41 protein-coding genes and 2 tRNA genes are annotated in these 49061 nt (G+C 34.7%); 29 read left to right on the top strand and 14 right to left on the bottom strand.

Going from position 1 to position 49061, the window contains the following annotated elements:
* Positions 1–138: 138 nt before the first annotated feature.
* The 6 genes from tsf to NJT12_RS19940 form a co-directional block, all read right to left on the bottom strand.
* Positions 139–1101 carry a translation elongation factor Ts gene (gene tsf, locus NJT12_RS19965; RefSeq protein ID WP_271337686.1) on the bottom strand — a complete coding sequence of 321 codons (963 nt, stop codon included), beginning with the start codon at positions 1099–1101 and terminating at the stop codon, positions 139–141.
* A gap of 136 nt (positions 1102–1237) precedes the next feature.
* Positions 1238–2047, bottom strand: a complete 810-nt coding sequence (rpsB, locus tag NJT12_RS19960) for a 30S ribosomal protein S2 (protein ID WP_271337685.1) — start codon at positions 2045–2047, stop codon at positions 1238–1240.
* A 176-nt stretch (positions 2048–2223) separates the two neighbouring features.
* A complete protein-coding gene (gene rpsI / locus NJT12_RS19955; protein WP_007808909.1) occupies positions 2224–2610 on the bottom strand; it encodes a 30S ribosomal protein S9 in 387 nt (128 codons plus the stop codon).
* Positions 2610–3065, bottom strand: coding sequence for a 50S ribosomal protein L13 (gene rplM, locus NJT12_RS19950; RefSeq protein WP_089353105.1), 456 nt, complete (start codon positions 3063–3065; stop codon positions 2610–2612). The genes rpsI and rplM overlap by 1 nt, the downstream gene beginning before the upstream one ends.
* Before the next feature lie 194 nt (positions 3066–3259).
* Entirely contained in the window at positions 3260–4072 is an 813-nt protein-coding gene (locus tag NJT12_RS19945) for a ferritin-like domain-containing protein (RefSeq protein ID WP_271337684.1), read from the bottom strand.
* Between the two features lie 26 nt (positions 4073–4098).
* Positions 4099–4845, bottom strand: coding sequence for a ferritin-like domain-containing protein (locus NJT12_RS19940; RefSeq protein WP_271337683.1), 747 nt, complete (start codon positions 4843–4845; stop codon positions 4099–4101).
* A 196-nt stretch (positions 4846–5041) separates the two neighbouring features.
* Between NJT12_RS19940 and NJT12_RS19935 the strand changes: the two genes are divergently transcribed.
* Positions 5042–6067, top strand: coding sequence for a LacI family DNA-binding transcriptional regulator (locus NJT12_RS19935; protein WP_271337681.1), 1026 nt, complete (start codon positions 5042–5044; stop codon positions 6065–6067).
* 74 nt (positions 6068–6141) lie between these two features.
* Here the strand turns inward: NJT12_RS19935 and NJT12_RS19930 are convergent, their stop codons facing one another.
* Positions 6142–6495, bottom strand: a complete 354-nt coding sequence (locus NJT12_RS19930; RefSeq protein ID WP_271337680.1) for a hypothetical protein — start codon at positions 6493–6495, stop codon at positions 6142–6144.
* 338 nt (positions 6496–6833) lie between these two features.
* On the bottom strand, positions 6834–9674 hold the full coding sequence (gene polA / locus NJT12_RS19925) for a DNA polymerase I (protein WP_271337679.1): 2841 nt from the start codon (positions 9672–9674) through the stop codon (positions 6834–6836).
* 314 nt (positions 9675–9988) lie between these two features.
* On the opposite strand from polA, the gene NJT12_RS19920 reads away from it, so the two are divergent.
* The 9 genes from NJT12_RS19920 to NJT12_RS19880 all read left to right on the top strand — a co-directional run bounded on the left by NJT12_RS19920 (position 9989) and on the right by NJT12_RS19880 (position 15291).
* Complete coding sequence (locus tag NJT12_RS19920; protein ID WP_271337678.1) at positions 9989–10279, top strand: hypothetical protein; 291 nt, start codon at positions 9989–9991, stop codon at positions 10277–10279.
* Positions 10280–10329: 50 nt separating this feature from the next.
* Positions 10330–10527: a hypothetical protein gene (locus NJT12_RS19915; protein WP_271337677.1), complete on the top strand. Its 198-nt coding sequence runs from the start codon at positions 10330–10332 to the stop codon at positions 10525–10527.
* A gap of 52 nt (positions 10528–10579) precedes the next feature.
* A complete protein-coding gene (locus tag NJT12_RS19910; RefSeq protein ID WP_271337676.1) occupies positions 10580–10762 on the top strand; it encodes a hypothetical protein in 183 nt (60 codons plus the stop codon).
* A gap of 52 nt (positions 10763–10814) precedes the next feature.
* On the top strand, positions 10815–10997 hold the full coding sequence (locus NJT12_RS19905) for a hypothetical protein (protein WP_271337675.1): 183 nt from the start codon (positions 10815–10817) through the stop codon (positions 10995–10997).
* Positions 10998–11184: 187 nt separating this feature from the next.
* Positions 11185–11859: a response regulator transcription factor gene (locus NJT12_RS19900; protein ID WP_271337674.1), complete on the top strand. Its 675-nt coding sequence runs from the start codon at positions 11185–11187 to the stop codon at positions 11857–11859.
* Between the two features lie 10 nt (positions 11860–11869).
* Positions 11870–13207, top strand: a complete 1338-nt coding sequence (locus tag NJT12_RS19895; RefSeq protein WP_271337673.1) for a sensor histidine kinase — start codon at positions 11870–11872, stop codon at positions 13205–13207.
* Between the two features lie 105 nt (positions 13208–13312).
* Positions 13313–13501: a hypothetical protein gene (locus tag NJT12_RS19890; RefSeq protein WP_271337672.1), complete on the top strand. Its 189-nt coding sequence runs from the start codon at positions 13313–13315 to the stop codon at positions 13499–13501.
* 177 nt (positions 13502–13678) lie between these two features.
* Positions 13679–14914 carry a metallophosphoesterase gene (locus NJT12_RS19885; RefSeq protein ID WP_271337671.1) on the top strand — a complete coding sequence of 412 codons (1236 nt, stop codon included), beginning with the start codon at positions 13679–13681 and terminating at the stop codon, positions 14912–14914.
* Positions 14915–14988: 74 nt separating this feature from the next.
* Positions 14989–15291, top strand: a complete 303-nt coding sequence (locus tag NJT12_RS19880) for a thioredoxin family protein (RefSeq protein WP_271337669.1) — start codon at positions 14989–14991, stop codon at positions 15289–15291.
* Positions 15292–15319: 28 nt separating this feature from the next.
* Here the strand turns inward: NJT12_RS19880 and NJT12_RS19875 are convergent, their stop codons facing one another.
* Both NJT12_RS19875 and NJT12_RS19870 read right to left on the bottom strand, forming a co-directional pair.
* Positions 15320–15955 carry a polysaccharide deacetylase family protein gene (locus NJT12_RS19875; protein ID WP_271337668.1) on the bottom strand — a complete coding sequence of 212 codons (636 nt, stop codon included), beginning with the start codon at positions 15953–15955 and terminating at the stop codon, positions 15320–15322.
* 92 nt (positions 15956–16047) lie between these two features.
* Positions 16048–19329 carry a glycosyltransferase family 117 protein gene (locus NJT12_RS19870; RefSeq protein ID WP_271337667.1) on the bottom strand — a complete coding sequence of 1094 codons (3282 nt, stop codon included), beginning with the start codon at positions 19327–19329 and terminating at the stop codon, positions 16048–16050.
* Between the two features lie 246 nt (positions 19330–19575).
* Here NJT12_RS19870 and NJT12_RS19865 point away from each other — a divergent pair.
* Both NJT12_RS19865 and NJT12_RS19860 read left to right on the top strand, forming a co-directional pair.
* Positions 19576–19646: transfer RNA gene (locus NJT12_RS19865), tRNA-Gln, on the top strand.
* Positions 19647–19741: 95 nt separating this feature from the next.
* A tRNA-Gln gene (locus NJT12_RS19860) sits at positions 19742–19812 on the top strand.
* A gap of 85 nt (positions 19813–19897) precedes the next feature.
* Here NJT12_RS19860 and NJT12_RS19855 read toward each other — a convergent pair.
* From NJT12_RS19855 to NJT12_RS19845, 3 genes are all read right to left on the bottom strand, one after another.
* Positions 19898–20614 (bottom strand): helix-turn-helix domain-containing protein, encoded by a 717-nt coding sequence (locus NJT12_RS19855; RefSeq protein WP_271337666.1) that lies wholly within the window; start codon positions 20612–20614, stop codon positions 19898–19900.
* A gap of 157 nt (positions 20615–20771) precedes the next feature.
* Positions 20772–22187 (bottom strand): aldehyde dehydrogenase family protein, encoded by a 1416-nt coding sequence (locus NJT12_RS19850; protein WP_271337665.1) that lies wholly within the window; start codon positions 22185–22187, stop codon positions 20772–20774.
* A 185-nt stretch (positions 22188–22372) separates the two neighbouring features.
* Positions 22373–23197 carry a universal stress protein gene (locus tag NJT12_RS19845; protein ID WP_271337664.1) on the bottom strand — a complete coding sequence of 275 codons (825 nt, stop codon included), beginning with the start codon at positions 23195–23197 and terminating at the stop codon, positions 22373–22375.
* 173 nt (positions 23198–23370) lie between these two features.
* Between NJT12_RS19845 and rimP the strand changes: the two genes are divergently transcribed.
* The 4 genes from rimP (at position 23371) to NJT12_RS19825 (ending at position 29267) form a co-directional block, all read left to right on the top strand.
* On the top strand, positions 23371–23835 hold the full coding sequence (gene rimP, locus NJT12_RS19840) for a ribosome assembly cofactor RimP (protein WP_271337663.1): 465 nt from the start codon (positions 23371–23373) through the stop codon (positions 23833–23835).
* 13 nt (positions 23836–23848) lie between these two features.
* Positions 23849–25096, top strand: a complete 1248-nt coding sequence (gene nusA / locus NJT12_RS19835; RefSeq protein WP_041516381.1) for a transcription termination factor NusA — start codon at positions 23849–23851, stop codon at positions 25094–25096.
* 48 nt (positions 25097–25144) lie between these two features.
* A complete protein-coding gene (gene infB, locus NJT12_RS19830; RefSeq protein WP_271337662.1) occupies positions 25145–28027 on the top strand; it encodes a translation initiation factor IF-2 in 2883 nt (960 codons plus the stop codon).
* Between the two features lie 625 nt (positions 28028–28652).
* Positions 28653–29267, top strand: a complete 615-nt coding sequence (locus tag NJT12_RS19825) for a phosphatase PAP2 family protein (RefSeq protein ID WP_271337661.1) — start codon at positions 28653–28655, stop codon at positions 29265–29267.
* Between the two features lie 183 nt (positions 29268–29450).
* Here the strand turns inward: NJT12_RS19825 and NJT12_RS19820 are convergent, their stop codons facing one another.
* Entirely contained in the window at positions 29451–29840 is a 390-nt protein-coding gene (locus NJT12_RS19820; RefSeq protein ID WP_271337660.1) for an SPOR domain-containing protein, read from the bottom strand.
* 219 nt (positions 29841–30059) lie between these two features.
* Between NJT12_RS19820 and NJT12_RS19815 the strand changes: the two genes are divergently transcribed.
* The 13 genes from NJT12_RS19815 to NJT12_RS19755 form a co-directional block, all read left to right on the top strand.
* Positions 30060–31385 carry a c-type cytochrome gene (locus NJT12_RS19815; RefSeq protein ID WP_271337659.1) on the top strand — a complete coding sequence of 442 codons (1326 nt, stop codon included), beginning with the start codon at positions 30060–30062 and terminating at the stop codon, positions 31383–31385.
* A gap of 32 nt (positions 31386–31417) precedes the next feature.
* Entirely contained in the window at positions 31418–34483 is a 3066-nt protein-coding gene (locus NJT12_RS19810) for a TAT-variant-translocated molybdopterin oxidoreductase (RefSeq protein WP_271337658.1), read from the top strand.
* Between the two features lie 34 nt (positions 34484–34517).
* Positions 34518–35918 (top strand): NrfD/PsrC family molybdoenzyme membrane anchor subunit, encoded by a 1401-nt coding sequence (gene nrfD, locus NJT12_RS19805; protein WP_271337657.1) that lies wholly within the window; start codon positions 34518–34520, stop codon positions 35916–35918.
* Positions 35911–36435, top strand: a complete 525-nt coding sequence (locus NJT12_RS19800) for a DUF3341 domain-containing protein (RefSeq protein WP_041516373.1) — start codon at positions 35911–35913, stop codon at positions 36433–36435. The genes nrfD and NJT12_RS19800 overlap by 8 nt, the downstream gene beginning before the upstream one ends.
* Before the next feature lie 8 nt (positions 36436–36443).
* On the top strand, positions 36444–36989 hold the full coding sequence (locus NJT12_RS19795; protein WP_271337653.1) for a c-type cytochrome: 546 nt from the start codon (positions 36444–36446) through the stop codon (positions 36987–36989).
* A 27-nt stretch (positions 36990–37016) separates the two neighbouring features.
* Positions 37017–38396 carry a cation-translocating P-type ATPase gene (locus NJT12_RS19790; protein ID WP_271337652.1) on the top strand — a complete coding sequence of 460 codons (1380 nt, stop codon included), beginning with the start codon at positions 37017–37019 and terminating at the stop codon, positions 38394–38396.
* 19 nt (positions 38397–38415) lie between these two features.
* On the top strand, positions 38416–39600 hold the full coding sequence (locus NJT12_RS19785) for a cytochrome c oxidase subunit II (RefSeq protein WP_271337651.1): 1185 nt from the start codon (positions 38416–38418) through the stop codon (positions 39598–39600).
* A gap of 31 nt (positions 39601–39631) precedes the next feature.
* Positions 39632–41434, top strand: a complete 1803-nt coding sequence (locus NJT12_RS19780; protein WP_271337650.1) for a cytochrome c oxidase subunit I — start codon at positions 39632–39634, stop codon at positions 41432–41434.
* A gap of 303 nt (positions 41435–41737) precedes the next feature.
* Positions 41738–42760: a Holliday junction branch migration DNA helicase RuvB gene (ruvB, locus tag NJT12_RS19775; protein WP_271337649.1), complete on the top strand. Its 1023-nt coding sequence runs from the start codon at positions 41738–41740 to the stop codon at positions 42758–42760.
* Positions 42761–42772: 12 nt separating this feature from the next.
* Positions 42773–44119: a cytochrome P450 gene (locus NJT12_RS19770; RefSeq protein WP_271337648.1), complete on the top strand. Its 1347-nt coding sequence runs from the start codon at positions 42773–42775 to the stop codon at positions 44117–44119.
* Positions 44116–45042, top strand: coding sequence for a tRNA epoxyqueuosine(34) reductase QueG (gene queG / locus NJT12_RS19765; RefSeq protein WP_271337647.1), 927 nt, complete (start codon positions 44116–44118; stop codon positions 45040–45042). The genes NJT12_RS19770 and queG overlap by 4 nt, the downstream gene beginning before the upstream one ends.
* Positions 45043–45379: 337 nt before the next feature.
* Positions 45380–45547: a hypothetical protein gene (locus tag NJT12_RS19760; RefSeq protein ID WP_271337646.1), complete on the top strand. Its 168-nt coding sequence runs from the start codon at positions 45380–45382 to the stop codon at positions 45545–45547.
* Positions 45540–49061: Ig-like domain-containing protein (locus NJT12_RS19755; protein WP_479687004.1), on the top strand; the 3522-nt coding region annotated here is incomplete at its 3' end. The genes NJT12_RS19760 and NJT12_RS19755, both read left to right, overlap by 8 nt.

Below are 49061 nucleotides of genomic sequence, written 5' to 3'. Positions count from 1 at the left end.
GAAAAACGCTTATAACGGATATTTTTAAATCCTGTTATAAGCGTTTTTTATTGTCTAAAAAATAAACCTGATCAAAAATAAGGGATGTTTTTCAGTGCCCTCAAATAAATATTCGGGCTTTTTAATTGAAATAATATATTAACCTAAAGAAACTCTTTTGAAACCTGTGATTTCAACGTTGAATCCTTTAACATGGTCACTTACTTTTTTACTGTCATCTTTGATGAAGTTTTGATCTAATAAAGCTTTCTCCTGATCTAAAGTAGTATTGTCAGAGATGAAACGTTGAACTTTTCCTGGAATAATTTTATCCCAAATTTGTTCTGGTTTACCTTCAGCTTTTAATTCAGCTTTAGCATCTTCTTCCGCTTGTTTTAAAACTTCTTCAGTTAATTGAGAGAAAGAAATATATTTAGGAACATTTTTTAAAGTTTTTCCTAAACGTTTTGCTTCTTCATTTTCTTTTTCGATTACAGCAATACGAGCTGCAAGCTCAGAAGCAACGAAAGCTGGGTCAAAATCTTTGTAAGATAATGTATCAGCTCCCATAGAAGCAACTTGCATAGAGATATCTTTAGTTAAAACGTCACCATTAGCAATTGGTGCAGAAATTGCAGTTAATGCAGCAATTTTGTTAACGTGAACATAAGATCCTACGAAAGCACCTTCTAAAATTTCAAAACCACCGATTTCGATTTTTTCACCGATAACACCAGTTTGCTCGATTAATTTTTCAGCAACAGTAATTCCGTTGAAATCTGAAGCTAAGAATTCTTCTTTAGAAGAAAAGTTGATTGCTTTTTCAACTAATTCTTTAGCTAAAGTTACGAAAGCCTCATTTTTACCTACGAAATCTGTTTCGCAGTTTAAAGTTATGATAGCTCCTTTAGTTTTGTCAGCATTAACAAAAGAAACAGCAGCTCCTTCAGAAGACTCACGGTCAGAACGATTAGCAGCAACTTTTTGACCTTTTTCTCTAAGGTTTTGTATCGCTTTATCGAAATCTCCATCAGCTTCAACTAAAGCTTTTTTACAGTCCATCATTCCGGCGCCTGTAGTTTGTCTTAATTTATTTACGTCTGCAGCAGTAATTGTTGCCATAATATTTTGAATTTTAATGTTAAAAGTAAAAATTCCATCTTCTAAATCCCAAACTCCAATTTTATTAAATTATCAACATAACGTTTTTAATTTGTATTTGGAATTTGGAATTTAAAATTTGGAATTTAAATTTGATTTATTCTTCAGTTGCAGCAGGAGCAGCAGCTTCAACAGCTGGTGCAGCAGGAGCAGCTTCTACAGCAGCAGCAGGAGCCGGAGCTTCTTCTGTTGTTGCAGCTTCAGTTTCCTTGTCAGAACCTCTGTCAGAAAGACCTTCGATTACAGCAGCAGTCACTAAAGATAAAATTTTGTCAATTGATTTAGAAGCATCATCATTTGCAGGAATAACGTAATCAACCTCTCTTGGGTCAGAATTCGTATCAACCATTGCGAAAACTGGAATGTTTAATTTTTGTGCTTCTTTTATTGCGATATGTTCAGCTTTGATATCTACTACGAACAATGCAGCTGGTAGTCTAGACATGTCAGCGATTGAACCTAAGTTTTTCTCTAATTTAGCACGTAGACGATCAACTTGCAAACGCTCTTTTTTAGATAACGTCATGAAAGTACCATCTTTCTTCATTTTATCAATAGAAGACATTTTTTTAACGGCTTTTCTGATAGTTACAAAGTTAGTTAGCATTCCACCAGGCCATCTTTCAGTGATGTAAGGCATGTTTGCAGCTTTTGCTTTTTCAGCAACGATGTCTTTTGCTTGTTTTTTTGTAGCTACGAATAAGATTTTTCTACCTGATGCAGCGATTTTTTTCATCGCTTCACTAGCTTCTTCAATTTTCGCTGCAGTTTTATATAGATTGATAATGTGAATACCATTACGCTCCATATAAATGTAAGGGGCCATATTTGGGTCCCATTTTCTAGTCATGTGTCCAAAGTGAACACCTGCTTCTAGTAAGTCTTTTACTTCTATTTTGTTTGCCATTTTTGTACTAGTTTACGTTCTGTTGATTAGCAATGTATAAATGGCGGTTTCCCAGGCTTTATACATTTAGATGCTAAACTATTTCCTACCTCGGTAGGAGAGCAACAACAACTGTGTTTTTTAATTTCAATAAATAATTGATCATGTCTTGTCCTAATTGAACAAGACAGGTAATATTAACGTTTAGAGAATTGGAATCTCTTACGAGCTTTCTTCTGACCGAATTTCTTACGTTCAACCATTCTTGGATCTCTTGTTAATAAACCTTCTGGTTTTAAGATAGCTCTGTTTTCAGCATTTACTTCACACATAACGCGTGCTAATGCCATTCTTACAGCTTCTGCCTGACCAGTTGACCCACCTCCGTAAACATTTACTTTTACATCAAAGTTATTTACATTTTCTGTCATAGACATTGGTTGTAAAACTTTGTATTGTAAAGTTGCAGTTGGAAAGTAAGTTGCGAATTCTTTTTTGTTTACAGTGATTTTTCCTGTTCCTTCAGAAACATATACACGTGCAACAGCGGTTTTTCTTCTACCGATTTTGTGAATAACTCCCATTACTTAAGATCGTTTAGGTTAACAGTTCTAGGTTTTTGAGCTCCTTGTTTGTGCTCAGATCCTACAACAACATTTAGATTTCTAAAAAGTTCAGCTCCTAATTTATTTTTAGGTAACATTCCTTTTACAGCTTTTTCTACTAGTAATGCAGGGTTTTTAGATTGCAATACTTTAGCAGTTAAAGTTCTTTGTCCTCCTGGGTAACCTGTATGACGTACGTAAACTTTGTCATCCATTTTTCTACCTGTAAGGTTAATTTTTTCTGAGTTGATAACAATTACGTTATCTCCACAGTCAACGTGTGGTGTGTAACTTGGTTTGTACTTACCTCTTAAGATCATCGCAACCTTTGAAGCAAGACGACCTAAGTTATGACCCTCAGCATCTACAACAATCCACTCTTTAGTAACAGTGGCTTTGCTTGCTGAAATTGTCTTGTAGCTTAATGCGTCCATAATATTATTTTAATTAAACATTCCATCCCCAATAAAGGGGATGCAAAAGTACAATTAATTATTTTAAAACCAAATACCTGAAAAGAATATTTTATCTGCTGAAAATCAGGGTTTCAGTTTTATATTTAAAACAATAAAAAAAAACCACCTTCACAATAACGCGAAGGTGGTTCAATATTTAGAATTATTTGTTGTTAAACAATAAATAAATTTGCAATATCAACGACTTGTTGTGTCGTAAGTGGTTCATCATAAGCTTCTGATCCTGCGGAGGCTCCAAATGCAGTCGAGGTATTAAATCCTGCCTGAGTTATTACTCCTTCGCCGTCATAAACAGCTTGTGTGGCAGCAGGCATTCCTGCGCCTCTTTCACTATTCGAAATCCATCCTTTTAATCCGCGTAAACGTCGAACTTCTGAAGCGTGACGTGCTTCTACAGAATGAATTTGTAATGCGGCAGTTAATAAATCAGGGGCACTAATTAAATTTGCTGCCTGACCTTTGTAAGCTCTTACACCTGTATCTTCAAAAGCCTGGGCCAATGCTAAGAAGGTAGGATAGTCGTGAAACGGATCAAATGCGCCGCCTACAGTAAAGTCAAAAGTGGGTTTAGGTACAAAGTTTGCACTTGCTGTTCCGCCCAAACCTGCAATCAAAAATTTAACATGACTTGATTCGTGTGCTGCAATTTGTTGAAAAACTTTTAGATCACGACCTCCATTTTCTGATGCCGGGATTACTCCGGAGTCTAATGCCATTGCGTAAAATTCGTTTTCCAGGTATTCTAATGTTAATGCAAATTGTAAAGCTCCAATAGGTGTTGCCGGTGTTGCAGTAATATCTTTTGCGAATGCCTTATTTGCCATAGCTGATAATCCAAATGGGATTGATGCATATGCCAGTGTTTTTCCTATGTTTCCAAACTGATTAAAACTGTCTCTTCTCGAGCCAGTGCTTCTCATTAAGCTATCATCAGTAAATGTTTCTATAAATTTTAAAATATTCATAATTTCTAAGTTTTAGCTAGTTAAGATTAAGGTAAATATTTGGCAGTAAATTTTGTAGTAATAAATCCTCCTGCAATTGGCAGAATTTTAGATGGATCTTTTGCAACATCCAATCCGGTTGACACACTAACAATATCATCACCGGCAAAATCCTTAGAATTAGGATTGATCAAACTTCTAATAGCAGATGCGTGTCTGGCTTCTACCGAAACAATTTTTCCGGCTAATAGTAAATAATCAGGGCTTTTAATTAGTTTTCCGGCACCATTATAAGCTGCAACGCCAGTGTCTTCAAGGGCTTTTGCAGTTGCAAGAACATCATTACGGCTATTAAAATTAAGAGACCCGTAATTAAAGGCTAAAGAAGGGAGTAATTGAGAATTGGGATCAGGAAGTGCTCCGGTTAAAGCAGCTTTAAAAAAATCTCTGTGAATTACTTCATGATGATATAAATCAGTTAATACCTGACGTTCAATATCATTAAATGTGCTATTAAAGCTTGTAGAATTTACAACTTTAGTATAAAAATCAGCTTCTAGTTGTTCCAGAGCATAAGCATAAGTCAATACTCCAAAGTCACCAGAGCCTAAGTCAAATACGCCATTTCTAATTCCTGGTAACGATGTGTCCTCCATATCGTTATCATTGTCATTATCGCTGCAGCCAGCAAAAACCAAACCTGCAGTAACTAGTGTTAAGCCGCTGAGCTTCAGAAAGCTCCTTCTATTATTCAATGAAGGGTCAACTTCATGAATTTTAACTTCGTTTTTCATAATCTAGGTTTTTTAAAAAGGTTAATAACATGTATTAAGGTATTAACGTAATTTTTGTAGGTGCGGTTTTGAAAAATCACACTTTTTTATTTTTATTTTCAAAAATGCCCTATAATTTCAAATACTGGTAGGTGTTTTTTGTTTTATTTTCGCTAATTCTACTATATTTGTATTAATTACATAAAATTATTTTTAAATGAAAGCTAAAGCAACTCTAAAACAAATTGCGAAAGAACTAGGTGTTTCTGTGTCTACGGTTTCTAAGGCGTTAAATGACAGTCCGGAAATCAGTGAGCAAACGAAGGTGAAGATTAAGGAGTATGCCAAACTCAAAAATTATAAACCGAATGTTATTGGTCTGAATTTAAAGAATCGTAAAACCAAAACAATTGGTGTAATTATACCTAATATATTAAACTCCTTTTTTGCAAAGGTTTTTAGTGGTATCGAAAAAGTAGCCGATAAAAAAGGATATAATGTAATTACGTGTATTTCGAATGAATCTTTAGAGAAAGAAATTCATACCCTTGAAATGTTGAGCAACGGAACAATTGACGGATTCATTCTATCAGTTTCTGAAGAAGCACAAAAATTACAGGATTACACACATTTTTCAGCAATTATAAATGATGGAACTCCTATTGTAATGTTTGATCGTATTGCAGATGAAGTAGAATGTGATAAAGTTGTAGTTGATGATTTTGATTCAGCTTTAAATTCTACGCAGCATTTAATTAATTTGGGATGTAAAAACATTGCCTTAATTTCTTCAGTAGATAATTTAAGTGTCGGAAAATTAAGAGCAGATGGATATTTGAAAGCTTTAGCGGATAATAATATTCCGGTAAACGAAAAAATTATTCTTCGTACCGATTCTGAAGATGATATGAAGAGTAAGATTGATGCAATTTTTGATCATAAAATCGATGCAATTTTTGCTTTGGATGAAAATGATTCAGTTGCCGCTTTACGTGTAAGTTTGAAAAAAGGATATAAAGTTCCGGAAGATATATCTATAATAGGTTTTGCTGACGGAATTTTGGCTTCAAGACGTTTGTCCCCAAGTTTGACAACAGTTAGTCAACATGGAATTGAAATTGGAGAAGTCGCCGCTAAGTTATTGATCAAACGTTTAGAGGAATCAGAAGAAGAAACTTCAGATTACGAAACCATCGTCATCAAAACAAAATTGAAAGAACGGGAATCGACAAGAAAAGTTTAAATAAACAAAAACCATTCGCTGCGGCGAATGGTTTTTTGTTTATTTTAATAGGTAAGGAAGTATCTGGATTTTATTTAAGAATTTCTTGCAATTACAATTAGTCCCAATATAAAAGGAAGAGTATAAAGAGCTAATATAACATAATTGGTATTTCTTAAATATATTTTATTCTTCTTGTTAAGGTTAGAGGCCTCAATTAAAAGTGCAATGATTATTAAAAAAAGGATAAATAATGAGAAGAAAAAAGCTAGATATGCTATTCCTATATTGCCTGAATGTTCTACAAGCGAGTATAGCAGAAAAAAAATAAAAATTGGAATTATTATTCTAATCAGGAGGTGAACAGTTATATCGAATAAATCCGAGTCTGTACTTTCTTCTGATTGAGTATTTTTAATTTCAAAAAGTTTATTTAATTCTTCATTCATAATAACTTTTATTTATTGTTTTTTGTATAATGTCACAAAAAAAGGTAATAATGCAGCGTACGCCAGAAATTCTAGAAATCCCATAATTTGTGATACCTTATAAGATATTTCCTGATCCATTGATATTGATGCAGTAGATCTTACAATCCAAAATAAATTTACTGTAGCAAGTATGCAAATTGATATTATTGCTAATAAGGTGTTTCTTTTCATTTTGATTTTTAGGGAAGATTAGTCTTGTTATTTTAAATTTTCAGCAAGATATAGATTTTCTCATTCATAATTTTAATTTTTTAATGAAGAGACGCAATTGAGAAATAAATCTATTAAACTTTCTTTTAATGTGCTTCTAACCAATCTTTACCTAAGCCTAGTTCAACATCCAGAGGAACGCTCATCATAAAAGCATTTTCCATTTCGTGTTTGATCATAGGCTGAATTTTTTCGAGTTCATCGTTGTGAACATCGAACACAAGCTCATCATGAACCTGAAGTAACATTCTTGATTTCCAGTTTTCTTCTTTTAGTTTTTTATGAATGTTGATCATCGCGATTTTAATCACATCGGCAGCACTTCCCTGAATTGGTGCGTTTACGGCATTTCTTTCGGCAGCACTACGAACTACAGCATTCGCGGAGTTGATGTCTTTTAAATAACGACGACGTCCCAGAATAGTTTGTACATATCCTTTTTCGCGGGCAAATTCTATTTGTTTCTGAATATATGATTTTAATCTAGGGTATGTTTTGTAATACGCTTCGATCAAAGCGGCACTTTCGCTGCGGGATAATGACGTTTGGTTGCTTAATCCAAAAGCAGAAACACCGTAGATAATCCCGAAGTTTACTGTTTTTGCATTACTCCTTTGTTCACGTGAAACTTCATCTAAAGGCACATCAAAAACTTTTGCAGCAGTTGCTTTGTGAATGTCTTCTCCGTTTTTAAATGCAGCAATCATATTTTCTTCGCCACTCAAAGCAGCAATAATTCTTAATTCTATTTGCGAGTAATCGGCAGAAATTAAAGTATGGTTTTCATCGCGGGCAACAAAAGCTTTACGAATCTGACGTCCTCTTTCAGTACGAATCGGGATATTCTGCAAGTTCGGATTATTAGAACTCAAACGTCCGGTTGCCGCAACAGTTTGCATATAATCCGTATGAACACGTAATGTTTTTTTGTCTACTTGTTCCGGTAAAGCCAATATATAGGTGCTTTGTAATTTCACCATTTGACGCCAGTCTAAAATTTGTTTTACGATTGGATTATCGTTGGCTAAATAAGTCAAAACCTCTTCGCCAGTTGCATATTGACCCGTTTTGGTCTTCTTTTGTTTTGCTCCGCCAATTTTTAATTTGTCAAATAAAATATCTCCTAATTGTTTTGGAGATGCTAAATTGAATTTCTCACCGGCAGTTTCGTATATTTTTTGTTCTAAAGATTTAATCTCAACATCCATTTCTTTAGACATTGCGCTTAAGAATTCGACATCTAAACGGATTCCTTCTGTTTCCATAGCTGCTAAAACACTTACCAGCGGAATTTCGATTTCGTCAAATAATTTTTTAGTTTCTGTTTTGTCTAATTCAGCAGTAAAAATTTCTTTTAACTGTAATGTTATATCCGCATCTTCAGCAGCATATTCCTTGATTTCTTCAAGAGCTACGTCACGCATTGTGATTTGGTTTTTTCCTTTTTTACCAATTAAAGTTTCGATTGATTTTGGAGAATATTTCAAATACGTTTCAGCCAGAATATCCATATTATGACGCATATCCGGATTAATCAAATAATGCGCAATCATCGTGTCAAAAAGTTTTCCTTTTACAACAACGCCGTAATTAGAAAGGATTTTTAAATCATATTTTAAATTCTGACCAATTTTTTCGATGTTCTCATTCTCAAAGAAAGGCCTGAATTTATCTACTAAAACCTGAGCTTCTTCCTGACTTTCCGGAAACGGAACATAAAATGCTTTTCCTTTTTCGTATGCAAAGGATATTCCTACCAATTCAGCGTGCAAAGCATCTAAGCCGGTAGTTTCAGTATCAAAACAAACAGATGTTTGTTTTTGTAAATTTTGTATCAATAATTTTATTCCTAAATCGCCTTCAACAGCTTGATAGGAGTGCGGTGTGTTTTCCAGGGTGTTGTAAAATGAAGTTCTTTCTTCTGAGCTTTCATCTATAGTTGCGCCGCCGCCAAAAAGATCAAATTGATCGTCGTTCTTTGGTTGTGGTTTTTTATATAGTTTAGCTTCATCACCTTTGTTTGCCAATTCGTTTCCACCGCCAACTTTAAATAAGTTGTCAAATTGCTCTGCCATTCTTCTAAACTCCAATTCCTGAAAAATAGCATCTGTTTTCTCGATATCAGGACGTGAAAGCTCGTAATCATTTTCATTGAAAACCACATCGCAATCACATATAATAGTTGCTAGTTTTTTAGATAAAATTCCTTTTTCCTTATTAGCTTCGATGTTTTCTTTCATCTTGCCTTTTAGTAAATGAGTGTTTTCTAAAAGATTTTCCATTGAACCAAACTCTTTTAGGAATTTTTTGGCAGTAACCTCACCAACACCCGGTAATCCTGGAATATTATCGACAGCATCTCCCATCATTCCAAGAAAATCGATTACCTGTTCCGGTTTTTCAATTTCAAATTTTGCCAAAACTTCGGGAACACCCCAAATTTCGATACCATTTCCCATACGGGCTGGTTTGTACATGAATATATTTTCAGAAACTAATTGTGCAAAATCCTTATCTGGTGTTACCATAAAGACTTTGTAGTTTTCTTTTTCGGCTTGTTTAGCGATTGTTCCAATTAAATCATCGGCTTCGCATCCTTCTATTTCAATAATAGGAATATGCATTGCTCTTAATAATTCCTGAATATAAGGTACGGCAATTTTTATAGCTTCTGGTGTAGCATCGCGATTGGCTTTGTATTCTGTAAACATCTCGGTTCTTACATGACTTCCGCCTTTGTCAAAAGCTACAGCTAAGTGGTCTGGCTTCTCACGTTTTATAACATCTAAAAGAGAGTTCATGAAACCCATAATCGCTGATGTATCCATTCCTTTTGAATTGATTCGTGGATTTTTTATAAAAGCATAATAACCACGAAAAATTAAAGCGTAAGCATCGAGAAGAAAAAGGCGTTTTTGAGTAGACATAAAAAAAATATTAGTCTGTAAAAATAAACAATTGGGTCTCAAAAAATAATCAAAAAAGAAATTTTTTACCATATAAGTAATATAAGTCCATTTTGGCAGTGTGCACCGCCTGGAGATGCACCACAGTTCATATGATTATTATGGATATTATAAATATTTAAAAAGACCTTATATAGGTTATATGATAGAAAAACCGACAAATAGTTAATATCAAGTTAATTTTTTTTATTCAGGGTTTTCTTCATTTTGTCTTCATATTACAGAGGTACATTTGATCTATAAAATAAGAGATACCAATTTAAATATTAGAAATCATGAGAAATTCATTAATGTTATTAGCAGCAGTTTTAGGAACAAGTATAATGGTTTCAGCAGCTCCGGCTCCAGTAAAAAAAGCACCGGTAAAAGAAGTTAAAGCAACTCCTGCAAAAGAAATAAAAACGGCTCCTGTAAAAGAATCTAAAGCAACTCAGGCAAAAGAAGTTAAAACAACTCCGGTAAAAGAAGCTAAAGCTACAAAAAATACTAAAAGCAAATCTGATAAAAAAGTGAAATCAGAAAAAACAGAGGCTCCAAAAGCAGAAACTGCTAAAGTGAAAAAATAAGACAAAGGTCATTATAAAATAAAAGTTATTAATTCAAAATATTAGAAATCATGAGACATTTCTTAATGTTATTAGTAGCAGTTTTAGGAACAAGTGCAATGGTAAGTGCGTTTCCTGCAAAAGACGTGAAGCCGGCTCCTGCAAAAGAGGTTAAAGCGACAAAACACCCTAAAACAAAATCTGATAAAAAAGTAAAATCAGAAAAAACACTAGCTCCGAAAACGGAAGCTCCACAAGTAAAAAAATAAGGAAAAAGAGTATTATAAAATAAAAGGTTAATTAATTTAAAACTTAAAAGTCATGAAAAATTTATTTATTGTATTAGCAGCAGTTTTAGGAACAAGTGCAATGGTTAGCGCTCAAACAACTCCAACGCAGGCAGCGCCGGCAAAAGAAGTAAAAGCCACAAAACATCACAAAAACAAAGCAGATAAAAAAGTGAAGTCAGAAGCTCCAAAAGCGGAAACTCCAAAGGCAAAATAAGAAAAAAGGTTATTGTAAAATAAAAGTTTAAATAATTTAAAATTTAGAAATCATGAGAAATTTATTTATAGTATTAGCAGCAGTTTTAGGAACAACCGCAATGGTAAGTGCACAAACAACTCCAACACAGGCAGCACCTGCAAAAGAGGTTAAGGCTACAAAACATCACAAAAACAAAGCGGATAAAAAAGTAAAAGCAGAAGCACCAAAAGCTGATGCTACTAAAATGAAATAATAAAATTGTTTTTCTTTTGCTTTCAAACAATTGTAAGGGAGGCAAAACAGAAGTAATGATTATGAGGATGCAGGGGGAAAGCTGGTAAAGAAATTTATCAGCTTTTTTTGATTCGTTATTTTTTTTATAATTTGCAACAAGGCTTTTTATAATTGCTTAAATTTAGTTGCGCTTAAATGCTGTGTTTATGAATATTTTAATTGTTGAAGATAATAAAGAGCTTGCTGTCGAGGTTTATGATTTTTTGTGCAACGTAGGTTATGTTTGCAAAATTGCTCATAATTGCAGTGATGCTTTAGAAGAAGTTAGTAGTAATGATTATGATGCAATGCTTCTTGATCTTGGTTTGCCGGATGGAGATGGTTTTGATATTTTGAAAACCGTTAGAAAAACAAAATCAAAAATGGCTGTAATTGTACTTACGGCCCGAGGTGAACTGGATGACAGAATAAATGGTTTGCACCTTGGTGCAGATGATTATTTGACTAAACCATTTGCATTAACTGAACTTAGTGCGAGATTGTTTGCTGTTATTCGCAGGATTCACGGTTTTACTTTGAATAACTTAAGTATTCATGGATTTTTGTTACAGCTTCAGGATTATAAAGTAAGTTATGATGATGTGCCGATTAATTTAACTAAAAAAGAATTTGATATTTTTCAATATTTAGTACTCAATAAAAATAGGGTAATTACCAGATTGCAACTCACAGAACATATTTGGGGAGACATTCTTGAAGTAAATTCAGATTCTAATTTTATAGATGTTCATGTTCGAAATCTTCGAAAAAAATTGGATAAACATACGGCCATCGATTGGTTTGAAACTGTTAGAAATGTAGGTTATCGTATTAATGAATAAATAAATTATTGTGAAGATAAAGCATCAATTAGCTATTTTTAATGCGCTGACGAGATTGTTAGTGATTGTAGTTTTATGGCTAATGCTGCCTATTTTGGTCGAAAATGTTGTTTACAGACATATTAATAATGGACTTCTGGAAAAAAAGAAGAAATTCATTGATCATTTAGACCGAAATGAAATAAATGATTTTATAGAAAACTCTGATGATTCGACAGAAACCTATTCCCAGTTTTCTACACTTCATAGTGAGTTTTTGGTGCTTTCAAAATCTCCAATAAAACACAATCAAAAGAAAGCTGTTTTTACGAATGAATATCGCATTATCGAAGGAGAAGAAAATGAATACAGGATCCTTCAGTATCATTTTACGTTCGACAAGCAAGGATATCAGTTAGAAATTGGCAGCAGTCTTAATGAAGTAAAAGACCTAACTTTTATCATTAAGTTTTTTATTATAATTGTTTTCGTAGTCATACTATTCATTACTTTTTTGGCAGACACTTTTTATATCGAATATTTGCTTAAGCCTTTTTATAAAATTATTGATACAAAAATAAGGCGAGTCAATGAACCGGAAGCCTTTGATCATACACCAATAAAAGCAAGATCGAGAGATTTTAGAGAACTTGATTTTGTATTGAATCAAATGATGGATCGTATTGCGGAGCTTTTCAAAAAAGAAAAACAATTTATTTCTAACGTTTCGCATGAATTGCTTACGCCAATTGCGTTGCTTAAAAGTAAATTCGAAAATTTACTCCAAAATGATTCTTTAGATGATAATGCTTTTGATAAAATAGCGGGTTCGCTCAGGACATTAGATATGCTGAAAAAAATCATCAATAATTTATTGTTGATTTCAAGAATTGAAAACAATCAGTATCAGGCGAATGAAATTATAAATTTTCATGAAATAATTACAGATCTTCAGGAGGATCTACAAGACAGGATTGATGACAGGGAACTTCAGTTTTTGAATAAAATGGAACATGATTTTATGTTTACAGGAAATAAAACACTGATTCATATTCTGATTTATAATCTAGTAACAAATGCTATAAAATACAATAGGCCAAAAGGAACTATTCTGGTTACGGATGGTTTTTTAGAAGATAAATATTTTATTTCTATAACAGATTCTGGTATTGGAATGAATGCTTCTCAAATAGAAAATATATTTAACAGGTTTGCGAGAATTAGTTCAGATCAGGATGGTCAGGGTTTAGGGCTTGCAATAGCGGATAGTATCGCTTCTTTTCATCATATCGAAATTAAAGTTGCCTCTGAGATAAATGTAGGTACAGTCTTTATGTTGCTGTTTCCGGAAGTTACAAAGCATAATTAAAAGTTAATTTTTTTCAGGTAGTACAATCTTCATTTAATCTTCATTTAGTGATTATATCTTTGAGGTATAATAAATGAAAATAATAATAATCATAAATCAACAATCATGAAAAAATTAGTAATGTTAGCAGTAGCTGTTTTAGGAACAACTGCAATGGTAAGCGCTCAAACAACTCCAGCTCAAACAACTCCGGTAAAAGAAGCAAAAGCTCCTAAAAAAGAGAAAAAAGCAGACAAAAAAACTAAAAAAGCAGAAGTTAAAGCAGAAGCTGCTAAACCAGAAGCTAAAAAATAAAACGACATAGGTTTGCGAATGTAAACCGTGTTGTGGATTATAAAGGTTTTAAAAAATTTGGTAGAGAAAAAGCTGGTAGAGAAATCTATCAGCTTTTTGTGTTATTTGAGTTAAATTTTTGATAATAAAAAGCTATAAAATTTCCATTCTTTGTTACTTTGTTTAAAACTATAAATAATGATCTTACGTTTTGTACTTCTATGTGCTCTTTTTTTATTTATTGAGTTCTATTCTTATCAAGCCTTCCGCACTTTAATCAGATTAAGATGGGTTTTGGTGAGTTATCAGGTTATAAGCTTATTGCTTTTAATTTTTATTATTTACTCTTTTACGCAATTTGATCGTTCTGTTGGGCAAACCAGACAAACCATGTTTACAATGGGATTAATGTTATTGGTTTATGTGCCAAAAATAGTTTTAACGCTTGTAATGTTCGGAGAAGATATTTTTAGAATAGGAGCAAGTATCCTGAATTACTTCATGTACAATGCGCCTCGTTCAGAAATGATGCCTAACAGGCGAAGGTTTGTTAGTCAGATAGCATTAGGTTTGGCTGCGGTTCCTTTTTTATCCTTGATTTACGGGATTTTTGAAGGCAAATATAATTTTAAAGTATTTAGGCAAACAATATATTTTCCTGATTTACCGGATGCTTTTGATGGTTTTAAGATCACACAGATCTCAGATGTTCATAGCGGAAGTTTTGATAATCCGGAAAAGATAAATTATGCTATTGATTTGATTAATCAGCAAGAAGCGGATATGATATTGTTTACCGGAGATATTGTAAATACCCATGCTACAGAAATGCATCCGTGGTTAGAGACTTTTAATAGAATAAAAGAATATCAATACGGGAAGTTTTCAGTTTTAGGGAACCATGATTATGGTGAATATGTGACATGGCCATCTGAAAAGGAAAAAGACGAGAATTTTAAGGCAATTAAGGATCTTTACGGGCAAATTGGATTTGAGCTTTTGTTAAACGAACATACTTATATTCAGAAAGGCGACGATAAAATCGCTTTAATCGGAGTAGAGAACTGGGGTCAGAATTTTAAAAAGGCTGGAGATTTAAATAAAGCTTCTCAAAATGTGCATCAGGACGATTTTAAGGTATTAATGAGCCATGATCCGAGTCATTGGGAATATGAGATAAAAAATCACCCTAAGAACTTTCATTTAACGTTGGCAGGCCATACACACGGCATGCAATTTGGAATCGAAATTCCGGGATATTTTAAATGGAGTTTAGCACAATATATTTACAAGCAATGGGCTGGACTGTATGAAAATGTTGGCCGCTATGTTTATGTAAATCGAGGATTTGGTTTTCATGCTTATCCGGGACGAGTGGGTATCATGCCTGAAATAACAGTGATTGAACTAAAAAAAGGGAACAATGTGGCTTAATTCGTTAAAAATGCTACATTTGTATATCATTATCTCTTTTTAACAGAATAATAAAGAATTAAATTTTTGGTTTTATGTCAAAATTTGGAGAACTTATAAATGCTCAAGTTCCAGTGTTGATCGATTTTTACACTGATTGGAACGAATCATCCGTATCTATGCATCCTGTAATTAAGGATGTTGCTGCTGCACTTGGCGATAAAGCCAAAGTGATTAAGATTGATGTGGATAAAAATCAGGAATTAGCAGAAGCACTTCGTATTAAGGGGCTTCCTACATTAATGATATATAAAGAAGGGCAAATGATCTGGAGGCAGTCAGGAGAGTTAGATGCAAATACTATTATTGGAATTGTCCAGGAACAATTCGATTTATAAAATACTACTTCTTCGTTGGTATTATTGTTTAGTGAATAATATCAAACGTATATCCGTTTTCCTTTAAAAAGTGTAAAGTTTTAGGCAAGGCAAATTTTAAATTTGGCGAAGCTTTAATGCTGTCATGAAATACAATTACACTTCCGGATTTTACATTTTTAGTAACGTTTTCAAGACATTTTTCAGGAGTAATGGTCTGATCAAAATCAGCGCTCAAAACATCCCACATAATTATTTTGTAACCTAATTTTCTTAGGATTTTAGATTGTGCCTTTTTTATTTTTCCATAAGGTGGACGAAATATAAGATTGCATGTTTTTTCTTTTTCCAGAACAGCGGCACAATTTTTTACATTTTCTATATAATCGTTATTGTTGCTTTTCCAGCCATTAACATGATTCATCGTATGATTTCCTATGGAGTGTCCATCAGTAATTAATTTCTCGAATAAGGATAAATTGGCTTTTATGTTTTTTCCAATACAGAAGAAAGTAGCCTTTGCATCGAACTTTTTCAATTCAGATAAAACCCAGTCTGTAATTTCCGGAGTTGGGCCATCATCAAATGTTAGGTATATTTTCTTTTCATTGTTTGGAATGTCCCAACAATATTTAGAAAACACCCTTTTTATGAATGAATTTGTTTTTACCCAATAAAAGCTCATTTTAAATTGATTTACAGATATGTAAAAATAAAAAATGCAGCGCTATTTATCAAATAGTGCTGCATTTTTTTAATTGCTATGTTTTTCGTATATTATTCTTTTTCTCTCCCAAAACGTTCAAAAACATTCACATAAGTGTTGAATGTGGTTTTGTGTTTTTCGTAGAAAGCAAGATCTTTATTGTCTTTCATAACTTGCAATAAACTTCTGTAACGTTCAATATCAGTAATGATATCAATTGCTAAATCAGTTTGATCGCCAGGTGTTAAAGTGGCATAATAGTTTAGTTCTTCTTTGTATTTCTGAACCAGTTTATTTAGTAAATCCTGTGCTTTTGCAGTTTCTCCAACTTTGTAATATCCTCCTGCAAATGGTTCTACCAGAGAATAGTAGCCAAATTTATCTAAAGGCATTTTTGTCATCGCTAAGTTGATAATGTTTTTAGCTTTGTCAATTTTTCCCTCTTTAATAAGCTGGTTCATTAAACGAGATAAATTTGTTCTGTAGGTAATGCTGTTTCTTCTGGTTTCAGGATCATGATAAATTTTATCGCTATCGCTATTGCCCCAATCCCATTTCATTACGATATTATACATTTTATCTGCGTCAATTTGTCCCATGTCCATTGGTCCGCCATCTTTTGAATATTTATTTCTGATAGGAACTAATTTATAGACCATTCCGTCTAATTGTAAATAATCTTTTAACCATAAGTAATCTTCATCGTCAAAAGCACCACCACTAAAGTAGATTGGTCTTTTCCAATTGTTATTGGCTAAGATATCCAACATTATTAAGCGGTTTTTATATATTGCATTTCCTTTGATGTCAATATCCATATAAGGAACGATAGAATCGTTGTATTTTGGATTGACAACCTTATTTTTGATGATAACATCTTTGTCAACAGGAACCCTGATTTTATTTGTTGGATAAAAATGGATTGTTTGTCCGTTTTGTAATCCTACAGTTGATTTTGGATTTTTAATAAAATCAATAAAGTCGATAATGTTCCAACGAGTTTGAATTTTTGGAATATGAGCAACGTAATCCAGGTTATCACCTACATATTGATCGTGTGTAAATGAAATTGGTAAAGGATCAGATTCGTATGCTTTTGTTTTCATTTGATCGATATACCAGTCAGTGTTGACTAAGCTTGTATTTACGATTTTAACATCTGTCCTGATGCCTTCAATTTCCTGAGCATACCATAATGGGAACGTGTCATTGTCTCCAATAGTAAATAAAATGGCATTTTTATCACAAGAATTCAGGTAAGCTTTTGCCATTGCAACTGCAGTATATCTTCCTGATCTGTCATGGTCGTCCCAGTTTTGGGAAGCCATTAAAACAGGTGCAGCTAGTAAACTTGCGGCAATTATAACCGGACCGGCTATTTTAGGCGCTATATATTTCTGCAGGCTTTCGTAGAGCGAATAAACTCCAAAACCTATCCAGATGGCAAACACATAAAAAGATCCTACTAGTGCATAATCTCTTTCCCGAGGTTCAAAAGGTCGCTCATTCAGGTAAATTTTTAATGCAATTCCGGTAAAAAGGAATAATGCTAAAAGCACGTAAAAACTTTTAAGGTCTTTATTGGCGTGATACATTATACCAATAATACCTAGGATAAACGGCAAGAAATAGTAAACGTTTCTTCCTTTATTGTTTAAAACATCAGATGGTAAGTTATCCTGAGACCCAAGGTGTACAGAGTCAAGAGCCTTGATTCCGCTGATCCAGTTTCCATCAAGATTATCGTATTTTCCCTGAACGTCACTTTGTCGTCCAACAAAATTCCACATTAAATACCTCCAGTACATATACCCAAATTGATATTCGAACATAAAACTGAAATTATCTACGGTAGTTGGTTTTTCAATAATTAAATAATCGCCATAGCTTTTTAGGAACTTAACGTAACCCTCATTATCAATTTGTTTTTGGGCATAAGCATTTCTAAACTCAGAAATGGTTTTTTCGACTTCATTACGCAGTTGCGCAGTTGCTTTATTGTATTCGTCCTCGCTTAGCTGGCTTGCGTCAATTCCGTATTTCCCTAAATCCTGCTCGTAATCGTAGTTAGGGTTTATTTTGAATTTTGGAGGATTTGTAAAGCTGATATAGTTTTGAATATGTCCCGTTTCTGTACTCCACATTCTAGGTAGAAACGCTTTTTGATTATCATCTGTATTTTGACTGGCGTTTTTGTAATTATTGGTAATGATATATTTACCGGTTTTATAATCTCTTTCGTAGTTAGGTTTTTTGTCTGAATACGGGTTTTTTGCGTCAATTCCAGCAAAAACTTCGGTATACTGAGGTCCGTAAAACAAAGGGTTTACCCCGTACTGTTCACGATTGTAATATGCTAGTACTTCCGCCGCATCTGATGGTTTATTCTCGTTAATTACAGGATTGGCATTAGCACGAATAGGCAGCATCATCCAGGTTGAGAAACCAATAAAAATAAATAAAATGCAAAGTATTATAGTGTTATAGAAAATCAATCCTTTTTGTTTGGTAAGTTTTAATCCAAAATAAAAGAAAGCAATTAGAACTAAAGCGACAAAAATGGTTCCTGAGTTAAATGGTAATCCCATGTTGTTTACCATGAAAACTTCAGTATAAGCAAAAGCTTCCATTGTTAAAGGCAGTAATAGGATAAAGATAAAAAGCAAAATACCAATTACGGAAATATTAGCAATAAGAAAGTTTTTGATGGTAACTTTTTCATAATGCTTAAAGTAGTAAAGAAATCCTATTGAAGGAATTGTTAGTAAAGCCATAAAGTGAACCCCAAAAGAAAGCCCGATAACTAGCGAAATAACAAGTAGCCATTTGTTTCCTTTAGGTTTGTCCATGTCCTGCTCCCAGCGAAGACCCAGCCAGAGAAGTAATGCAATTAATAAAGAAGCCATTGCATAAACTTCGGCTTCAACAGCATTAAACCAAAAACTATCTGAGAAAGTATAGGCAAGAGCTCCTACTAAAGAACTTCCTAATATAACAATTGAATTGTTTTGATTAATTTCTGAAAAACGTTCTATGATCTTTTTTAAAATCATTGAAGAAGACCAAAACATAAACAAAATAGTAAAAGCACTTGAGAATACGGACATCATATTAACCATCACGGCTACATGTTGTGCATCTATAGCAAACATGGCAAAAAAAGCACCCATCATCTGGAATAAAGGAGCTCCGGGTGGGTGGCCAACTTCTAATTTAGCGGCTGTGGCAATATATTCGCCACAATCCCAAAAACTCATGGTAGGTTCGACAGTAAGTGTGTAGGTAATTAAAGCGATTGCAAATGCAAACCAACCAATAATTGTATTCCATTTATTGAAATTGAATTGTGCCATATTTAGGTGTTAAAATTTTGTATGTTTTTAATCTTACAAAGAAAATGTTTTTTTGCTTAAAGAGAAGAGCATTAACATAAAATTCTATAAAAGTATTTATTAATGGTAACGTGTTGTTTGTAAAATACTTGTAAAATCATTACGGATTGGAAAGAAAAAAAAATGAAGAAAAATGATTTTTTTTCATCAAAAAGTTTGCGCAAACTAAAAAAAGCTTTAAATTTGCACTCGCTTAACCGCTTTTACTGGTCTATGGTGTAATGGTAACACAACTGTTTTTGGTGCAGTCTTTCAAGGTTCGAGTCCTTGTAGACCAACAAAAAAGCCTCTCAATCGAGAGGTTTTTTTTTATAAAAAAAAGTTGTGTAAACTAAAAAAAGCTTTAAATTTGCACTCGCTTAAGCATTTTTACTGGTCTATGGTGTAATGGTAACACAACTGTTTTTGGTGCAGTCTTTCAAGGTTCGAGTCCTTGTAGACCAACAAAAAAGCCTCTCATTCGGGAGGCTTTTTTATGCGGTATATTTTGGTGCTGATATTTTTGTTTTCTAGGTTTTTTTTTTAAGCCCTATTTCGCAAATAAAGAAGAAGGGACAATCCCAAATTTCTTTTTAAATGAAAAAGAAAAATGAGACAGGTCTTCAAAGCCAACTCCTATATAAACTTCCGATGGCGTTTTTCCTTGATTAATTAGATAATGTGCCTCTTGCAATCTTTTGTTTAATAACCATTTTCCGGGAGTTTCCTGAAAAACTTTTTGAAAATCTCTTTTAAAAGTGGCTAAACTTCTGCCGGTGAGATAAGCAAAACGGGTAAGATGTACATTAAAGTGGAAGTTTTTATTCATGAATGCTTCCAGGTCAATTTTGCCAGGTTCGTTAAAATCAAACAAAATATCTTTTAATTCAGGATTTACTTTTAGTAAAAGATGAACAGCTTCTTTTATTTTTAAATGAAATAAAGCTTCGTTGTTTTCTTCCTCTACGTCGAGATAAGATATAAGTGAATCCATAAAAGATTTATAAAGTGCGTTTGGCGCCAAAGAAATCATGGCTTGAGAATCTGATTTTTTATTGATTTTAAAATTATATTCAGCACTTATTTCTCGTAAAATTTCCTGATCTAAAAAAATAGAAATCGTTTTAAATTCTCCTCCTTCTGGCGGGATTTTAACGAATTTAGCTAAATGGTTTCTTCTGCTAAAACGAAAATCACCTTCGTTAGAGTGGTACGTGTTTTTGCTGTCTGAAACGACTATCTCTCCTGAAATTTGATAGCTAAACACATGTTCTGGGATGAAATTTTCTCCTTCTCGACTACGTGTAAAATAGCAGGAGTAAAGTATTTTGGATTTTATAGATGATTTTGTTGTCATAAAGTAGAGTTACTAAAAGATCCGGAAAGTCTTTTGGATAAAGCTTTCCGGATCTGTTTGCGTTGGTTTAGCGAATCAGGGCTCTTGGTTCTAGATAAGCTTCTAGTCCTATTGTGCCAAATTCCCTGCCTATTCCTGATTGTTTAAATCCTCCAAAAGGGGCCATCGGATCATGTCCAATTCCGTTTATTTGTATACGTCCTGCATTTATTTGTGAAGCAACTTTGTGAGCTCTTTTTTCGTCCGATGAGCTCACATAAGCTTGTAGCCCGTATGTAGTGTCATTGGCAATTTCGATTGCTTCTTCTTCGGTTTTGTATGTTATAACAGATAGAACGGGACCAAAAATTTCTTCCCTTGCAATTCGCATTTGGTTGTTTGCGTTTATGAAAACAGTAGGTTTTACGAAGTTTCCTTTTTCCAGTCCTTTGGGTTTTCCTAATCCTCCAACTAATACCTGAGCGCCTTCGTCAATTCCGATCTGAATGTAGTTTTGAACACGTTCATATTGTTTTTTGCTGACCATTGGACCAACAGTGGTTGTCTCATTTTTTGGATCACCAACAATTGTGTTTGATAGTGTTTGCTCCAATAGTTTTGTTGCTTCTTCTAATCTGTTTTTAGGAACTAAAAGACGGGTTCCGGCAATACATGCTTGTCCGTTATTCATATAAGCGGCAATTACAGCAAGAGGAATTGCTTGTGCGAAATTAGCGTCGTCAAGAATGATATTTGGCGATTTTCCTCCCAGTTCAAGTGTGATGCGTTTCATTGTTTCGACCGCTTCTTTTGCGATAATCTTGCCAACACTTGTAGATCCTGTGAAGGAAATTTTCGCGATATCCGGATTGCGGCTTATTTCTGCGCCAACTATTTCTCCCAGACCGTTAACAATATTAAAAACGCCTTTTGGTAAGTTTGCTTCATGAAGACATTCGGTAATTAATTGTGTTTGCTGAGCGCTCATTTCGCTCGGTTTTATTACAGTAGTACATCCAGCGGCTATCGCAGTTGATAATTTACTGCAAATAAAACCATTGCTTGAGTTCCACGGAATGATAATTCCAATAACGCCAATTGGTGTCATTTGAACTTCGGATTCTCCCATTGTTTTGGTAAAATCATATGTGTTTAATAGGTTAATTGCAGAGTCAAAACTCTTTAGCATGTAATTGTAACTCATTGTTGAAAATTGCAATGTTCCCCCGTATTCTTCAACCATTATGTCAATGAATTCTTCTTTTCGTTTTTCTATAGAGGTTTGAATATTTTGCAGGTATTGAATTCTTTCAGAAATAGTTGTTTTAGAAAAAGTCTTAAAAGCGTCTTTAGCTGCGGCTATGGCATTTTGAGTATCTTTTTGGTTTCCTAAAAGTACTTTTCCTAGTTTCTCGTTTGTTGTAGGGCTTATTAAGTCGAAATATTCTGTTCCTTGTGGGGTAATGAATTCTCCATTAATGTAAATTTTGTCTATCGTTTTCATGTTGTATTGATTATGAAATTATTTGACAAAGATCTGGATTAAGTATTCTTTTGGCTTTGTTGTAAAGCTCAAATCAGCTTTGTTAAAAAGCTCATGAAGAGTTGTTTTTGTCGTGAAATTTGATTTTTAAAATGTATAAAAAAACCTCTCGTTGAGAGGTTTTTGCATGTGATAAGTTGAAATTATTAAATTTTAAACGTGAGGACAGGTTTTATGGAATGATTTACTAATCCTTCGCTAATACTTCCGTTAAAGAAATGCGCGAAGCCAGTTCTTCCGTGTGTACACATTCCAATAATATCGGCGTTTATGCTATTTGAAAAGTTGATTATTCCTTTTTCAATGTTGGTGTCGTTGTAAATGTGAGTTTGAAAATTGGTGAGATTAAATTCAGAAATAAATTCATTCATGGCTTTTTCGGCCATATGAGTTGGTTTAAAACTGTTTGGTGTGCAAATTGTAACTAGGTGTATTTTTGATTCAAAGAATTGGGTCAGGTTTACCAATTTTTTGAAAGGTTTTTTAGTTTCGTCAGAAAAATCCGATGCGAAAACAATGTTTGATGCATTAAAGTTTGGGATGTCTTTTTTTATTACTAAAACCGGTATATCTGAGTTGCGAACCACTTTTTCTGTATTCGATCCTATCAGTAGTTCTTCAATTCCAGAAGTGCCATGAGATCCCATAACAATCAAATCTACATCATAGTCTTTGCTTACTTGTGTTATTCCGTGAATTGGTTTATCGATTTTTACAATTTCAGTTATTGAAATTCCGTCCAGATAAGGTCTTGATGAGACTTCATCGAGCATTTCGTTGGCTTTTTTCATGAAAAGCATGGTTTCAGGAATGCTTGCTCCTCCTAATACTGCATCATTCATTTGGCTTGGCAGTTCAAACATGTGTAGAATGATGATTTCGGAGTTGTTTTTTTTAGCAATTTGGGCAGCGACTTTTAAGGCATTTTCCGCATGTTCAGAGAAGTCGGTCGGAACTAGAATTTGTTTCATGGTTTTTTGAATTATAATGTAAAATTCTGTTATTTTGATGCACTTATAAAGATAAGAAATATTTTTAGAGCAATCTATTATTTTTGGTTTATAAAAAAAACACTATATTTGCACCGTTATTTATTAAAATCTAAATAATGAGGGGACTAAGTGTCCCCTCTTTTTATAAAATTATGACATTTAAAGAAAAAGTAAACGGATTAATAGCGGAGGCTCTTTTAGAAAAGCCATCAATCTTTTTGATTGATCTGGCTATCTCAGACTCTTTCAAGATTAGTGTAGGTTTAGATGGGGATAATGGAGTGGCGTTGCAGGATTGTATTGATGTAAGTCGTGCAGTCGAGAATAATCTGGATCGTGAAGAACAGGATTTTTCGCTTGAAGTAGCATCGGTTGGAGTAGGATCACCATTGAAATTTACAAGACAATACATCAAAAATATTGGTAGAACATTGATTGTTACTACAAATACTGAAAAAATTGAAGCAGAATTAGTGGAAGCTAACGATGTTTTTATAATTTTGTCTTGGAAAGCAAGAGAACCGAAAAAAGTAGGAAAAGGAAAAGAAACAGTTCAAAAAGAGCAACAAATACCTTATACAGAAATTAAAGAGGCAATTGTTACAGTAACATTTTAATTAAAGAATTCGCATGGAAAATTTAGCATTAATCGATTCATTCTCAGAGTTTAAAGATAATAAACTTATTGATCGTGTAACGCTTATGGCAATTTTAGAGGACGTGTTTAGAAATGCATTAAAGAAAAAATACGGTTCTGATGATAACTTTGACATCATTATAAATCCTGATAAAGGAGATATGGAGATATGGAGAAGAAGGGTAATCGTTGCTGATGAAGATCTTGACTTTGAGAACGAAGAAATTACCTTGACTGAAGCAAGAATGATTGAAGCGGATTTTGAAATTGGTGAAGAAGTTTCTGAAGAAGTTAAATTGATTGATCTGGGAAGGAGAGCTATTTTAGCTTTGCGTCAAAACTTAATATCTAAAATTCACGAACACGACAATACAAATCTTTACAAGCAATTTAAAGATATTATTGGTGATATTTATACTGCCGAAGTGCACCATGTTCGTCCAAGAGTTGTAATTTTGGTCGATGATGAAGGAAATGAAATTGTGCTTCCAAAAGAAAAACAAATTCCATCTGACTTTTTCCGTAAAGGAGATAACGTTCGTGGAATCATTGAAAGTGTTGAATTAAAAGGAAATAAACCTCAAATTATTATGTCCAGAACTTCTGAGAAGTTTTTGGAAAAATTATTTGAACAAGAAATTCCTGAAGTATTTGACGGTTTGATCACGGTTAAAAATGTAGTGCGTATTCCGGGTGAAAAAGCAAAAGTAGCCGTGGATTCTTACGATGATAGAATTGATCCTGTTGGAGCTTGTGTTGGTATGAAAGGATCTCGTATTCACGGAATCGTTCGTGAATTAGGGAACGAAAATATTGACGTAATCAACTATACAAGTAATATCCAATTGTTTATTACAAGAGCATTAAGCCCTGCAAAAGTTTCTTCAATCAAAATTGACGAAGAAAATAAAAGAGCTGAAGTATTCTTGAAATTAGAAGAAGTTTCTAAAGCAATTGGTAGAGGAGGTCATAATATAAAATTAGCGGGTCAGCTAACAGGTTACGAGCTAGATGTTATCAGAGAAGGTGATGTTGCTAGTGGTGAAGATGATGACGTTGAATTAACTGAGTTTTCAGATGAAATTGAAGGCTGGGTTATCGAGGAATTTGCAAAAATTGGTTTAGATACAGCTAGAAGTATCTTAAAACAAGAAGTAGAAGATTTAGTAAGAAGAACAGATTTAGAAGAGGAAACGATTCTTGATGTTATGAAAATACTAAAAGAAGAGTTTGATAGCTAGTTATCTGCTCTAACAACACAACGAAAAAGGTAATAATAAAAAGGTTATATGTCTGAAGAGAGAGTAATAAGAATAAACAAGGTTTTAAGGGAATTAAATATTTCGTTAGAAAGAGCTGTTGATTATCTAAAAGATAAGGGCATTGCTATTGATGCAAATCCAAATGCAAAAATTTCTGACAGCGAATTTAATATCTTACAAAGCCAATTTGCGGGCGATAAGGGGAACAAAGAAGCTTCTAAAGAAGTAGGGGAAGAGAAAAGAAAAGAAAAAGAAGCTTTGCGTGTAGAGCGTGAAAAAGAAATTGAAGACAAACGCAGACAAGACGAGGAACGCCAAAAACAACAAGAAGTTATAAAAGCGAGAGCTGTTGTAACCGGACCTGTTCAGGTTGGTAAAATTGATTTAAATCCGAAGAAACCTGCTGTTGTTTCTCCTCCTGTTGAAGAACCGGCTAAAGTTGAAGAACCAAAAGTTGTTGTTGCTCCTGCTCAGCCAGAGAAACCTGTTCAAAAAGAAATTGTACAGCCTGATCCAGTGGTTCCTGTGGTTTCTGAAGAGAAAAAGGTAGAAAAACCTATTATTACAGAGAAAAAAGAAGTAAAAGAAGTGAAAGCGGAAACTCCAAAAGTCGTTCAGGAACCAGTTGTTTCAACTGATCCGGCAACTGCAGAGGAAACGATCACTACACAATATCAAAAATTATCAGGAACTACTCTTACTGGTCAAACAATTGATTTATCTCAATTTAATAAGCCTAAGAAAAAGAAAGAAGATCCAAAGATAACTCCTAATAAACCAGGAGCTCCGGGAGCCGGAAATAACGCTAACAAAAATAAGCGTAAAAGAATTGCTCCTAAACCGGGAACGCCGGGTGCACCAAAACCTGCTACCCATGCTCCGGGAACTCCAAATCCTAATAAAATCACGCCAAATACTGGTGGTGGAGGTTTTAATGCTAACAGAAGTGCAAGGCCAGGTTTTGTAAAAGGAAACCGTCCTGCAATTGTTGCTAAAGTTGAGCCTACTGAAGAGGAAGTAAAAAACCAAATTAGAGAGACTCTTGAAAAACTTCAGGGTAAAGGTGGAAAATCAAAAGCTGCTAAATACAGAAGAGATAAAAGAGATACGCACCGTCAGAAATCTGATGAAGAGCAAAGAGCTATCGACGAAGGAAGTAAAACTATTAAAGTTACAGAATTCGTTACTGTTGGTGAAATTGCAATCATGATGGATGTGCCGATTACTAAAGTAATTGGAACTTGTATGTCTCTAGGTATCATGGTTACCATGAACCAACGTTTAGATGCTGAAACATTAACTATTGTAGCTGATGAATTTGGTTACGAAGTTGAGTTTATTACAGTTGATATCGAAGAAGCTATTGAGGTAGTTGCAGACAGAGAAGAAGATTTAGTGGTGAGAGCGCCAATTGTTACTGTAATGGGTCACGTCGATCACGGTAAAACATCTTTACTGGATTACATCCGTAAAGAAAATGTTATCGCTGGTGAGTCTGGAGGTATTACACAACACATTGGAGCGTATGGAGTAACTTTAGATAATGGTCAAAAGATCGCATTCTTAGATACACCAGGTCACGAGGCGTTTACCGCAATGCGTGCACGTGGAGCTCAGGTTACAGATATCGCTATTATTGTAATTGCTGCAGATGATGATATCATGCCGCAAACAAAAGAGGCAATTTCTCACGCACAAGCTGCTGGAGTGCCAATTATCTTCGCTATCAATAAAGTGGATAAGCCAAATGCCAATCCGGAGAAAATAAAAGAAAGATTAGCAAGTATGAATTTACTTGTAGAAGATTGGGGAGGAAAAATCCAATCGCATGATATTTCTGCAAAAACAGGATTAGGTGTTAAAGAATTATTAGAAAAAGTATTATTAGAGGCAGAGATTTTAGATCTAAAATCAAACCCGAATAAAGCGGCTCAAGGAACAGTTGTTGAGGCTTTCTTAGATAAAGGAAAAGGATATGTTTCTACAATTTTAGTTCAACACGGAACTTTAAAAATTGGAGATTACATGTTGGCTGGAAAGCATCATGGTAAGATCAAAGCGATGCATGATGAAAGAGGGCATATTGTTCTGGAAGCAGGACCTTCTACTCCGGTATCAGTTTTAGGTTTAGACGGAGCTGCAACAGCAGGAGATAAGTTTAACGTTTTTGAAGATGAAAAAGAAGCAAAACAAATTGCATCTAAACGTTCTCAATTAATGCGTGAACAATCTGTACGTACACAAAGACATATCACACTTGATGAGATTGGTCGTCGTATTGCTCTTGGTCAGTTTAAAGAATTGAACGTAATCCTTAAAGGAGATGTTGATGGATCTGTTGAAGCATTATCAGATTCGTTCTCTAAACTTTCTACTGAAGAAATTCAAATTAATATCATACATAAAGGTGTTGGAGCAATTACTGAAACTGACGTTATGTTGGCTTCTGCTTCTGATGCGATCATTATTGGATTTAACGTTCGTCCTGCTGGAAATGCAAGACAACTTGCAGATAAAGAAGAAATCGATATCCGTTACTACTCTATTATCTATGCAGCTATCGATGACTTGAAAGATGCGATGGAAGGAATGTTAGCTCCTGAGATGAAAGAAGAGATTTTAGGAACAGCTGAAATTCGTGAGATTTTCAAAATTTCTAAAGTTGGTTCTATTGCAGGATGTATGGTGATGGATGGTAAAATTATGAGAACTTCTAAAATTAGAGTTATCAGAGATGGAGTAGTGGTGCATACAGGAGAACTTGTTGCATTGAAGCGTTTCAAAGATGATGTTAGAGAAGTTTCTAAAGGTTATGATTGTGGTATTCAAATCAAAGGTTACAACGACATTGAAGAAAGAGATGTTATTGAAGCATACCATGAAGTTGCAATTAAAAAGAAATTGAAATAAAATTCAATAATTATATTTTAAAGTCCCAATGAAAATTGGGACTTTTTTTTGTTTAATATGTTTTAAGAATCTTATCTAAGTGACTTTTTTTCAAGCGTGTTGTTTTTGAAATTATTTTGTCTTAGGTATTGAGATTTGTTCTTATTGATTTTAAAAATGCTCTCAGTTTTATTCTAAATTAGAATTTTAAGTCAATATAATTCGTAGAATTTTCTGGTTTGTATTTTTTGGTTTAAAGTGTTTTATGTCTTATTTAAGTAATTAGATAATTTCATCGGCAGGTTTTAATTTCAATTGAATTAATTCAATAGTTAGATATTTAGGGCTTTGGTGTTGCAATTTGTAATATGGAACAAAAAATTAGAAAAGCCTTGAGCTTTATAGGAGGTTTGTTGGTTTCTTTGTACAGTGTTAATTGTTCTCTTTCTTAGATTGAAAGTTAAATGCAGTATTTAGTTCTTGAAAATAATAATTTTGTTCTGTGAATGATTTTGCTAATGAGGACAATTTGGTTATTGTGTAATTTGATAAAAAAAAGATTTTCTTGAGAGGATATATCGGCATTTTATTGTTGCTGAAATCTTGTTGAAAGAAATGAATAAATAAGTTTTTAATCAGGGCTAATATGAAATTAAAAATAATTCATATTATTAATGCGTTTTTGAATAATCGTTTTAGATCTAATAAAGCCATTCTTGCGTTTACAAACATTGAGGAGTTAAGGATGGTACTTCCGGACTTGCTTCAGGGGTATTTGTCTGAAGAGGAAATGCCAAACAGTTTGCTTTTATTGTCTCCTCCGCCAGGATTTGGAACGGAGATCTTTGCGCTTGATTTAGAGTGTGCAAGAAGGGCGGTGAGATCGAGTGATGGTATTCGTTTTGTGCAGGCCGCTAATGATGCTAATTTGTCGTTTCCAGGAGCAGTTAGGTCCTTTGATGCAACTTTAGGTATTGAGATTAGCGAAGTAAAAACTCCGAAGCTGTATGTTTTTATGCGTAGAGTAATGACTGAAGCGGGTTTATCTACTTATGCGGCTAAAAATCATTATAATCGTGAGCGTCCATTTGTGGTTAATAAAAAGAAAACGTGTACTCCGGAACAAGAAGATATGGTAATGGGGCAAGCGACTGTAGACTGTCTTTATTGTAACCCGGATTTTCAAGTTGATTTAGCCTTATTTAGAGAGGAGTTGCTTGAGGTTTTTGGAGCTATTGTATTTAGAAAGGCAAATAAATAGTAGGATTTATGCTGGATAAGGTGTTATAGTTGAAAATTAGATGATTTTCTATAAGTGCCGTGAAAACCAATATGTATTTTATTGGGTATTATTTCCGGCGTAACCATGCTATTAATTATGAATAAATAAAAAAGCAGCCCAATTGAGCTGCTTTTTTGTTGTTCGATGTTCTGCTTTTTCCGATTACTTGCTCGGTTTTATTAGAAAAACACTTTTGTATTTTTTTCTAATATCAGCTAAATTTCGTTCTGCTTCTATTCTTGTTTTGAAATTCCCAACCATTACTTTGTAATTAGGCGTGTTGAAAATTATTGTGCCGTCTATATTGGTATATTCTCTTTTAAAATCAGATAATGTTTTTTTTGCCTCCTCGCTTTTACCGCTGAAGATTTGAATTTTGTAAGTGTCGTTTGTATTTATTGACGTGTTAATTTTGCGTTTGTCGTTCAGTAATTGCTCAAATTTGGGATCTTGATTTAGTGTTAAATTTTGGTCTTGAGCATGAATATTATATGCTAAAGTGAACATTGTGAATGTTAATAAAACTCTTTTCGAGGGGGCTAAAATTCTCATAATGTGGTGTTTTTTGTGTAAAAATAGTATTTTAATTTTGTGCGTAAAAATTTAATATTATTTAGAATTGATATAAATTGATATTTAAGACTATTTTAAGGTTTTGAGAATAGTTCATAAGTCGTATTTTTGTGCAAGTTTTAAAAGAAGGTATTAGTTTTTAGTTGATTTATTACAGAAAAAATCATACCAAAAATTAGTAGATAATTATTATACTATATGAAAAAGGTGGGTAACCATAATTCGATCTCAAGAAAATTACTACTTAGCTTATCGCTAACGTTAATTTTCTCCCTAACTTCATTTGCTCAAGAAGCTGCTGCTCCGGCGGCGCCTGAAGCTGCTGCTCCGGTTGCTGCTGCAGGTGGTGATCCAGTAAAAGGGAAAGAACTTTTTAATGCAAATTGCGCTGCATGTCACAAATTAGATGCTAAGTCAACAGGTCCGGCCCTAAGAGGGGTTGCTTCCAAACACGACATGGCTTGGATTTACAAGTGGGTGCACAACAGTTCAGAAATGATTAAATCAGGGGATCCTGTTGCTGTTAAATTATTTGAAGAGCACAACAAGTCAGTAATGACTTCTTTTCCTCAATTGTCAACAGGTGATATTGATAATATTATCGCTTATACTTCTGAAGTAAAAGCTGAGCCTGCTGCTGGTACTGCTGCTACTCCTCCGGGAACTAACGTTGAAGGTGGTGGAGTTTCAAATAATATTATTTTAGGAGCTCTTGCTCTTGTAATGGCAATTTTAGTTGTTATGTTGTTCATGGTGAACAAAGTGTTGACTAAAGTAGCAAGTAATAATGGTATTGTAGTTGCTCCTAGAGAAGCTAGAACTCCAATATGGAAAGCTTTTGCTAAAAATCAGTTCCTGGTTTTAGTTACTTCTATATTTTTGCTTTTAGCAAGTGGTTATTTTGTGTATGCTTACTTAATGCAAGTTGGTGTTGATCAAAATTATCAACCAATTCAGCCAATTCACTATTCTCATAAAATACACGCTGGAGATAACGAAATCAATTGTAAATATTGTCACTCTGCTGCTCGTGTGAGTAAGACTGCTGGTATTCCTTCTTTGAATGTTTGTATGAACTGTCATAAAAATATTTCTGAAGTTGCTGAAACTACTGCTACTCCTGAGTACAGCAAAGCATTTTACGATGGTGAAATCCAAAAATTATATGATGCTGTTGGTTGGGATAAAACTAAGCAAGAGTATACTGGAAAAACGCAGCCTGTAAAATGGGTTCGTATTCATAATCTTCCTGATTTTGTTTACTTCAATCACTCTCAACACGTAACTGTTGCAGGAATTGAATGTCAAACTTGTCACGGTCCTGTGCAGGAATTTGAGATCATGAAGCAATATTCTAAATTAACAATGGGATGGTGTATTGATTGCCATAGAAAAACTGATGTTAAGATGGAAGGCAATGCTTACTATGATAAAATTCATGCTGAACTTTCTAAAAAATACGGTGTAGAGAAATTGACTGCAGCGCAAATGGGAGGTTTAGAATGCGGTAAATGCCACTATTAATCGAATTATTAAGATTTTAATATTTATATACAATGTCATCAAACAAAAAATACTGGAAAAGTGTTGAAGAACTAGAGAATAGTTCTATTGTTGAGGCGCTTAGAAATAACGAATTTGTTGAAGAAATTCCTACTGAAGAATTTTTAGGAAATGCAGATGCTTTAGCTACATCTGGAACTTCACGTCGTGACTTTTTAAAGTACGTAGGATTTAGTACTGCAGCGGTTACACTTGCTGCCTGCGAAGGTCCTGTTCACAAGTCTATACCATATGTTTTACAACCAGAACAAATCATTCCTGGTGTTGCTGATTATTATGCAACTACTGTTTTTGATGGTTTTGATTTTGCTAACTTATTAGTAAAAACTCGTGAGGGTCGTCCAATTAAAATTGATAACAATACTATTTCTGGAGCTAAGTTTTCAGCCAATGCTAGAATTCATGCGTCTATCTTATCTTTATACGATAGCATGCGTTTGAAAGAACCTAAATTGGATGGAAAAAATAGTAGCTGGTCTGCTGTTGATTTGAAAATTAAATCAAGTCTGGCTGATGCAAAAGCAAAAGGTGAGCAAGTGGTATTGTTGACAAATACTTTAGCAAGTCCTTCTACTGAGAAATTAATAGGTGAATTTATCGCTAAAAATCCAAATGCAAAACACGTTGTTTACGATGCGGTTTCTTCATCAGACGCGTTAGATGCATTCGAGACAGTTTACGGTGAAAGAGCTCTTGTTGATTACGATTTCTCAAAAGCTGCTGTAATTGTTTCTGTTGGAGCTGATTTCTTAGGAGATTGGCAAGGTGGTGGATACGATGCGGGTTATGCACAAGGTAGAATTCCGTCTGGGTCTACAGGTTCTAAGAAAATGTCTCGTCATTTTCAGTTTGAATCAAATATGACATTGTCAGGAGCTGCTGCTGATAAACGTATTCCTATGAATGCTGCGAATCAAAAACAAGCTCTAGTAGAGATTTATAATAATATTACAGGTTCTTCTGTAGCCAATTCTTTAGATTCTAAGTTTAAACCTGAAGTAGCTAAAGCTATTCATGATTTAAAACTTGCAGGTTCTAAAGGAGTTTTGGTTTCTGGACTTGAAGATAAAAATGCTCAATTATTGGTTTTGGCTATCAACCAGGTGTTGGCTAGTGAAGCTTTTAATACTGTAGGGACAAGACAAATTAGAAAAGGTTCTAATGCAATTGTATCTCAATTGGTGAAAGATATGAATGCAGGAAGTATTCATACTTTAATCATGAGCGGAATTAATCCGGTTTATACATTAGCTGATTCAGCTTCTTTTGTAACTGGATTGAAAAAAGTACAAACATCAGTTGCATTTTCTTTAAAAGAAGATGAGACTGCATCTATAACTACAATTGCTGCTCCGGTACCTCATTATTTAGAGGCTTGGGGAGATGTTGTAATTACAAAAGGAACTTATAGTTTGACTCAGCCAACTATTCGTCCAATATTTGATACTAAACAATTTCAAGATGTTTTACTATCATTAAACGGAACTCCTGGAAATTTCTATGATTACATAAAAGCTAATTCAGCTTCTGTAGTTGCAGGTTCTTCTTGGAATAAAGTTTTACATGATGGTGTTTCTGTAATTGGTTCATCGGCTTTATCTGCGGGTTCTGTTGATTATGCTTCTGCTGCAAATGCTGTTGCAAAATCAAAAACTGCCGGAGACTTTGAATTGGTATTGTATACAAAAACAGGTTTAGGAGATGGTCAACAAGCAAACAATCCTTGGTTGCAGGAATTTCCGGATCCAATCACAAGAGTTTCTTGGGATAACTATGTAACTGTTTCGAATGCTGATGCTAAAAAATTAAACTTAACAAATGAAATTGTTGCAAACGGAGGTTTAAACGGAAGTTATGCTACAGTTACTACTGCTGATGGTTTGAAATTAGAAAACGTTCCAGTAATTGTTCAGCCAGGACAAGCTGTTGGTACAGTTGGTTTGGCTTTAGGTTACGGTCGTAAGGCAGCTTTAAAAGATGAAATGCAGGTAGGTTTAAATGCTTACACTTTATATAAAAATTTCAGTAGTGTTCAATCTGTTTCTATTGCGAAAGCAAATGGTGTTCATGAGTTTGCTTGTGTTCAGGGACAGAAAACATTAATGGGAAGAGGAGATATTATTAAAGAAACTTCTCTTGAAATCTTTAATACTAAAGATCCTGAACATTGGAACGAACAACCAATGGTATCTTTAGATCACGAAGAAGTTAAAGCTACAACTGTTGATTTATGGGAATCATTTGATCGTTCTACAGGACATCACTTTAATCTCTCGATTGACTTAAACGCTTGTACAGGTTGTGGAGCATGTGTTATTGCTTGTCACGCTGAAAACAACGTACCTGTTGTAGGTAAAGCAGAAGTAAGAAGAAGCCGTGATATGCACTGGTTGCGTATTGACAGATATTATTCTTCTGAAAGCACTTTTGAAGGTGATAACAAAAGAAAGGATGAAATCGCTGGTTTATCTAGTTCATTATCTACATTTAATGAAATGGAAAAAGCAGGAGATAATCCACAAGTTTCTTTCCAACCAGTAATGTGTCAGCACTGTAATCACGCACCGTGTGAAACAGTTTGTCCGGTTGCTGCAACTTCTCACGGTCGTGAAGGTCAAAATCATATGGCATACAACAGATGTGTTGGTACTCGTTATTGTGCAAACAACTGTCCGTATAAAGTACGTCGTTTCAACTGGTTCTTGTACAACAAAAACAGTGAATTCGATTACCACATGAATGATGATTTAGGACGTATGGTATTAAACCCAGACGTAAACGTTCGTTCACGTGGAGTTATGGAAAAATGTTCTATGTGTATTCAAATGACACAGGCGACTAAATTGAAAGCAAAAAATGAAGGTCGTCCGGTTGCTGATGGTGAATTCCAAACAGCTTGTTCAAATGCTTGTTCTTCTGGAGCAATGATATTTGGTGATGTTAATGATACTGAAAGTAAAGTTGCTAAATTAGCTGCTGACGATAGATCATACCATTTATTGGAGCATGTTGGAACAAAACCTAATGTGGTTTACCATGTTAAAGTTAGAAATACTTAGAATAAATTATTAATTAAGAAACATATAAAGGATTATGTCGTCTCACTACGAAGCACCCATTAGAAAACCTTTAGTTATAGGTGATAAATCTTATCACGATGTAACTGTAGATGTAGCTGCACCTGTTGAGGGGCCTGCAAACAAACAATGGTGGATTGTATTTTCTATCGCATTAATAGCCTTCCTTTGGGGGTTAGGTTGTATAATTTACACTGTATCTACCGGTATCGGAACATGGGGATTAAATAAAACAGTTGGTTGGGCTTGGGATATCACGAACTTTGTTTGGTGGGTTGGTATTGGTCACGCCGGAACATTAATTTCTGCGGTATTATTACTTTTCCGTCAACGCTGGAGAATGGCGATTAACCGTTCTGCAGAAGCAATGACTATCTTTTCGGTAGTTCAGGCAGGTTTATTTCCAATTATTCACATGGGACGTCCATGGTTAGCATACTGGGTTTTACCTATTCCAAATCAATTTGGATCTTTATGGGTAAACTTTAACTCACCATTGCTTTGGGACGTTTTCGCAATTTCAACGTACCTTTCAGTATCATTAGTTTTCTGGTGGACTGGTTTATTACCTGATTTTGCAATGCTACGTGATAGAGCGATAACACCTTTTAATAAAAGAGTATATTCTATCCTAAGTTTTGGATGGAGTGGTAGAGCTAAAGATTGGCAGCGTTTTGAAGAAGTATCATTAGTATTGGCTGGTTTAGCTACTCCTCTTGTACTTTCTGTACACACGATTGTATCGATGGACTTTGCTACATCTGTAATACCAGGATGGCATACAACAATTTTCCCTCCGTACTTCGTTGCCGGAGCGGTTTTCTCAGGATTTGCAATGGTAAACACATTGTTGATCGTTATGAGAAAAGTTTCTAACCTTGAAGCATATATTACGGTACAACATATCGAGTTAATGAATATTGTAATTATGATTACAGGTTCTATCGTTGGAGTAGCGTATATCACTGAGTTATTCGTAGCTTGGTACTCAGGAGTAGAGTATGAGCAATATGCGTTCTTAAACAGAGCAACCGGACCTTACTGGTGGGCATATTGGTCGATGATGACTTGTAACGTTTTCTCTCCACAATTTATGTGGTTCAAGAAATTAAGAACAAGTATCATGTTTTCATTTATTATTTCGATCGTAGTAAACATCGGAATGTGGTTTGAAAGATTCGTAATTATTGTTACTTCTTTACATAGAGATTACCTTCCATCTTCTTGGACAATGTTCTCACCAACATTTGTTGATATTGGAATTTTCATCGGAACGATTGGTTTCTTCTTCGTATTGTTTTTATTATACTCTAGAACATTCCCTGTAATTGCTCAGGCAGAGGTTAAAACAATTTTGAAAGGAACAGGAGATAATTACATTAGAGAAAGAGCAAAAAAAGATACACATCATGAGTAATAAAGTAATATACGCCATTTATAATGACGATGATATTTTGATGGATGCAGTAAAGAAAACCAGAGCTGCTCATCATCATATTGAAGAAGTTTTTACTCCATTCCCAGTTCACGGATTGGATAAGGCTATGGGTTTAGCGCCAACAAGATTAGCAATTTGTGCATTTTTATATGGATGTGTTGGTATTTCTGTTGCAACGACTATGATGAGTTATATCATGATTCATGATTGGCCGCAGGACATTGGAGGAAAACCAAGTTTTAGTTTCATTCAGAATATGCCTGCATTTGTACCAATTATGTTTGAAATGACAGTATTTTTTGCTGCTCACTTAATGGTTATCACTTTTTATATGAGAAGTAGATTATGGCCATTTAAAGAAGCTGAGAATCCTGATGTAAGAACAACAGATGACCATTTTTTAATGGAAGTTGCTGTAAATGATAACGAAGCAGAACTAGTTTCTTTTTTCGAAGGTACAGGAGCAGTTGAAGTTAAAGTAATTGAAAAGAATTAATTGTAGCTATGAAAAGGATATATAAAATAACACTTTTAGTTGGTATAACTATTTTAGTTTCATCATGCCACAATACTTCGGCACCAAACTATCAGTATTTCCCTAATATGTATGAATCTTTAGCATATGAACCATATGCAGAAGCAAAAATATTTAAAGGTGGAAAAGAAGGACAGCTTCCTGCACAAGGAAGTATCAATAGAGGTTTTGAACCTTATGAATATGAAAATTCAACTGCAGGTTATGAATTGGCAAAAGCTAATTTAAAATCGCCTTTGGATTCTATCGAAAGAAATTCCGGAAAAGGAAAAGAACTTTTCGATATTTACTGTATCAGTTGTCATGGTGCAACTGGAAACGGTAAAGGTAAATTGGTTGAAAGAGAAAAATTTCTTGGAGTACCTAGCTATAAAGACAGAGAAATCACTGAAGGAAGTATCTTTCACGTTGAAACTTATGGTTTAAATGCAATGGGTTCACATGCAAATCAATTAAGTGCCCACGAACGTTGGTTAGTTGCTGACTATGTTCTAAAACTAAAAAGCCAATTATAATTGTTGAACAAACTGATCGTAATAGATATGTATACATTTTCAAGTAAATTAAAAACTTTTTCTATCATCCTAATGGCCCTTGGTATATTAGGAATTGGATATGGTTTTTTAACTGCTCCTAAAGATATTCAAGAAGTTGAAAAAATTCTAGCTGCAGATGCACATGGATCTCATGGTGCTGCACATGAAGCAACAGCAGAAGCTGGACATCACGAAGCTGCTGAAGCTTCGCATGACTCACATAAAGGTGGAGAGCATGCAAAAGTTAATGCTGCTGATGAGCACGAAAAACATTTAAAACATGTATTGAACCAATTGCAAAATAAGCCTTGGTCAGCTTTATATGTTGCTTGTATTTTCTTCTTACTACTTTCTATGGGAACTTTAGCATTTTATGCTATTCAACAAGTTGCTCAGGCAGGTTGGTCTCCGGTTTTGTTTAGAGTTATGCAGGGAATTACTGCTTATTTGCCAGTTGGTTCTGTTATTTTCTTTATCATATTAATTCTTTGCGGATTACACTTTAATCACATATTTGTATGGTTAGGTGAAGGAGTTACAGATCCTACTAGTCCAAACTATGATAAAATTATTGCTGGTAAAGCAGGTTACTTAAACTTTCCTTTCTGGCTTATTAGAGCTGCCATATTTTTAATTGGATGGAATTTATATAATTATTTTTCAAGAAAAAATTGTTTGGCACAGGATGAGGCTAATGATGATCTATACTACAAAAAGAACTTTAAGTTAACTGCTGGTTTCTTAGTATTCTTTATCGTTTCTGAGTCTATCATGTCTTGGGACTGGATTATGTCAATTGATCCACACTGGTTCAGTACATTATTTGGATGGTATGTATTCGCTTCTTTCTTTGTAAGTGGTATTACTGCAATTGCATTAGTAACTGTTTACTTAAAATCTAAAGGATATTTAGAGTACGTAAATACAAGTCATATTCACGATTTAGCTAAATTTATGTTTGGTATTAGTGTTTTCTGGACTTATTTATGGTTCTCTCAATTCATGTTGATCTGGTATGCTAATATTCCGGAAGAGGTAACTTACTTCATAACAAGAATTCAATTATACAATTTACCATTCTTTGGTGCTGTGGTTATGAACTTCGTATTCCCTTTATTAATATTAATCAACACAGATTTCAAACGTCTTAGCTGGGTTATTGTTATGGCTGGTGTTGTTATCTTATTAGGTCACTATGTAGATTTCTTTAATATGATTATGCCTGGTACAGTTGGAGATAAATGGTTTATTGGAATTCCTGAAATTGCATCTATACTTTTCTTCTTAGGTTTATTTATTTTTGTTGTATTTACTGCATTAACTAAAGCTCCTTTGTTAGCAAAAAGAAATCCTTTCATTGAAGAAAGTAAACATTTTCATTATTAATATTTAAAGAAGTAAACAGATGACAAGTTTGTTGGTAATTGTAGTTTTAGTTTTATTAGCAATTGCATTGTGGCAATTGACCAAGATATTTGATCTTACTCAAGTGGGATCTTCTTCGGACGATACTCAAGTTGCATCAGATAATGATAATAATATTCAGGGATATATTATGTTTGGCTTTTTGGCTTTCATTTATATATTTACGATTTACGGTTTACTAAAATGGGGTAATTTAGCACTTCATACTCCTGCTTCAGAGCATGGGCTTTTAGTAGATAATTTAATGAATATTACATGGGTTTTAATTTTTGTAGTTCAATTTATTACACAAGGTTTACTTTATTGGTTTTCTTTCAAAAATAGAGGACATAAAGACAAAAAAGCATTATTCTTTGCTGATAGTAACAAATTAGAAGCAATCTGGAGTATTATTCCATCTGTAGTTTTGGCTTGTTTGATCCTTTACGGATTGTATGCATGGAACAACATTATGTTTGTTGATAAAGACGAAGATGTAATTGAAATCGAATTATATGCACAACAGTTCAAATGGACTGCAAGATATGCTGGTAATGATAATGTTTTAGGAAAAGCAAACGTACGTTTGATTGAAGGAATCAATACTTTAGGTGTTGATATGTCTGATCCTAATTCTCAAGATGATATTGTAGTTTCTGAGTTGCATATTCCAAAAGGTAAAAAAGTACACTTTAAGATGCGTTCTCAAGATGTATTACACTCAGCTTATATGCCTCACTTTAGAGCGCAGATGAACTGTGTTCCTGGTATGGTTACTGAATTTGCTTTTGTGCCTACTTATACAACTTCTGAATACAGAGAGTTACCATTTATGGTAGAGAAGGTTTCAAACATCAATAAATTGAGAGCTGAAAAAAGTGTTGAGTTAGTTGCTAAAGGCGGTACAGCTTTAGATCCTTATACATTTGATTATTTATTGTTATGTAATAAAATTTGTGGAGCTTCTCACTACAACATGCAAATGAAAGTAGTTGTTGATACTCCGGAAGACTATAAAAAATGGTTAAGTGAAAAAACTACTTTAGCTCAGGATATTAAAGCGGCAGCAGCTGCTAAAGCACCAGCTGAAGGACCAAAAGCGACTACAGATAGTACAGCAAAAGATACTGTTAAAGCGGTCATTGATACTGTTAAAGCAGCTATTGCTAAAGTTGCTATGAAATAATATTTATTAAGAAAATTTAAAGTACACATATATGTCAGCAGAAGCGCACGATCACGATCACGGACACGATCACGAGCACGAACACCATCATAAAGAAACGTTCATTACTAAATACATTTTTAGTATTGATCACAAAATGATTGCGAAGCAATACTTAATTACCGGTATTTTCATGGGAATTATTGGTATTGCAATGTCCTTGCTTTTTAGAATGCAATTAGCATGGCCGGAAGAGTCTTTCAAAATCTTTAATGTTTTATTAGGAGATAAATTTGCACCTGATGGTGTAATGGCAAATGATATTTATTTGGCTTTAGTAACAATTCACGGTACCATCATGGTATTCTTTGTACTAACAGCTGGTTTAAGTGGTACATTTAGTAACTTACTTATTCCACTTCAAATTGGAGCAAGAGATATGGCTTCCGGATTTATGAACATGGTTTCATACTGGTTGTTTTTCTTGTCTGCTGTGATTATGTTGTCTTCATTATTTGTTGAAGCTGGACCAGCTTCTGCAGGTTGGACAATCTACCCTCCATTAAGTGCTTTACCACAAGCGATTCCAGGTTCTGGAACAGGTATGACTTTATGGTTAGTTTCTATGGCTATCTTTATTGCATCTTCTTTAATGGGATCTTTAAACTACATCGTAACTGTTATCAACTTAAGAACTAAAGGAATGTCTATGACCAGACTTCCGCTTACAATCTGGACATTTTTTGTAACAGCTATTATTGGTGTTATCTCATTCCCTGTATTGTTATCTGCAGCTTTATTATTGATTTTTGACAGAAGTTTTGGTACTTCATTCTTCTTATCTGATATCTATATTGCTGGAGAGGTTTTACATTACCAAGGTGGTTCTCCGGTTTTATTCGAACACTTATTCTGGTTCTTAGGACACCCGGAGGTTTATATTGTAATCTTACCAGCGATGGGTCTTGTTTCTGAAATTATGGCTACGAATTCTCGTAAACCAATTTTTGGGTACAGAGCGATGATTATGTCAGTTCTTGCAATTGCATTTTTATCAACAATCGTTTGGGGTCACCATATGTTTATTTCAGGTATGAATCCTTTCTTAGGATCTGTATTTACCTTTACTACTTTATTGATTGCAATTCCATCTGCTGTAAAAGCATTCAACTGGATTACAACTTTATGGAAAGGTAACCTGCAATTCAACCCTGCAATGTTATTCTCTATCGGAATGGTTTCTACTTTCATAACTGGAGGTTTAACTGGAATCATCTTAGGAGATAGTACTTTGGATATTAACGTTCACGATACTTACTTTGTAATTGCTCACTTTCACTTAGTAATGGGTATCTCTGCACTTTACGGAATGTTTGCTGGTATTTACCACTGGTTCCCTAAGATGTACGGAAGAATGTTAAATAAAAACTTAGGTTATATTCACTTTTGGGTAACAGCAGTTTGTGCTTACGGAGTTTTCTTCCCAATGCACTTTATCGGATTAGCTGGTTTACCAAGACGTTATTATACAAACACAAACTTCCCATTATTTGATGATTTACAAAATGTGAATGTTTTAATTACAACATTTGCTCTTGTAGGAGGTGCGTTCCAGTTAGTATTCTTATACAATTTCTTTGTTAGTATTTTCTACGGTAAGAAAGCAGTTCAGAATCCTTGGAGATCTACAACATTAGAGTGGACTACTCCGGTAGAACATATTCACGGTAACTGGCCAGGAGAAATTCCTCATGTATACCGTTGGCCATATGACTATAGTAACCCAAATCATGATGTAGATTTTGTACCGCAAAATGTACCAATGAAAGAAGGTGAAGAAGTTTTACACCACTAAAATATTATAAGAGAGACCATCTGAGAAGATGGTCTTTTTTTTGTTTTATTCCGTTTTATATAAATTCCAGGAATGTTAGTAGGTGAAACGAACCATGTATTTTTTATCAATTTAAATTGAAGGTAAACTGTATAGCAATTTGGCTTCTTATTATTATTTGATTAAGTAACTCTGCAAATGATTAAAGAAAGTAATAAGTTGGAATTCGGAATTTAAAATATTAGAATTTTAATAATGAATTTTCCTTTTTTTATTTGAAATTTATCTGTTTTACAAACTGATTACTTTGTCTATCTTTGTAAAATGAATGAAAACCTAGATCCCACTATAAATGGGTACAATCCAGAAGAATTAGATCTCGAAAAAAGATTACGTCCGCTGTCATTTGATGATTTTGCCGGACAAGATCAGGTTTTAGAGAATTTAAAAGTTTTTGTTGCGGCAGCCAATCAGCGTGGTGAAGCTCTTGATCATACTCTTTTTCATGGACCTCCGGGATTAGGAAAAACGACTTTGGCGAATATTTTGGCCAATGAACTTGAAGTTGGGATAAAAATTACTTCAGGTCCTGTTTTAGATAAACCTGGAGATCTTGCCGGTTTATTGACCAATCTTGATGAGAGAGATGTTTTGTTCATTGACGAAATTCATCGTCTAAGTCCAATTGTTGAAGAATATTTATATTCAGCAATGGAAGATTTTAAAATTGATATTATGATTGAGTCCGGGCCAAATGCCAGAACGGTACAAATCAATTTAAATCCTTTTACTTTAATCGGGGCTACAACCCGCTCAGGATTACTGACGGCGCCAATGCGTGCACGTTTTGGAATTTCATCACGATTACAATACTATACTACGGAACTTTTGACTTCTATTGTCGAAAGAAGTTCTTCTATACTTAAGATGCCAATTTCATTAAATGCTGCGATAGAAATCGCGGGCAGGAGCCGTGGTACACCTCGTATTGCAAATGCACTGTTGCGAAGAGTACGTGATTTTGCACAGATAAAAGGAAATGGAACTATCGATCTTGAAATTGCACGTTATGCGCTAAAAGCATTGAATGTCGATGCTCACGGTCTTGATGAAATGGATAATAAAATTTTATTAACGATTATCAATAAATTCAAAGGTGGACCTGTTGGGCTTTCAACTTTGGCAACTGCAGTTTCTGAAAGCAGTGAAACTATTGAGGAAGTTTATGAGCCATTTTTGATTCAGGAAGGTTTTATCATGCGTACGCCACGTGGTCGTGAAGTTACAGATAAAGCTTATAAACACTTAGGTAAAATAAACACGAACATTCAGGGCGGATTGTTTTAATTCTATTATAAGATGTCTGATAATCGAAAATATATTTATCCCAACAGACTTTCAATAGTGAGATTTTTTCTTGATGCTGAAGGAGTACGACGAAATCCGATCCCTTTTCATGCCAGATATTTTGATCAGTTGGGAGATTCTTTTTCCCTTAAAATTGGCTGGTCAAAACATATCATCTTATCGAGGGACAATGAAATTGCTCAGTATATCCTGCAGAAGAATCAAAAGAATTATCATAAGTCTAAATTTCAATCTGTCTACCTTTCGAAATATTTAGGCAAAGGACTTTTGACTGTTGATGGTGATTTTTGGCTGAAACAAAGAAGACTGATTCAGCCTGCTTTTCATAAGCAAAAGATGAATCAGCTGGTAGAAAACATGAATGATACCATTGCTGTAGAATTGAAAGATTTAGAAGAAGAAAAAGCAATTGATCTTTTTCCTGTAATGAGCCAATTGGCATTTAATGTTGTGGCGAAGTCATTATTTCAACTTTCAATTTCAGACGAAAAATTGAATAGGATAAAATTCATTATCGAAGAAGTACAGAATTTCTTAATTAAGGAAATCAGGCTTCCGCATAAAGCATGGTGGTTTTCGTTAAGCGGCCAGGTAAAGAATCATCTTGAACTGGCGAAGGAGAATAACAGTATTATTCAGGAAATTATTGAGGATAGAATGGCTTCGAAAGAAGAAATTAATGACCTTTTGAACATGCTTTTGGAGACCCGATATGAAGATACGGGAGAAGGGATGTCTGTAAGTCAATTGGTCGATGAAATTAAAGTGTTGTTTATTGCCGGGCATGAAACTACAGCCAATGCCCTGACTTTTACTTTGCATCTTTTAGGAAGGAATCCTGAGATCCAACAAAGAGTTTTTGATGAGATTACTGAGATTCAATCCCAAACGAATGATATTGTTGAGCAGCTTCAGAAAATGACATACACCAATGCTGTTTTAAACGAATCGATGCGTTTGTATCCACCGGCCTGGATTACCGACAGGCAGAATGTTGTTGATGATACACTAGCCGGTTATCATATCAAAAAGGGAACACTGATTGGTGTTTCTTTTTATGAGTTACATCGAAATCCTAAATATTGGGTAAACCCGGAACAATTTGATCCGGAACGATTTCTTGAAGAACAAAAAAAGCAATCGATGCAGTACTTTTATCCGTTTGGAGCGGGGCCAAGAATGTGCATAGGTGCAGGGTTTGCTATTTATGAAATGTGTCTGGCTATTTCTCAGATTGTAAAAAAATACGTGATTAAATCCAGTACAGATACTGTTCAGTTTAATCCTCTAATAACATTAAAACCTGTTGGTGTAGAAGTTTCATTCTCTAAAAGATGAGTATTAATGCAAAAGAAACATATTCGGAATTTATAAAATCTGAAGCAAAACGTCTGGGTTTTCTTTCTTGTGGAATTTCTAAAGCAGGATTTCTGGAAGAGGAAGCGCCACGTCTTGAAAAATGGCTTAACAATAACCATCACGGGCAAATGGCCTATATGGAGAACTATTTTGACAAGCGGTTAGATCCTACATTATTGGTTGATGATGCAAAAAGTGTTGTTTCGCTTTTGCTAAATTATTATCCCGAAGAAACCCAAAGTCAGGACAGTTTTAAAATCTCGAAATATGCCTACGGGCAGGATTATCATTTTGTAATCAAAGAGAAACTCAAGGAATTTCTGCATGCAATCCAGGAAAATATAGGCGATGTTTCCGGTCGTGCTTTTGTTGATTCGGCACCTGTTTTAGACAGAGCATGGGCGGCAAAAAGTGGTTTGGGATGGATTGGTAAAAGTGGGAATCTATTAACCCAAAAGGTAGGTTCTTTTTACTTTATTGCTGAGCTTATACTTGATTTAGAATTAGAATATGATCATGCTACTACAGATCATTGCGGTTCTTGTACCGCTTGTATCGATGCTTGCCCAACAGAGGCAATTGTTGCTCCGAATGTTGTTGACGGAAGCAAATGTATTTCTTATTACACCATTGAACTCAAAGAGAATATTCCTTATGAAATGAAAGGGAAATTTGACGAATGGATGTTTGGCTGTGATACTTGCCAGGATGTTTGCCCCTGGAACCGGTTCTCGAAACCCCATTCAGAACCTTTATTTAATCCGAATCCGGAACTGCTTTCTTTTTCTAAAAAAGACTGGATCGAGATTACGGAAGAAACTTTTCGTGCCGTTTTTAAAAACTCTCCGATCAAAAGAACAAAGTTTGATGGTTTAAGGCGAAACGTTAAATTTTTAGAGTAGTTTTTCTCTATTTTTTAATATTTTTTGTCTTTTTCGAGGCTATCCTTCCCTATTCTATATTTCTCACAGTTTGTAAGATTTTTATGTTTTTATCCCATATTTGTCTAAAAATCAATAATACTTTAAAAAATTAAGAAATTTCTGTTGTTTTATTACCGAATAGTTAAGTTTTTCACAACTTGATGTTAATTTTTATCGTCAAAAAGTGTCGTTCAACGTTTATCCGTGTAGTTTGTCGACTAAAGTAGTTACTAAATAGGTGTTTGTATACTTTCGCGACTCCAAAACTACTAATTTAACCTAAAGGTAACTTTTATGCCTTGAACGACATACATTTATGGTGCAAAAACTACTTTATTTTTGTGACGATCCTGAAAAGACTTTTCCGGGATTTGCAAAAACCATTTCCATTATTTTATCGTATTTACCCTATATGCTGAAAACCACAATTGGTTCTTCGGCTTTCAATACTTGTATTCTTAATACCACAATTGTCTATGCGTAACTTTACTCTTAGTCAGTCTAAATTTTTTAGACTAATCTCTTTAGTTTTATTATTTATAATATCTATATCTTCATTTGCACAAGTCTGTGGAACACCTGGGGCTGATGGTCCTATAGCGATAACAGGTTCTGTAAATACCTATTTTCCAATTAGTGGCGATATTAATTTAAATGCTGGCGCTCAGGCAATTTTATTAGCAGCATCTCCAGGAACAGATAGTAAAAAGAACAACTTCGGGACTATTCCGATTTCAGCTGGTGATTTGATCTTGATTATCCAGATGCAGGACGCTACGATTAACTATACTAATAGTGCTATTTATGGCTCAGGAAAAGGGGATAGTGGTAATGATCAGTTAGGAGCTACCGGGTTTACAAGTATTGAGAATACGGGATTTTTTGAGTACGTTATTGCAACAAATAATGTTCCACTGACAGGAGGAAATCTGACTTTTAAAGGAACAGGTTCTACTGGAGGTGTTCGAAATAGTTTTTTTAATGCAAAAGCAACGTCAACGAGAGGACAGAGAACATTTCAAATCGTTAGAGTACCGCAATATTCTAATCTAACGTTAAATTCTACTATTACAACTCCGCCTTTTAATGGTGTTGCAGGAGGGGTAATTGCTTTTAATGTTTCTGGGACTTTTAATTTTAACAGCAATACAATTGATGGGTCAGCAAGAGGATTTAGGGGGGGGTACAGCCCAGTAGCAGCAAGTAATGCAAATGATTCTAAAACTTATGTAGGTGTCTCAAATAATACTGCAATTTCAGGAAAAGGAGAAGGTATTGCGGGAACACCAAGATACATGTGGGATGGTTTTAGTCAAGTTGATAATGGAGCTGCTAATGAAGGATTACCAGGAGGATCTTCAGGAAGAGGAGCTCCTGCAAACGCAGGTGGTGGAGGAAATGATCATAACTCCGGCGGTGGCGGTGGAGGAAATGGAGGATATGGAGGTTTAGGTGGTGCAGGATGGCAAGGCGGCGGCGGAGATCTTCTCTCAGCTAAACCGCCTTTGACAGGTGGAGGAAGACCAGGATTTACTTCTTTTAGTACAGCGGAACCAGAACTGACTCGATTAATTATGGGAGGTGGCGGTGGAGCCGGTGATGCCAATAACGCTATAAATGGTGTTAAAGGAGGAGTTGGTGGAGCTATAATCCTTATTAATGCAGGTAATATTCAAGGATCTGGAACTATTAAAGCAAATGGGGGGCCTGGTGCCCCTGGTTCTTACGCAGGATCTCCAGATGGAGCTGGTGGTGGAGGAGCAGGAGGAAGTGTTTTTTTAAATATTTCGAATAATAATGCTATAGCTACAAATGTTACTATTGAGGCGAATGGAGGAAGAGGTGGAAATACACTTAATGACTTAGGAAATTCGCACGGACCAGGTGGTGGTGGTGGTGGTGGAATTATCAGATATAATGTTCCAGGAACGGGAGTAACGATAAATCCTTCTATTGCTGGTGGTGCCTCTGGTGGAACAGATAATGGTAGTACTAGTGGAGAAAGTCATGGTGCGCAACCAGGTCAAGCAGGATCTGCAAAATCATTTATTTCTTCTGATGTGCCTTCTTATTTACAAGTAAATGCAAGTTGTTTTCCTATTTTGGAGACAAAAGTAACGGCATTAACAAAAACTTCAGTTTGTGGTGCGACAGGTGAAAAGATTTCTTATGAGATTCAAATAAAAAATACTGGAACAGGAAACGCAGCTGGTGTTTCTTTGGATTTTCTTTTTCCTCCTACTAGTATCGAGTTTGATTCTTCGACAGCATCTTATTCAACTGAGGCTTCAGGGCCATCTGGAGCGTTATCATATACTGGTACAGCCAATAATCCTGTAATTGGAGATTTTAATATTGCACAAAACGGAGTTGTCACCATAACTTTGGTTGGAAGAATAACAGGTGCAATTGCTGCAGGAACACATAGTTCCAGTGCGCAGGCTCTATATCTAGACCCAACACGTACAGGTGTAAATTCAAATAGAAAAATTACTCCGCTTTTAAATGCATATGGTACAGTAAATAAAAAATATGAAGGAGCGAACCAAGCAGATGTTCCGGGAACAAATTTTAATGGTGTTAGCCCAACAAAGGTTGATGATATTACGATTTTGGCTTTGCCCGCAGCACCAACTGTAGAGACAACGCAGGGAATTTGTGCAACGCCAACAGGAACAATAACTGTTACTGCACCATTAAATGCTACCAAATATACCCTGACAGGAACTAATCCTGTTACTTCGCCAGTAAATAACACAAATGGTGTTTTTTCTGGATTAGTTTCAGGGACTTACCAAGTAACCACAACCAATGCAGATGGATGTACTTCGCTTCCAACTTCTGGAATACAAATTACTGCGGTTGCAGGAGCACCTGCAGCAAAAGGAGTTTCAATTTGTGTTGGGGATACAGGATTTTTAACATCTACTTCTACGTGTATTATTGATTGGTATACAGTACCTTCTGGTGGTACAAACATAGGATCAGGAAATTCTTTTAATCCTGTGAATCGACCTAACTCGGGGTTGCCAGATACAAATACAGCTAGATCTGTTACTTTTTACGCAGCATGTCCTGGTAACACAAATTGTAGAACAGCAGTTAATTTTGTCATTAATGCAAAACCTACTATAACAGCAGTCGATTCTAAATCACTATGTGATTCAGGATCGGTAACTTTGGGAGCAACAGCCTCATCAGGAACAATCAATTGGTATACTGCAGTGACCGGAGGATCTTTAGTCGCTACAGGAACAAATAGTTATACTACACCAAGTTTATCTGCAACTACGGATTATTACGTAGAGGCGGTTGCTAATGGATGTATTTCTTCAGCTAGAACTAAAGTTACAGCAACTGTAAATACTACACCAAAAATTACTGGCACAACTTCAGGATCTCGATGTGGTGCGGGAACAGTTCCTTTATCTGCTTCGGCATCTGCAGGGACAATCAATTGGTATAGCAATGTAACAGGTGGTACCTGGTTAGCAACAGGAACAAGTTATACACCAAACGTTTCTGTAACTACTACTTATTATGTAGATGCCACTATTAATGATTGTACTACTGGATCAAGAATTGCAGTAGCCGCGACAGTAAATCCGCTTCCAACGGCTTACACCGTTACTGGAGGTGGCGCATCCTGCTCGGCGGGAACAGGATTTGCTGTTGGATTAGACAATTCAGATATTGGAGTGAGTTATCAATTACAATTAGGCGGATCTAATAATGGTACTGCAGTTGCAGGAACAGGTTCCTCAATTAGTTTTGGATTAAAAACTGCTGCCGGAACATATACAGTTGTGGCTACCAATGCAAGTACAACGTGTACGGCACCAATGACTGGCAATGCTGTTGTTACTATAAGCCCAATACCGACAGCGCCAACAGTTGGAATCATAACACATCCAACCTGTACAGTTGCTACCGGAAGTGTTGTCTTGAATGGTTTACCATCAGGGAATTGGACCATCAACCCAGGAAATATTACAGGA

Origin of the sequence: Flavobacterium azizsancarii (genome assembly GCF_027980145.1) — a bacterium.
Classification (GTDB): domain Bacteria; phylum Bacteroidota; class Bacteroidia; order Flavobacteriales; family Flavobacteriaceae; genus Flavobacterium; species Flavobacterium azizsancarii.
The sequence above is the reverse complement of the archived record's forward strand: the minus strand, read 5'-3'. Positions and strand labels throughout refer to the sequence as shown.

What these genes read in the sequence shown, in the direction of transcription:
- NJT12_RS19770 (WP_271337648.1), top strand. Translation starts at nt 42,773, where the DNA reads ATGTCTGATAATCGAAAATATATTTATCCCAACAGACTTTCAATAGTG.
- tsf (WP_271337686.1), bottom strand. Translation starts at nt 1,101, where the DNA reads ATGGCAACAATTACTGCTGCAGACGTAAATAAATTAAGACAAACTACA.
- NJT12_RS19845 (WP_271337664.1), bottom strand. Translation starts at nt 23,197, where the DNA reads ATGAAACAAATTCTAGTTCCGACCGACTTCTCTGAACATGCGGAAAAT.
- NJT12_RS19945 (WP_271337684.1), bottom strand. Translation starts at nt 4,072, where the DNA reads ATGAATATTTTAAAATTTATAGAAACATTTACTGATGATAGCTTAATG.
- NJT12_RS19785 (WP_271337651.1), top strand. Translation starts at nt 38,416, where the DNA reads ATGACAAGTTTGTTGGTAATTGTAGTTTTAGTTTTATTAGCAATTGCA.
- NJT12_RS19760 (WP_271337646.1), top strand. Translation starts at nt 45,380, where the DNA reads ATGGTGCAAAAACTACTTTATTTTTGTGACGATCCTGAAAAGACTTTT.
- NJT12_RS19850 (WP_271337665.1), bottom strand. Translation starts at nt 22,187, where the DNA reads ATGAAAACGATAGACAAAATTTACATTAATGGAGAATTCATTACCCCA.
- rpsB (WP_271337685.1), bottom strand. Translation starts at nt 2,047, where the DNA reads ATGGCAAACAAAATAGAAGTAAAAGACTTACTAGAAGCAGGTGTTCAC.
- NJT12_RS19825 (WP_271337661.1), top strand. Translation starts at nt 28,653, where the DNA reads ATGAAATTAAAAATAATTCATATTATTAATGCGTTTTTGAATAATCGT.
- rplM (WP_089353105.1), bottom strand. Translation starts at nt 3,065, where the DNA reads ATGGACGCATTAAGCTACAAGACAATTTCAGCAAGCAAAGCCACTGTT.
- NJT12_RS19875 (WP_271337668.1), bottom strand. Translation starts at nt 15,955, where the DNA reads ATGAGCTTTTATTGGGTAAAAACAAATTCATTCATAAAAAGGGTGTTT.
- NJT12_RS19915 (WP_271337677.1), top strand. Translation starts at nt 10,330, where the DNA reads ATGAGACATTTCTTAATGTTATTAGTAGCAGTTTTAGGAACAAGTGCA.
- NJT12_RS19885 (WP_271337671.1), top strand. Translation starts at nt 13,679, where the DNA reads ATGATCTTACGTTTTGTACTTCTATGTGCTCTTTTTTTATTTATTGAG.
- polA (WP_271337679.1), bottom strand. Translation starts at nt 9,674, where the DNA reads ATGTCTACTCAAAAACGCCTTTTTCTTCTCGATGCTTACGCTTTAATT.
- NJT12_RS19780 (WP_271337650.1), top strand. Translation starts at nt 39,632, where the DNA reads ATGTCAGCAGAAGCGCACGATCACGATCACGGACACGATCACGAGCAC.
- NJT12_RS19900 (WP_271337674.1), top strand. Translation starts at nt 11,185, where the DNA reads ATGAATATTTTAATTGTTGAAGATAATAAAGAGCTTGCTGTCGAGGTT.
- nusA (WP_041516381.1), top strand. Translation starts at nt 23,849, where the DNA reads ATGGAAAATTTAGCATTAATCGATTCATTCTCAGAGTTTAAAGATAAT.
- NJT12_RS19920 (WP_271337678.1), top strand. Translation starts at nt 9,989, where the DNA reads ATGAGAAATTCATTAATGTTATTAGCAGCAGTTTTAGGAACAAGTATA.
- rpsI (WP_007808909.1), bottom strand. Translation starts at nt 2,610, where the DNA reads ATGGGAGTTATTCACAAAATCGGTAGAAGAAAAACCGCTGTTGCACGT.
- ruvB (WP_271337649.1), top strand. Translation starts at nt 41,738, where the DNA reads ATGAATGAAAACCTAGATCCCACTATAAATGGGTACAATCCAGAAGAA.
- NJT12_RS19820 (WP_271337660.1), bottom strand. Translation starts at nt 29,840, where the DNA reads ATGAGAATTTTAGCCCCCTCGAAAAGAGTTTTATTAACATTCACAATG.
- NJT12_RS19795 (WP_271337653.1), top strand. Translation starts at nt 36,444, where the DNA reads ATGAAAAGGATATATAAAATAACACTTTTAGTTGGTATAACTATTTTA.
- NJT12_RS19870 (WP_271337667.1), bottom strand. Translation starts at nt 19,329, where the DNA reads ATGGCACAATTCAATTTCAATAAATGGAATACAATTATTGGTTGGTTT.
- NJT12_RS19890 (WP_271337672.1), top strand. Translation starts at nt 13,313, where the DNA reads ATGAAAAAATTAGTAATGTTAGCAGTAGCTGTTTTAGGAACAACTGCA.
- NJT12_RS19910 (WP_271337676.1), top strand. Translation starts at nt 10,580, where the DNA reads ATGAAAAATTTATTTATTGTATTAGCAGCAGTTTTAGGAACAAGTGCA.
- NJT12_RS19790 (WP_271337652.1), top strand. Translation starts at nt 37,017, where the DNA reads ATGTATACATTTTCAAGTAAATTAAAAACTTTTTCTATCATCCTAATG.
- infB (WP_271337662.1), top strand. Translation starts at nt 25,145, where the DNA reads ATGTCTGAAGAGAGAGTAATAAGAATAAACAAGGTTTTAAGGGAATTA.
- NJT12_RS19935 (WP_271337681.1), top strand. Translation starts at nt 5,042, where the DNA reads ATGAAAGCTAAAGCAACTCTAAAACAAATTGCGAAAGAACTAGGTGTT.
- NJT12_RS19940 (WP_271337683.1), bottom strand. Translation starts at nt 4,845, where the DNA reads ATGAAAAACGAAGTTAAAATTCATGAAGTTGACCCTTCATTGAATAAT.
- queG (WP_271337647.1), top strand. Translation starts at nt 44,116, where the DNA reads ATGAGTATTAATGCAAAAGAAACATATTCGGAATTTATAAAATCTGAA.
- NJT12_RS19800 (WP_041516373.1), top strand. Translation starts at nt 35,911, where the DNA reads ATGAGTAATAAAGTAATATACGCCATTTATAATGACGATGATATTTTG.
- NJT12_RS19810 (WP_271337658.1), top strand. Translation starts at nt 31,418, where the DNA reads ATGTCATCAAACAAAAAATACTGGAAAAGTGTTGAAGAACTAGAGAAT.
- NJT12_RS19880 (WP_271337669.1), top strand. Translation starts at nt 14,989, where the DNA reads ATGTCAAAATTTGGAGAACTTATAAATGCTCAAGTTCCAGTGTTGATC.
- nrfD (WP_271337657.1), top strand. Translation starts at nt 34,518, where the DNA reads ATGTCGTCTCACTACGAAGCACCCATTAGAAAACCTTTAGTTATAGGT.
- NJT12_RS19930 (WP_271337680.1), bottom strand. Translation starts at nt 6,495, where the DNA reads ATGAATGAAGAATTAAATAAACTTTTTGAAATTAAAAATACTCAATCA.
- NJT12_RS19905 (WP_271337675.1), top strand. Translation starts at nt 10,815, where the DNA reads ATGAGAAATTTATTTATAGTATTAGCAGCAGTTTTAGGAACAACCGCA.
- rimP (WP_271337663.1), top strand. Translation starts at nt 23,371, where the DNA reads ATGACATTTAAAGAAAAAGTAAACGGATTAATAGCGGAGGCTCTTTTA.
- NJT12_RS19815 (WP_271337659.1), top strand. Translation starts at nt 30,060, where the DNA reads ATGAAAAAGGTGGGTAACCATAATTCGATCTCAAGAAAATTACTACTT.